This is a genomic window from Streptomyces sp. NPDC004629 (assembly GCF_042873595.1).
Taxonomy (GTDB): domain Bacteria; phylum Actinomycetota; class Actinomycetes; order Streptomycetales; family Streptomycetaceae; genus Streptomyces.
On record NZ_JBIALO010000044.1, the window covers coordinates 1 to 57,671 of the forward strand.

Below are 57,671 nucleotides of genomic sequence, written 5' to 3' on the forward strand. Positions count from 1 at the left end.
CCGCACCCGCTCCGCGTAGCTCCCACCAGCAACATGATCATTCGGCACGAGACCGGGACTCTACCCGACCAAGATCAACTAATCGAACGACGTTGGACCAGGGGCAGTCGGCCCTGTGGAGGTCAGCCAACCTGGCAGTGCCGTTCAACGTGTTCACGCATGCGGCCAAGATTGGCCCTGGACAACGAATTCTTGTGCTTTGAAAGTTGAGTTCTGGACATAGCAAGGGGGCAATGGACGGAGTCGTAGGCGGACCGACGTGACGCACCAGGAGCGGATCCTCCTACGGCACGTGGCTCCATGCGCGGCGGTCCGGTTCTCGGTGAAACACGAGTGAGCAAAGGAATCACCAATTTCCTAAGAATCGGGCCTTTCCTCCTTCGCCCCATCCGTGACGTGAGGTGGTTTTCAATGCCTGCAGATGCCGAAGCGTTTTCAACACTAGAAGCCACCAGCAGAACCTTCGTGCTGCCAATCATGCAGCTCGACGGTGACCTGCGTGACGCAGTCGCCGCCTACTACCTCTCCACCCGGGCCATCGACCAGATCGAGGACCACCCCACCCTGACGCCAGGAGCGAAGGTCGAACTTCTGCGCGCCGTAGGTCGGACCCTTCAGACTCGATTCGACGAAACATCCTTCGATCCGATCTTCCAAGCGCACCATGAGCACCTAGAACCTGTCACTGTTCAGCTTGGCCGATGGATGACCCGCGTACCGCCCACCACCATTGCCCCTCAACTGTGGGACGCCGTCTCTGCCATGGCCGACCGGATGGCCTACTGGGTGGAGCGTGACTTCCATATCTCTACCGAAGCCGACCTGGATCACTACACCTATGCGGTTGCGGGATCTGTTGGTCTCGGCCTCAGCAATCTTTGGCAGTGGCACGCCGGCATCGCCACCGAAAGAAACGATGCCATCGCGTATGGCCGCGGGCTGCAAGCGGTCCACATGCTGTGGGGCCGTGACGCCGACCTCGCCCGAGGCGTGGACTTCTTTCCCGACGGCTGGACTTCCGCAGAAATGCGCGACTACGCCCAACGCAACCTCAACCAGGCCACCAACTACCTCAACGGCATTCCCAAGGGGCCCATCTGGAACTTCTCCCACCTTCTGTGGGACATCATTGCCGCCACCCTCGACGCCGCCACTCGTGACGAAGCCACGCTTACTCGACCGCACATCACCGCTCTCGCCGAACGGTACTCGACATGAAACCGGACCCAGAGGACGAGCAGGTCGCGGGTATCGACCGCTTGATACTCAGGTTGAACTCGCGGAGTCCGGTGGCCCGTGACGGTTCTTGATCGTTGCGGTACGACGTCGGCATGCGGTATGCGCATGGGGGCCGGCTGACGCCCAGGGAGCTTCGGGTGACGTTGCGGTCGGTGCGACGTTGGCGGCGGGAGTGGGAGGAGGGCGGTGCGGACGCCCTGCGCTCGAAGGGGCCGGCCTCGGTGGAACGGCTGAGCCCCAGGCAGTGGGAGCGGCTGGAGGGGGAGTTGAAACGGGGCCCGCTCGCGCACGGCTGGGACGACGAGTTCCAGGGGTGGACGCCGAAGCGGGTCAAGCTGGCCGCAGGTAGAAGGACCGCGGCGGACCTGGGCGCCCACATCTGCTTCGAGGGCGAGGCAGGGCAGGGGCTGAGGCCGCCGCACACGCACCACCGGCCGGGCTCCGCGCGGTACCGCGATCTGATCGTCATGACCCACATCCATCAAACGGAAGCTGAAGGAGATCCAGTACCGGCCCCACGTGGTCGACGACCTGAGTAAGCCTAGGTCGGTTCTGTGATTTCCCCCACCTGACCGGAATGGTTCGGTTACGCTCCGCTACATGGTGCACATCCGTGAACTCGACCCGAGCGCATCGCCGTTGGACTACTTCGGCTACGAGCTGCGCCGAAAACGGGAAGAAGCGGGGCTGACGCAGAAGGAACTCGGCGGGATCGTCTTCTGCACGGGTTCACTGATCGGCCAGATCGAGACCACGCTCAAGGTACCGACGAGAGAGTTCGCCGAACGGGTGGACGCGGCCCTGATGACCGACGGTTGCTTCACTCGGTTGGTGGGGCTTGTGCTGCGCAGCCAGTTGCCTACGTGGTTTCAGCCGTTCGCCGACATGGAGGCGAAGGCCGCCTACATTTCGACGTACCAGTGCCAACTGGTGTACGGGCTGCTTCAGACGGAGGCGTACGCACGGGCGGTGCTCGGTGTAGAGCACGGGGACCACCTCGATGAGCTGGTGGCGGCGCGGCTGGAACGCCAACGCGCACTACGGCGGGAGCAGCCGCCGGTGGTGTGGGTGGTGCTGGACGAGGGCGTGCTACATCGCGAGATCGGCGGCCGGGAGGTCATGCGCGAGCAACTTGCCCACTTGTTGGCGACGTTCGGGAAGCCATGGATAGAGCTACAGGTGCTTCCGTTCTCGGTGGGGCAGCACGCAGGAATGATGGGATCGTTCACGGGCCTGCGTTTTGACGATCACCCTGACCTGCACTACAGCGAGAACTACGACTCCGGCCACATGACGGCCAATCCCCAGGTGATCAGGAAGCGTTCGCTCGGTTACGCTCGCCTCCAGGCCGAGGCCCTCTCCCCGAGGGAGTCGGCGACCCTGATCGCCCGCGTGATGGAGGAAAGCTATGGGGAGCAACCTGGATCCGGCCCGCGCTCAGTGGCGTAAGTCGTCGTACAGCGGCAGCAGCGGCGGTGAGTGCGTCGAGGTCGCCGACCTCGGCGGCCGAGTCGCCGTCCGTGACTCCAAGGACCTCCAGGCTGGGCGGTTCGCCGTTGCGCCGAAGGCATGGGCCGCGTTTCTGCTTGACCTGAAGTGACCTAGAGCGACCCCACGTGCTGGAGGAACGCTATGGAGAACGGCCGGCAGTTGAGCACCTTCACGTGGCGCAAGTCGTCGTACAGCGGTAACACCGGCGGTGAGTGCGTTGAGGTCGCCGATCTCAACGCGCTCGTCGCCGTCCGGGACTCCAAGAACCCTGAGGCGGGGCGGTTCGCTGTCGCGCCGCAGGCATGGGGTGTCTTTCTGCGCAACCTCAAGTGACCTTCAGCGACCCCGCATGACGGAGGAACGCGATGGAGACAAGCCGGCACTTGAAGACCGCGACGTGGCGTAAGTCCAGCTACAGCGGCACCAACGGTGGTGATTGTGTCGCGTGCGCCGCGCTCGGCACTGCCGTGTGGCGTAAGTCGTCGTACAGCGGTAACACCGGCGGCGACTGCGTCGAGGTCGCGGACCTCCCTGCCCTCGTCGCTGTTCGTGACTCGAAGAATCCCGAGGCGGGCCGGTTCGCCGTTGCGCCGCAGGCGTGGGGTTTCTTTCTGCGTAGCCTCAAGTGAGTTGACCCCAACCGGCAGGACGGGGGCACAGGTGTTGAAGAATGCCTGTGCCCTCAGCCCGCGGGGCTGGTTTTGATGAGGGGCGCGTCCCGCGTGAACTCCCGGAAGCCGACGCTGTAGTACAGCCCGCGCGCCTGGGGATGCCCCGGCGCGCCCAGGCAGGCGACCGTCATATGCGTGGCCCCGGCCGCCCGCGCCAGACGCATCCCGTGCAGAAGCATCGCCCTGCCCAGCCCCAGACGCCGGTAGTCCCGATGCGTCCCGACCGGCTCGAACTCAGCGGTCCTGTTCGCTTCGTCGAGCCACATGATCGTCGAGGACGCCATCGTCCCGTCCGGCGCCTCCACCAGGATGTGCAGGTCGCCGCGGTACCCCGGCGCCTGCCGGACGCCCTGGTAGCTGTCGGCCGTGTACGTCGAGGGACTCCAGGCGTTCAGATGGGCCTGGACCGCGGCCTCCGGCCCGGCCTCGTCGGCGGTGCGGAACCGGAAGCCGGCCGGCAGCACCGGCTGTTCCACATCGGTGAGGTCCCGCTGGTTGAGCTGGGTCCAGGACCCGGTGTCGCCGAGCGCGGCCGGGTCGGTTTCATAGCCGTGCGCCGCCCATCGCCGCAGGGCGAACTCATCGGCGGCGCTCGGCATCACCGTACGCTCGGCATCCGCCGCCGTACCGTCGTACCAGTCGATCACCTCGTCGACCAGCCCGGCATGGTCGGGATGGACCTGATACGCCAGATAGGCGCCGGTGACGTCCTTCACCGCCCCGTCGCCGCGCCGCACCCGATGCGGGAGATGGGCCCAGCCCCACGACACCAGGTCCCCGCCGGAGAACCACAGCCGACGCCGCCGGCTCGCGCCGTCGCCGGCGTGCCCCTTGCCCCAGTTCCACGCCAGCTCGCCGAACGACGCGTCGCTGTTCACCAGGTCCGGGCGGATGGCGGTGACACGCTGCGCCAGACCCTGCATGAGCTGTACGTCCGCGGCGGTCACAAGGTCGGAGTTCGCCATGGTGCGCCACTGTTCCAGGACTCCGCGAAGCCGTCGAACCGTTTTCCGCGGCCGCCGATCGCGGCAGTCGGCAGCACAACGCGCGAGGCGCGTCCACTAGCCGAGGAACGCCGCCGAGACGTCGCCCTGGTCGCTGACGACCTCGACCTCCACGAACTTCGCGGTGCGGAGGTCAGCGTCCCAGTAGCGGCACTCGAACTTGTTGCCCTCCTCGGCCACGACGGAAGCGGGACAGGACAGCCGGTCGGCGGGGCCGGGCCGACCGCCCTGGATGTCGGCCATCACCTGCCGCTCCAGTCCGTCCTGGTCCAGCACCCTCGGCTGGGGGTCCGTGCTCATCACCTTGATCGTGACCGCCACCGCGCAGCCGGCGACCACGACCGAGGAGAGCGCCACGACCGTACGCGCGAAGTTCCGTTGATCAGACACGCGGACAGTCCTATCCGTCCGGGCGGCCGACTGGCAATCCGCCTGATCCGGAAAACCCGGACCCTCCACCGCGGGCACACCCGACCAGCACCTTGGGAAGAAGCCGGGTCGGCCGCCGACGTGGACACGCCGGCGGCCGAGTGGCTGTAACCAGCACAGGGCGACCGACCTCAGTCGACCCTGACCACGTACTTGCCGCGCACCCCGCCCGCCTCCAGCGCCCGGTGTGCCGCCGCTGTCTCCTCCAACGAGAAGCTCTTGTCCACCGCAGGGCGCAGTCCGCCCTCCGCCACTTGGCGGGCGAGGTCGTCGAAGAGTGCCCGCGTGGGGTGGCCGCTGAAGAAGCGCACCCGGCCGCCTGCGTGTACGGCGCTGGCGGCGATGTAGCCGAGTGAGGCGGCGGGCCGTGCCGGGTCGAAGGCGATGGTGACCATGCGTCCGCCGGGTGTCAGCAGGCGCCGGAAGGCCCGCAGGTCGGTGCCCGCGGTGTCGAGGACCACGTCGAACCGGCCCAGTTCCCTCGGCTGGACGGTCCGGTGGTCGATGGCGTGGTGGGCGCCGAGCGTGCGGACGAAGTCAAGGTTGGCGGCGCGGGCCAGGGCCGTGACCTCGGCACCGTATGCCTGTCCGAGCTGGACGGCGGCGTTGCCGACGCCGCCCGCGGCGCCCCGTACGAGCAGTCGTTCGCCGGGGCGCAGCCTGGCCTTGTCGCGCAGCGCCGTAATGGCCGTGGTTGCCACCGGCAGTGCGGCGGCTGCCACCGGATCCAGTCCGTCCGGGACCCGGCCGAGCCGCTCGGCCCGGACTGTCACGTACTCGGCGGCGCTGCCGAATCCGGTACGGCCCACGATGCCCCACACGCAGTCGCCGACCGCGAAGTCCGTCACGCCGGCGCCGAGTGCGGCAACCTCGCCGGCGAAGTCCAACCCGACGCGCTGCGGGAACTTCCGTCCGGTGAAGAGCCGAAGCCGGCCGGAACGGGCCGCCACCTCGCTGCTGTTGACGCTGAACGCACGCACCCGCACGAGTACCTCGCCGGGCGCCGGTTCGGGGCGTGGTACCCGGCCCACGTACAGCACCTCGGGGCCGCCGAAGCGGTCGAAAAGTACTGCTCTCATCGTGCGGTCGTCCATCGTTCTCACCTTCGCCACCAGTGGCCGTGCGGGGGATCAGGCCCCGAGCGTAGGCTCTTAAGTGGACGACATCGTCCGTTTGGACCGGAGGTGAGAAACAGTGGTGGAGGAATCCTCTCGGATCGCGGCCCCGGCCAGGCTGCGGGCCGACGCCCGGCGCAACCAGGAACGCATCCTCGTCTCCGCCCGCGCGGTCTTCGCCGAGCACGGGATAGACGCGCCCATGGCGACCGTGGCCCGACGGGCCGGGGTCGGCGTAGCGACGCTGTACCGGCGTTTTCCGACCCGGGATGCCCTGGTGCGGGCCGCGTTCGCGCAGCAGATGGAGACCTGCGCCCGAGCGCTCACCGAGGCACTGGCCGACCCCGACCCGTGGCGGGGCTTCCAGCGGCTGGTCGAGACGGCCTGCGAGCTTCAGCGGGAGGAACGAGGGTTCCCGGCCGCGTTTGTCGCGGCCTTCCCGGACAGCACGGTGGAAGACACGCAGGCCCGAGAACGGGCCGAGCGGGACCTCCTGACCCTGGTCCGCAGAGCCCAGGCAGCGGGCGCGCTGCGGGCGGACTTCCACCCTTCTGACCTCGCCGTGGCCCTGTTGTCCCACTGCGGTCTGGTCACCGCGCTGCCGCGTGACAGAGCTGCGTCCCGGCGTCTGGTGGCGTACCTGCTCCAGTCGTTCCGCGCCGAGGCGGCTCACGGGGCGCTACCTCCGCCGAGCGCTCTGTCGCTGCGCAGTCTCCCGCTCGCGGCCGACAGTTCCCCGAGACAGCGGCCCTCCAGGGCCTGACGCAAAGCGGCGCCTGCCGCATGGCACGCCCTTCGGACGGCAGCTCCACTTTCGCCCGCGCGGCGGAGCCGCATGTCGATACGGCCCCGCGCCCCTTCGGGGCGTTGTCGAGTGCTCAGCGTGACGGTGACGGTTGGTGCTGGGTGACCGTCGGCGGGGACTCCTGGGTCGCTCTCGCCGGACCGGCGTTCGCGGCGGCGATCAGGGCGGCAGCCGCCAGTACGGCCGCGATCAGACCGCGGGCGGTGGCGGTTCCCTTGAGCGAACGGATCCGGAGGTGGGGGAATGCGGTGGGGCGTCCGTCACGCACGGATGAACGTCCGAGCACGGCTACCTCGCAACATCAGCGGCGTATTAAACATGCTTAACCCGCCGTTTAACCTAGGGGTTGAACGAGCCTAACGGCAAGGGGCACAGGGGTAGTTGGGGGAGCCGCAGGATGCAGGAGCGAGACAACCCGGAGACGGTCGGACGACGGGTGCAACAGCTGCGGACCGCACAGGGGCTGACGCAGCGGCAGTTGGCCGAACCCGCGTACACGCCCGCCTACATCTCCACCCTGGAGGCCGGGCGGGTGCGGGCCTCCGACGACGCGCTGCGGCACATCGCAGGGCGGCTCGGCGTCGCCTTCGAGGAGCTGGCCATCGGACGGCCCGCGCACCTCGCGACCGATCTGCGGCTGCGGCTCACCGAGGCACAGCGCACCCTGGCCACCGGGGCGGCGAAGGAGGCGGCCGGACAGTACGCCGCCCTGTGCGCCGAGGCCGAGACCCATGGGCTGGCCCACGAGCAGGCCACCGCGCTGCTCGGACTCGGCGAGTGTGCCCTGGACACCGGCGACCTGGCCGAGGCACGGCAGTACTTCGAGCGGGCCGAGCAGCACATGGCCGGGGAACCGCTGCCGGTCCGGGTGCCCGCCGTACGCGGACGCGCCGTCGCCCACTACCTGGCCGGTGAACTCCGGTACGCCGTCTATCTGCTGGAGTCCACCCTGGACGAGCTGAACCGGGGCGGGCTGCACGATCCCGACGCCCTGCTGCTGCTCTACGCCAGCGTCATCGGCCCCTACATGGACATGGGCGCCCAGGCCCGCGCCGCCCAGGCCGCCGAGTTCGCCCTCGCGCTCGCCCCGCAGGTCGCCGACCCCGCGCTGGTGGCCCGCATGCACCGCTCCGTCGCCCGTACCCTGCTCGCCGAGGGCCGGGTCGCCGAGGCCGACGCCTCGCTGGCCAAGGCCGCCGAGCTGTACCGCCAGCTCCAGATCCGCACCGAACTCGCCAACTGCCACTGGATGCGCGGCTACGTGTATGCGCAGAACGGTGAACTGGAGCGCGCCGAAGCCGAGTTGCGGGAGGCGCTGGCGATGCTCTCCGCCAAGCGCGCCGCCCTCTACAGCAGTCAGGTCGCCGTCGAACTCGCCGACGTGCTGCACCGGCGCGGCAAGTCGCAGGAGGCGGCCGAACTGCTGCACGGCGTGCTCGGCGACCTCTCCTCCGAGCGGGGCGCCGTGCACTCGGCCGGCGCGCACCGGCTGCTCGGCATCATCGCCGAGGACGCCCGGGACACGGAGGCCGCCGAGGAGCACTACGTGCGCGCGCTGAGCCTGCTGGAGCGGGCCGGTGCCGCCGGTGACCTCGCCGACCTGTGCCGGCTCCTCGGCGACCTGCTGCGCCGCACCGGGCGGGTGGAGGCCGCGCTGGACGCCTACCGGACCGGCCTCGGACACCGTACGGCCCCGGGCACCACCACCCTCGGGCCCGCGCCCGCACAGCCACCCCTGTGACGATCCGGCGCCCTGGAACGGGCGCGTGCCCGTGAACCGCCCGGCGAGGGCATGGTCCTGGGGGCGGTGCAGGTGCCGCCGGACGGGCGTCCGGTGGTCTTTCTCACGGACCACCCGACCACCGGGGGCCACCCGGTGATCGCGGTGGTCCGCGCCGCTGACCTGCCGGCCGCTGACCTGCCGGCCGCTGACCTGCCGGCCGCCGACCTGCCGGCCGCCGCGCAGGCGGTGCCCGGCACCCCGGTGCGTTTCGTGGCCGAGCGGCGCCGCGGGCGGCGGCCGGACCCGGCGTCAGGTCTGCGTCCGGCCCTGCTCGCGGATGCGGGTCAGCCGCTGGGTGCCGAGTTCCAGGGCCTGGTCGGTGGCGTCCTCGGACACCTCACCGAGGGCGCCGTTGGTGACGACGATCGCGTCCTCGCCGATCCGTACCGCGGCGACCTCAAGGGCGAGGGCGGAGGACTCGTCGTCCTCGGACGTGCTCTCGCCGGTCAGCGTGATCCGCAGGCCCTGCCGGGCGTCGCCGACCTGCGGCAGCTCGATCTCCGAGACCTGGACGTCCAGTTCGCCCGCGCTCTGGGTTTCCGCGGTGAACCGGTCGCACGTCTGCGGGAGTCCGTTCAGCCAGGCCAGCGTGCGGTTCACCGCGTCCGGGCCGCGGGTGGCGACCTGGTAGCGCAACTGGCCGCCCGCGTCCCCGTCGTCCAGCGCGGTCACCGCGCGCGTTCCGGGCGCGTCGCCGAACAGTTCCTCGGTGTACAGGGCGTCCATCAGCTGCTGGCATTCGGGCATGTCGGTGACCGCCTTCAGCAGCCCGTCCCGCCAGGTCGCGGCGCCCTGCGTCGGTCCCCAGGACGCACCCAGGTCGGCCACGGTGATCAGCGCGTCCTGTGCCTGCGCCGCGGTCAGGTCGGGCGCCCGGCCCTCGGCGCGCCGCCCGGCCGAGGGCGACGGCACCGCACCGGGTTCCGCCGCCGCCCGCTCCGGCTCCCTGGTGAGACACCCGGGGACGGTGAGCAGCGTGGCGGCGGCGAGCGCGAGACCGCAGACGGCGCGGAGGCGGGCCGGGGGCAGGGACATCGCGGGCTCCTGGGGCGGTGACCGAGGGCGAGTCTCCTCGTTCCTCGACTGATCGTTTCCCCCACGGCACCACCCGCGGGCCCCGCCCACCAGCCGGACGAGCCGACCGGGTGAGCCCCACCCGAAAACCCTTGGCCCGTCCGCCGTCCCGGTTGCTACGGTCCCGGCATGAAGCGCGCCCAGCCGCGGCCGTCGGCCACGACGACGCCGGAATCCGTCCCGGCGCGCTGACACCTGATCCAGTCCGAAGCCCCGGGGCGAGTGCCCCGGGGCTTCGTCGGGTGGTCACTCGCCCTCCGTCTGGAGGAGACGACCATGCACGACCACCGCAGGCTCGGCCGTGAGCTGGAGCTGTTCGACACCGACCCGCTGATGGGCGCGGGACTGCCGTACTGGCTGCCCGCCGGCGCCGTCGTCCGGCACACCCTGGAGGAGTACGTCCGGGACGCCGAACGCCGCGCCGGGTACCGGCACGTGTACTCGCCCGTGCTCGGCAAGCGCGAGCTGTACGAGATCTCCGGCCACTGGGACCACTACCGCGACGACATGTACCCGCCGATGCGGCTCGGGGCCGAGGAGGTCGTACTGCGCCCCAGCCTCTGCCCCCACCACGCCCTCGTCTACCGCTCCCGCACCCACAGCTACCGCGAACTCCCGCTGCGCATCGCCGAGTTGGGTGCCATGTACCGGGCGGAGCTGTCCGGGGTGCTCGGCGGACTGACCCGGGTACGGGCCATCCACCTCAACGACGCCCATATCTTCTGCACCCTGGAACAGGCTGCCGGCGAGGCCCGCGGCGCCCTCGAACTGATCGCCCGCGCCTACGCCGACCTCGGCATCCGCGCCGCCCGGTACCGGCTGTCGCTGCCCGGCGGGGGCGGCAAGTACGTCGCCGACCCGGAGCTGTGGCGGCGGGCCACCGCCCTGCTGCGGCAGGTGCTCGCCGCGTCCGGCCTCGAACATGAGGAGGCGGAGGGCGAGGCCGCCTTCTACGGTCCCAAGATCGACGTACAGGTCGTGGACGCGGCCGGTCGCGAGGCCACCCTCTCCACCGTCCAGATCGACTTCCACCAGCCCGCCCGCTTCGACCTGCACTACATCGGCGCCGACGGGGCGCGGCACCGGCCGGTGATGGTGCACCGCAGCATCATCGGCAGCGTGGAACGGGCCGTGGCGCACCTCGTCGAGGAGCACGGCGGGGCGCTCCCGGCGTGGCTGGCGCCCGTACAACTTGTCGTGCTGCCGGTCGCCGAGGGCCAGGAGGAGCGCGCCCGGGCGGTGGTGCGGGAGGCACGCGACCGGGGGCTGCGCGCCGAGACCGCCGGCCTGCAGCACGGCAGTCTCGGCGCCCGCGTCCGGGCGGCGCGCCTCGTCCCGTACCAGGCCGTGATCGGGGAGCGGGAGGCCGACGGCGGGTTGGCGGCCGTACGGCTGCGGGACGGGCGCCGGCTCGGGCTGTTGCCCGTGGACGACCTGTTGCGGCGGGTCGCTGCGCGGGTGGAGGCGCGGGGGAGCGTGCTGTGGGAGTGAGGGGCGGGGCATATTGTGCGCGCGCTCCGGGGAGGGGTGCTGGGTCGTCTGGCGGCTGCGGCTTCGTTGTGGCTGGTCGCGCCCGCGCGGCGGAGCCGCATATTGATGCAGCCCCGCGCCCCTTTCGGGGCGCTGAAACGTAGCTGGGGGCGCGTGGGGGTGGAGGGGGCTCGACTTGGTGTTGGGCGGCGGATAGTGGGCGCGAAAGTTTCGCTTTCTGGGCAATGTGGACAGAGTTCCAGGTAACCGCCGTCGACCAGGCTCGACCGCAGTCCGTGCGCAAGGGAGTTGGTGTGACCGACATTTCGTCAAAGAACCCCGACTGGTGGCGACAGGCCGTGATCTACCAGGTCTATCCGCGCAGCTTCGCCGACGCCGACGGCGACGGGCTCGGTGACATCCGCGGCATCACCGAACGCCTCACCCATCTGAGCGCACTCGGCGTCGACGCCCTGTGGCTCAGCCCCTTCTACCCCTCCGAACTCGCCGACGGCGGCTACGACGTCGCCGACTACCGGGACGTCGACCCGCGCCTTGGCACCCTGGACGACTTCGACGCCATGGTCACCGAGGCACACCGCCTGGGCCTGAAGGTGCTCGTCGACATCGTCCCCAACCACACCTCGCACCAGCACCCGTGGTTCCAGGAGGCGCTGCGCGCCGGACCCGGCTCCGCCGCCCGCGACCGTTACGTCTTCCGGCCCGGCCGCGGCGCGCACGGCGAACTGCCGCCCACCGACTGGCAGTCGGGGTTCGGCGGCAGCGCCTGGCGGCGGGTGCCCGACGGCGACTGGTACCTGCATCTGTTCGCCCCCCAGCAGCCCGACCTCAACTGGGACAACGAAGGCGTCCGCGCCGACTTCCGCACCACCCTGCGGTTCTGGTCCGACCGCGGAGTCGACGGCTTCCGCATCGACGTGGCGCACGCCCTCGCCAAGGACCTGACCGAACCGCTGCGGGACATCGGCGACCTGGGCGCCATCGGAGAGGAGGCCCTGGAACACGTGCCGCCGGGCTCACACCCGTACTGGGACCGGGACGAGGTCCACGAGATCTACCGCGACTGGCGCAAGATCTTCGACGCCTACACCCCGCCGCGCACCGCGGTCGCCGAAGCCTGGGTCCCGGGCCCCCGCCGCGCCCAGTACGCCCGCCCCGACGAACTCGGCCAGGCCTTCAACTTCGAGTACCTTGAGGCCCGCTGGGACGCCGACGAACTGCGCCGGGTCATCACCGACTCGCTGGCCACGGCCCGCACCGCGGGCGCCTCCGCCACCTGGGTCCTGTCCAACCACGACGTGATCCGGCACGCCTCCCGGCTGATCCTGCCGCCCGGCACCGACGGCAACGCCTGGCTGCTGTCCGGCGGGCACGCACCGGCCGTCGACGCGGCGGCGGGCCTGCGCCGGGCGCGCGCGGCGACCCTCCTCATGCTGGCGCTGCCCGGCTCCTCGTACGTCTACCAGGGCGAGGAACTGGGCCTGCCCGAGGTCGCCGACCTGCCCACCGTGGTGCTCCAGGACCCGATCTGGGAACAGACGGGCCATGTCCGCAAGGGCCGCGACGGCTGCCGGGTGCCGCTGCCGTGGACGACGACGGGTCCCTCGTACGGCTTCGGTCCCGGCGCCGCCTGGCTGCCGCAGCCGGCCTCCTTCGCCGGGTACGCGGTCGAGGCACAGGCCGGTACGGCGGGCTCCACGCTGGAGCTGTACCGCACGGCGCTGCGGCTGCGCCGCAAACTGCTGGAGGGCGAGACGCTGACCTGGGCGCCGGACGCCCCGCCCGGAGTCCTGCACTTCGCCCGCTCGGAGGGCTGGCGGTGCGTGGCGAACCTGTCGGGGGCGCCGGTGCCGCTGCCTTCGGGGGAGGTGCTGCTCACCAGCGGGCCGCTGCCCGAGAACGCCACGGCGCTGCCCCCGGACACCACGGCCTGGCTCGGCGCGTAGCGAGACCCGGGCCGGGGCCTGGGCCGGGTCCTTGGCAAAACCCGACCCGCCGGGCAGGCATGGGCCGGGTACCGGGCCTGGTGGGCAACCGCCCGGCTTGCGCGGGTCGTTCTGGCGTGTGACGGGGGCCGTGCGCGAGGATGCCCCGGTGAACGAAGAGATAGCCCAGCGTCCCGCCCTGCCGCCGGCCCGGCCCACGGCCCTGCCCGTGACGGCCCTGCTGCTCCTCGCCGGCGCCGCCTGGCTGGCCCGCGCCGTCTGGGAGATCAGACTCGCGGTGGCGGGCGAGCCGGCCTCGGGCCCGCCGGACCAGGGCGACGGCAACCACCGGCCGCTGACCTCGCTGGAGGACGCGTACCACATCGTCGGCGCCGTGGGCGACGTCATCGTCGTCCTCTGCGCCGCCGCGTTCCTCGCCTGGCTGTGGCGGGTGCGGGACAACGCGCGGGCGCTGTCGGGCCGGCCGCCCAAGTACCAAGGGATCTGGGTCTACCTGGGCTGGATCGTGCCCGTGGTCAACCTCTGGGTACCGCGCGGGCTGGTCGCGGACGTCCACCGGGCGAGCGCGCCGGACAAGCGGCTGCCGTTCGTGGTGAACGTGTGGTGGGCGCTGTGGCTGATCGGCCTGCTGAGCGGGGTCGGCCTGTTCCACGAGGGATCCCGGGACGGGCTCATCGAACGCGCCTACACGGACGTGTGGCAACTGCTGCTGTCCGACGCGGCCGTCGTGGGCGCGGCCGTGGCCGCGGTGTTCGTCGTCCGGGCCGTCACGGCGGCCCAGCGCGAACCCGCGGCGAACTAGCCGACGCCCACCGCCGCGGACGGCGCGGTGGCCGAACGGGGGTGCCCCTGCACGGAGTTCAGCCGGTGCCCTGGCCTGCGCGCAAGGCGTTCACGGCTATGCGGGCCGCGGTGCCGATCACCGCGTCCGCGGTGGGGAGGGTGGCGGCCGGGTTGGGGGTGCGGGCTGGTGCGTTCGAAGAGCCGGACGCCCAGCTCGCGTTCGAGGCGCTGGATGCGCTGCGACAGGGGTGGCTGGGCCATGCCCAGGCGGGCCGCGGCACGTCCGAAGTGTGACTCTTCTGCAACAGTCACAAAGCACTCCAGGTGCCGTACGAGGTCCATGAGCAGGGATTATATGGGGAATTGATTGATCCGAGATCGATAGTGAACTTGGACAGGCCGGCTGTGGGGTTGCTGTCCTCGGGGCATGACCCCCCACCTTTCACCGCATCTCTCAGGTATCTCAGGTCTGTCACGCCTCTCACGTCTCGTCCTTCGTCCCTCGGCCCGCGCCGCAGCGCGGCACCGCCCCGGCCGGCGCCGCTGGTACGGCGCGTCGGCCCTGGCCGTCGTCCTCGCCCTCACCGGATGCGGGACCACGGCCGACCGGGACGCCGACCGGCCCACCCGTCCGGCGACGGCGACCGCGACCGCCTCCGCGACCGCCCCGCTCACCCGGGAGCAGCTGCGCGTGGACGGCCGTACCCGCGGCTACCTGCTGCACCGGCCCGCCGGCGGAGGCGACGGCCGCCGTCCGCTCGTCGTCGCCTTCCACGGCCGCGGCGCCAGTGCGGCCGAGATGCGCGAGCAGACCCGGCTGGAGGAGGACGCCCGGGCGCGCGGCATGCTGGTCGCCTACCCGGAGGGCCTGCGGGCGGCGTGGGGCGCAGGCACCCAGGTGACGCGGCAGCGGCCGGACGTGAACGCCGACGTACGGTTCGCCGAGGCGCTGATCGGCGACCTGGTGCGCACCGAGCGGGCGGACCCGCACCGGGTGTATGCCGTCGGGTTCTCCAACGGCGGCTCGATGGCGCTGCGCCTGGCCGCCCAGCGCCCCGGCCTGCTGGCGGGCGCGGCCTCCGTGTCGGGGCAGCTGCCCTCGGGAGCCGCCGCGGTCAGGCCGACGGGACCGGTTCCCGTGCTGATCGTCTACGGCGCCGACGACCCGGTACGCCCGCTCGCCGGACTGCCCCGCCCCGCCCCCGCCCCGGCCGGCCAGGAACCCGTCACCCCCACCGTGTCGGCCCGCGCGAGCGCGGAGGCTTTCGCAAAGGCGAATGATGCGGGCCGTCCGGTGGCCGAGCCGGAGAAGGGCTTCGACCGCACGGTCTGGCGTCCCGGACCCGCCGGGGCGGACGTCCGGCTCGTCGTCGTGCACGGGGCGGGTCACACCTGGCCGGGCTCGGCCATCACCCCGCCCCAGGGCTTCGGAGCCACCAGCACCGCACTGAACGCGACCCGCACGGTGCTCGAATTCTTCACACCCGCACATCAGTAGCAGCGTCCGCACGTAGTCAGCGGTGTCCGCGAACGGTCAGCGGTGTCCGTATGCGGAGAGAGCGGTGCGTGAGTACTGCAGCAATCACTGTGTGTAAGTGATCCCCTCCGTTGGGTAGTCGTCGCGGTGGCGAAATGCGAATTCTGCGCAACGATGGTGTTACTGACCGCAATGTTCCCTGCAAGGGAGTACCGATGGCTGTGGAAATCCCTCCCCTGGTGAAACCCTCCACGCTCAGGCAGCGCGGAGGGCTTCTGGGGGAATGCCTGGCGGAGTTCCTGGGGACACTCGTCCTCGTCGCGTTCGGCTGCGGCTCGGTCGCGGTGGCGGTCGCGGGTCTTCCCGGGTCGGGCCGCACGTCGGGGCCCACGACCTTCTTCATCAGCGCCGGGGACTGGCTGCTGATCACCTGGGGCTGGGGCCTGGCCGTCGTCTTCGGCGTGTACGTGGCCGGCGGTGTCAGCGGCGCCCACATCAACCCGGCGGTGACGCTGGCGTTCGCGGTGCGCCGCAAGTTCTCCTGGGTCAAGGTGGCGCCGTACTGGCTGGCCCAGGTGGCCGGCGGCTTCGTCGGGGCGGCGCTGGTGTACGGCGTCTACCACGACGCGATCAACACGTTCGACCGGACGGTGACGGGGCCGAAGACCAACGGGCACACGCTCACCACGTTCTCGATCTTCGGCACTTTTCCGGCGCCGTACTTCCACGGCGGGATCTGGGGGCCGCTGGTCGACCAGATCGTCGGCACCGCGTTCCTGGTCCTGTTCATCGTCGCCCTCATCGACCTGCGCAACACGGCCGTGCGGGCGAACCTCGGGCCGCTGCTGATCGGGTTCGCGGTCGTCGCCGTCGGCATCTCCTACGGGGCGAACGCGGGGTACGCCATCAACCCGGCCCGCGACTTCGGGCCGCGTCTGTTCACCTGGTTGGCCGGATGGAACCAACTCGCGCTGCCCGGCTCGCTGTCCGGCTCGTTCAGCGCCTTCTGGTGGATCCCGATCGTCGGACCGCTGGTCGGCGGGGTGGTCGGGGTGCTGGTGTACGACCTGTTCATCGGTGACGTGCTGCACATCCGGGCCGCGCAGGCCGAACTCCCGGAACCTGGCCGCACCCGCGCGTAGCGCTCCGCGGGGTTGGGCGGGATGGGGGCGTCGTTTTGCTGCGGGTGCGTTGTGGCTGTGTGGGATGGGTGGTCGGTTGGCTGCGGGTGTGTTGTGGCTTGTCGCGCAGTTCCCCGCGCCCCTTTGGGGTGCGTTGTGGCTGGGTGGGGTGGGTGGTTGGTTGGCTGCGGGTGTGTTGTGGCTTGTCGCGCAGTTCCCCGCGCCCCTTCGGGGGCGTGGTCGGATGCTTAGACTGGGGCGGCGCGGGGATGCCGTGTGGTGGGTGGACGGGAGAGGGAGCCGTGGGGCGAATCGGCGGTGGCTTTCAGGACCCGTCCGCCGAGGTGCTGGCGGAGGCGGCCGCCGCGTTCGGCCTGCTCGCCTCGACGGCCCGGCTGCACATCATGTGGGCGCTGTCCCAGGGCGAGAGCGATGTCACCCATCTCGCCGACCGGGTCGGCGGGGCCCTGCCCGCGGTCAGCCAGCACCTGTCGAAGCTGAAGCTGGCCGGCCTGGTCCGCTCCCGCCGCGAGGGCCGACGGCAGGTCTACTACGTCGACGATCCCGACGTCGTCACGGTGGTCCGGCTCATGGTCGGACAGCTGGCCGCCCGCGCCGAGTTCCCGTCCGTACCGCCCCGCCGGGCGCACGGAACCGGTGGGTAAGCGCTCCGCTGGACCGGCCGGGACGGGTCGTCGTTCGGCTGTGGGCGCGTTGTGGCAGGGCGCGCCCGCGCGGCGGAGCCGCATGGTGATACAGCCCCGCACCCTTCGGGGCGCGGCCGAACCGGAGCGGACCTCGCCCGGTCGGTTCAGGAACGCCTCGGCCGCGGGGCCGGGCCCGGCCACGGCCCTACAGGTCCTGCGGCGGCTGGACACCGGGCCGCGCGGGCTGACGGACGACGAGGCCGCGGACCGGCTGGCCCGCGCCGGGGAGAACACCCTCCCGGACCGGCAGGACGCCTCCTGGCTCCGGCTCCTCGTCCGCGGCGTCCGGGACCCGTTCACCGCGGTGCTGCTGTGCCTCGGCCTGGTCTCCGCCGCCGTGTTCGCCTGGGGCACCGCCTGTGTGATCCTGCTGCTGGTCGCCGTCAGCTGTGTGCTGCGCGCCTCCGGGGAGCACCGGGCCGACCGGTCCATGGCCGGGCTGCGCGAACTGGTCGCCACCACCTCCACCGTGTTGCGCCGCGCCGACGAGGCGACGGCGCCGGCCGCCCGGGAGATCCCGGTGGCGGAGCTGGTCCCCGGGGACATCGTGCGGCTCGGCGCCGGTGATCTGGTCCCGGCGGACGTCCGGCTGCTGCGGGCCGGCGGGCTGACCGTGCACCAGGGCGCGCTCACCGGAGAGTCGGCGCCCGTCGCGAAGAGCGCCGCTGACGCCCACCGGCCGGACGGCGCGGCGGGGTTCGACCAGCCGCAGCTGTGCTTCCAGGGCAGCAGCGTCGTCTCCGGCAGCGCGAGCGCCGTCGTCGTCGCCACCGGGGCGCACACCCGGCTGGCCGCGGCCGAGGGGCGGGTGGCCCGGCCGCGCGAGCCGAGCGCCTTCGAGCAGTCGGTGAACGGCATCTCGTGGATCCTGATCCGTTTCATGCTGCTCACCCCGCCGCTGGTCTTGATGGCGGGTGCCGCGCTGCGCGGACGCGGCCTGGAGACCCTGCCGTTCGCCGTCGCCGTGGCCGTCGGGCTCACCCCGGAGATGCTGCCGGTCGTCGTCACCACCTGTCTGTCCCGGGGCGCGGCCCTGCTGGCCCGTACCCACGGCGTGATCGTCAAGCGGCTCCCGGCGCTGCACAACCTGGGCGCCGTCGACACGCTGTGCCTGGACAAGACCGGCACCCTCACCCAGGACCGGCCCGTCGTCGAGCGGGCCCTCGACGCGGACGGCCACGCCGACCCGGACGTGCTGCGCTGGGCGGCCGTCAACGCCTGGTGGACCCTGCAACTGGCCGACCTGCCCGCACCGGACGCCCTGGACGAGGCGGTCCTGGACGCGGCCGACGAGGCCGGTCTCCTGGCGTACGAGGGGGTGGCCGCCCTGCCGTTCGACCCCGCACGCCGGCTGTCCACCGCGGTCGTGCGCACCCCGCACCGCCTCGGCACGCACATACTCGTCGTCAAGGGCGCCGTGGAAGCCGTCCTGGAGCGCTGCGCGCTGGCCGAGGAGGAGCGTGAGCGGCTGGCGGACCTCGCCGACCGCACGGCGCACGAGGGGCTGCGGGTGCTGGCGGTCGCCACCGCCGAACGCCCCGCCCGCGCCCGCGACCACACCCCGGCCGACGAGCGCGGGCTGACCTTCCGCGGCCTGGTCACCTTCCACGACGCCCTCGCGCCCAGCGCCGCCGACGCGCTCGCCGCGTTCGCCGGGAAGGGAGTCGGCGTCAAGGTCCTCACCGGCGACCACCCAGGCACCGCGGCCCGCGCCTGCCGCGACCTCGGCATCCCGCTCGGCCCGGACGCCGTGGTGACCGCCGACCGGCTCGACGGCCTCACCGACGCCGAACTCACCGCACTCGCCCGGCGTACCACGGTCTTCGCCCGCTGCACCCCCGAGCACAAGGCGCGCGTCGGGGCCGCGCTGCGGGCCGGCGGGCACACCGTGGGCTTCCTCGGCGACGGCGTCAACGACCTGCCCGCGCTGCGCGCCGCGGACGTCGGCATCGCCCCGCGCGACGCCGCGGACGTGACCCGGGAGAGCGCCGACGTCGTCCTCGCCGAGAAGGACCTCACCGCGATCGGGCACGCCATCGACGCCGGCCGGCACGGCGGCGGCAACGTCGCCGGGTATCTGCGGATCACCTTGTCCTCCAACCTCGGCAACGTCATCGCCATGCTCGCGGCGGGCCTGCTGATGCCGTTCCTGCCGATGCTTCCGGCGCAGGTCCTGGTGCAGAACCTGTGCTTCGACACCGTCCAGCTCGCCTTCGCCTACGACCGCCCGCACCCGTCGTTGCTGCGCCGCCCCACGGTGCTCAGCCCGCGCGAAGTACTGCGCTTCATCACCGGTTTCGGCCTCCTCAACGCGTTCGCCGACCTGGCCACGTTCGCCGTCCTCGCCCTGTCCCTGCACGGGCCGGGCACCGGCGACGACGAAGCGATCTTCCACTCCGGCTGGTTCACCGAGAACCTGCTCACCCAGGCCCTGGTGATGGTGCTGCTGCGCACCGGCCGCCGGCTGGTCGCGGAGCGGGCGCTCGGCCCGGTCGGCTGGGCGGCGACCGGGCTGGCCGGCATCGGGATCGCCCTGCCCCCGTCGCCGCTCGGCCCGGCGCTCGGGCTGACCACGCTCCCGGGCGCCTACTACCTGCTCCTCGGGGTCGTCCTCGCCCTCTACGCCACCGCGCTGGTCTGGGCGCGGGGCCACTACGAGCGCTCGCCCGCGGGCCGCGGAACCCGCCCCTGAGGAGCGGCTTCCCGAGGAGGGACCCGCGGGCCGGCCAGGGGAGGGCAGGCCGGCCGCGGGAGCCGGATCGCGCGGGTCAGCCGCCCGCGCCGTAGGAGAGGCCGGAGCACAGGTCGTCGTCGGCCGACCGGGCGTCGTCCGCGACCGAGCCGGGCACGGCGGTCGGGGTCGGCGAGGCCGCGGCCGAGTCGGCGTAGGAGGCGCCCACGACCACGTTGAGTACCGCGCCGCCGATCGCCTCCAGCCGGGCGCCGGGAAAGAGTTTGGCGGCGGTCTCGGCCTGGGTGCGCAGTCCGGGCCCGTACTGGACGACCGTGCCTGCGTACTGCCGGCTGCTCGCGTTGCCGGTGCCGGTCACGGTGAAACCGTGCCGGGTGAGCAGCTGCGCCGCCTCGGAGGCGAGGCCCCGGACGGTGGTGCCGTTGTAGACGGCGAGGGATACGCCCTCGCCCGAAACGCTCTCGGTGGGGCCGGGCGAGGCCGCGGCGGTGGCCTTCGGCTTCCGCTTGCCACTGGCGTCCTTGCCGTCGATGGTGCGGTCGGCCCTGAGCGCGGCCCACAGGTCGGCGGCGTCCGGCTCGACGACCGCGACCCGCGAGCCCTCGTAGCGCCAGGGGATGGTGACGAACTTGGTGTTGTGCAGGTCGATGTCCTTGAGGGACATCGCGAACGAGATGAGCTTGTTCGCCGTGCCGAGGCCGGGGTCGACGGTCATCGACTTGGTGGCGGCGGTGGCCAGCGGCAGCAGCTTGGTCGGGGTCAGGCCCTCGCTCTTGATCTGCTTGAGGAGGCTGGAGACGAAGGCCTGCTGGCGCTTGATGCGGCCGATGTCGGAGCCGTCGCCGATGCCGTGCCGGATCCGGACGTAGTCCAGGGCCCGCTGCCCGGAGACGGTCTGCTCGCCCTTGTGGAAGACAAGGCCGCCGCGGGTGGCGCGGTGGGGGTTGAGGTCGTTCTGGTAGATGTCGTTGGGCAGGCACACCTGCACCCCGCCGACCACGTCGGTGAGCGCGGCGAAACCCTTGAAGTCGACGACGACGGTGTGGTCGACGCGCATCCCGCTGAGCTGCTCCACCGCGTTCTGCGTGCAGGCCGGGTTGCCCGTCCGGGTCTGCCCGACGGAGAACGCCGCGTTGAACATCACGTCGGTCTGCGTCTTCGTCCAGCTGCCGTCGGGCAGTCTGCACGGCGGCATGGTCACCAGGGTGTCGCGGGGGATGGAGACGGCTATCGCATGCCGGTGGTCGGCGTAGACGTGGAGCAGGAACGCGGTGTCCGAGCGGCCTATGTCGTCCTTGCTGCCGCCGCCCAGCGCGGCATTGCCGTCGGTGCGCGCGTCGGAGCCGATGACCAGGACGTTCTGGCCCTTGGACGCGGCGGCGTCGGGGCGGTTCCTGGACAGGCCGCCCGCGTCGAAAGTGATGATGTCGCCGTTCAGCTTGAGGTAGATCCAGCCGAGGCCGGCCGTGCCGAGCACCACCAGGGCGAGGGTGACCAGCAGCGCGGTGCGCCATGGGCTGCGGTTGCGGCCACGGGCCGTGCGCCGGCCGTGCGGGGCGCCGCGCCGGGACGGTGCGTCACGGCGCCGGTGAGACGCGGGTGTGTCAACGTCCCTGGTGGTGGTCATCCGCGCGCCCTCATCCGTCCGACTCTTACAGACTCATACAGAGGGGACGCCTCGCCCCGCCCCATGGTTGTACAGTTGCGCAATGTAGCAATGATGGCAGATGGTACGCCGCCCGGGTCCGTGCCGCTGCCCGGCGAGGAAAAGGGGTGGGCCGGATGCTCCGCAACGGACTGGAACCGTGGCACCTGCTGATCGTGGCGGTCGTGATCATCGTGCTGTTCGGTTCGAAGAAGCTGCCCGACGCCGCCCGCGCGCTGGGCAAGTCGATGCGGATCCTCAAGACCGAGGCGAAAGCCATGAAGAACGAGGACGCATTCACCCCGGAGAGCCGCTGAGGCAGGCGGTTGGGCAGCGCAACGCATCCTCCCGCTCACGCGAAGCGCACGGGCCGGGTTTACGAACGCGACGACGGGTGACTACGGTGCCGGACGGGAACCGCAGCCGTTCCCCGCGTAACCGATGCGAAGGGGTGTTCCGCTCTGTCCGGTATCTCGGGTACCTCTGGTTTCCGACGGGAAGGGATGCTCACCGACACGCCGCCCTCGGGCGGCGCCCGTCCGGAACCGGCCGCCCCGCCGGACCCCGGCGGCCGGCGGGACGCGTTCTTCGACAACGCGAAGTACGCGGCCATCGTGCTCGTCGCCGTGGCACACGCCTGGGAGCCGCTGCGCTCGGACAGCCGCGCCGTCACCGCCCTCTACACGCTCGTCTACGCCTTCCACATGCCGGCGTTCATCGTCATCTCCGGCTACTTCTCACGGAACTTCGACGCGAGCCCGGCCCGGCTCAAGCGGCTGATCACCGGGGTCGCCGTGCCCTACGTGGTCTTCGAGGTCGCGTACACCTACTTCACGCGGTGGACGGACGACGCCCCGGACCGGCCGATCAGCCTGCTGGACCCGCTGTATCTGACCTGGTTCCTGGCGGCCCTGTTCATCTGGCGGCTGACCACCCCCGTCTGGAAGCTCGTGCGGTGGCCGCTGCCGGTCGCCCTCGGCATCGCGATGCTCGCCACCCTGACGCCGTCCATCGGCAAGGACCTCGACCTCCAGCGCGCCCTGCAGTTCCTGCCGTACTTCGTGCTCGGCCTGTGCCTGCGGCCCGAGCACTTCCGGCTGGTGCGCCGCCGCGCCGCGCGGATCGCGGCCGTGCCGGTGTTCGCCGTCGCGCTGGCCGTGGCGTACTGGGCGGTGCCGCGGATGAACTACGCCTGGTTCTTCCACCGGACGAGCGCCGAGCAACTGGCCGCGCCCTCCTGGTACGGACCGGTGATGACGCTCGCCACCTTCGGCTGCTCGGTGACCCTGGTCGCCTGCTTCCTGGCCTGGGTGCCGGGGCGTCACCTGTGGTGCACCGCGCTGGGTGCGGGCACCCTGTACGGCTATCTCCTGCACGGCTTCGTCCTGCAGTGGTCCAAGCCCGCGGGCTGGTACGACCCCGGGTGGATCTACCGGCCGGCCGGCGCGGTGGTGGTGACCCTGGTCGCCGCGGCCGGGGTGACACTGCTGTGCACACCGCCGGTGCAACGGACGTTCCGGTTCGTCATGGAGCCCAGAATGGCCTGGGCGTTCCGCCGTGACCACGCCACCCCGGACCGCACCCGCACCGCGCGCACGGGCTGACCCTCACTCATCATTCGCTCCGGTGCCGGGGCGGGTTGTCACTTGGGCTGGGGTTGGGTGGGCTGGTCGGGGGGTGTGCCCGGGGCGTTGATCACGACTACGTCGCCGGCGCGGACATAGGCGAGGCGGTGGCCGAACTGGATCTCGTAGTACTCCTCGCTGCCCTTCACCACCGGGCTCGGCGAGTAGGCGAAGGTGGACCGGTCGGTGTAGGAGCCGGTCAGGCGGGCCTGGGTGACATAGCGCTGGCCCGCGTCGATGGTGTACGGCAGCGGCGCCTCGGTCGCCTTCTCGATGCCCGCCGGGTAGGCGTCGCCCTCCGGCAGGGCCCGCCCGTACACCGGGATCTCGGTCAGGCCGTCCTTCGGTGTCACCATCTTGCCCGCCGCGCCGACGGCCGTCGGGTGGCTCTTCGGGTTCTTGAACCACGCCTTGTGGCCCAGGTACCAGATCGCCGTCCAGTCGCCCTGGCGTCCGGCGACCGCGTACGTCTGGCCGGAGGAGACCCGCGAGCCCAGGTCGTTGACGTCCGTCGTGGAACTCTCCCCGTCGGGGCGCCGGCCCCGGTCCTGGATCAGCGGGGCGCTCTCGCGCGGCTCGGTGTGCAGCCGTACGGCGCTGGAGCCGTGCGACGCGCACGGCAGGCCGTCCCCGGTGCAGCCCGTGTACGTCGGCCGGTGCGTGGCGTAGTCCGTCAGGATGGTCACCATCGCGCTGTCCGCCCCGGCCGTGGCCTTCAGCGGCGCGCCGAGCAGGTCGAAGTAGTGCCGCCAGTCCCAGTAGGGGCCCGGGTCGTCGTGCATGTCGGGAATGGTGTCGCCGGTCGGTGCGGGCACGTTGTCGTGGCCGAAGATGTGCTGCCGGTCCAGCGGGATGCCGTACTTCGTCGCCAGATAGCGCACGAGCCGGGCCGACGACCGGTACATCTCCTCCGTGTACCAGGCGTCGGGCTGGGTGAGGAAACCTTCATGCTCGATGCCGATCGACCGGGCGTTCACAAACTTGCTGCCCGAGTGCCATGCCTCGTCCTTGGTCCTGATGTGCTGGGTGATGTGGCCGTCGCTGGAGCGCACCGAGTAGTGCCAGGACGCCTCCGTCGGGTCCTGGATGGTCTTGAGCATGGAGTCCAGGGACGCCTCGGTGTCGTGGATGACGATGTACTCGATCTTCTCGTCGCGGGGCCGGTCGGCCAGGTCGTGGTTGCCGTACTCGTCGTCGAACTGGACGTACGGCGCGCTGAGCCAGGAGCAGGTCACCTCCTGCGGGCACTCGACCTGCTGGGGCCGGTCCGGGTCCTTCGGTGCCTGCTGCGGGCGCGGGCGCACGCTCGGCTGGGCGGTCAGGGTGACGTGCTGCCCCTCCTCGGTGGTGCGCTGCGCGCCCTTGCGGATCAGCGCGAAGACGTCGTTCGCGAAGGTCGTCGCCGTGGCGGCGTCGGTCGAGCCCGGGAACCGGGCCACCGCCTCCCACCAGTCGGCCGGGTTGTCGCTGAGCGGCTTGCCGAGTTCCCGCTGGGTCGCCGCCAGCACCGCGGCGCCGCCGCGCACATTGGCGCCGGGGTCCGTGCGCACCCGCTCCGCCGGGGCGCCGATCAGCCGGGCGGCGCGGCGCAGCTCGGCCGGTTGCAGGGACGGGCGGCTCATCGGGAGCGGTGCCCGCGGCGGCGGCCCGGCGAGGTTCTGTTCCTCGGTCGGCGGCGGCCCCGAGGAGGCGGCGGGCGGCATCCGGGCCCCGTCCACCAGGTGCATCGGCCCGTACCCGCCGGCGACGCTCGGGGCACCGGAGTGCGTGTCCCAGCGTGACTGGAGATAGGAGACGCCCAGGAGGACGCTCTGCGGTACGTGGTACTCCTTCGCGGCGGCCTGGAAGTCATGCTGCAGGCTCCGGTCGTCCGGCGTGTCGCCGCCACCGGGCGGGATGACCAGCAGGGGGAGCGCGAGCACCGATGACGCGGCCACACAGACCGTCAGCCGGTGGCCGCGCAGGGCGATGAGGACACGGGAGGCGACACGTTTCTTCATTGCAGGTGACTCCAACGGGCTCGTCGCAACATGGACAAGCGCAACCAGGACAAGGGAGTTGCCCCGCACGCCACCTCTCATACGTTTCCCTGCCCGGCGCGCAGGCGCGCGCCGAGAGTCACCGGCGTGGACCAGCCGCGCGGCACAGGCCACCCGGTCGGCGGCAGCGTGTCCGGGCCCGGCGGCGGCCCCGTTCAGTCCTCGACCGGAGTCACCTGCCATTCGGGGTGTCCGGGCATCGGCGGGGTGTGCGCGCCGTACAGCCACGGGGTCAGAAACGGTTTCAGATCCCGGCCCGCGACCTCGGAGGCGAGCGCGATGAAGTCGCCGGTGCCGGCGGCCCGGCCCTGATAGCGCGTCACCCAGGTGCGTTCGATCCGCTCGAAGGTGTCCTCGCCGACCTCCTCGCGCAGGGCGTAGAGCACCAGCGCCGAGCCGTCGTAGCGGATCTGACGGAACAGCGAGGATCCGGTGGGCTCGGCGGGTGCCCCGTCCTCGTGCCGCCACCGGTCGTGCTGCTCGTACGCCGAGCGCATCGCGTCCTCCAGGTCGGGGCCGCCGTGCGCGTCGGTGTACAGGCGCTCGTAGAAACGGGCGTGACCCTCGCTCAGCCACAGGTCGGACCAGCGCCGCAGGGCGACGCTGTTGCCGGTCCACTGGTGGGCCAGCTCGTGCACCAGATCCCGTTCGGCGCCGACCCGGTCGCCCAGCAGGGTGGCGCTCGGCAGGACGGACAGCGACTGCGTCTCCAGCGCCACCGGCAGGTCGGCGTCCCCGACCAGTACGCCGTAGCGCCGGAAGGGGTACGGACCGAGCCGCTGTTCCAGCCACTCCAGGTGCCCCGGGGTGAGCGCCCGGTACGCGGCGGTGCCGCCGACGAGATCCTGCGGCACCGCGTCCCGCACGGGCAGCCCACGCGGGCCGCGGCCCTCGGCGAACGTGAACCTGCCGATGGCCAGCTGCACCAGCTGTGCGGCGACCGGCTGCTCGGAGTCGTAGGTCCAGCGGATCCGGCCGTCGGGCCTGCGCACCCGCTCGACCAGCCGGCCGCCCGCCACCGCGCTCAGCTCCGGCGGGGTGGTGACGCGGAAGGTGACCGGGGCGCGCAGGCTCGGATGGTCATTGACCGGGAAGACCAGTTTGGCGCCGTCGGGCTGGAGACACAGCACGGTGCCGTCGGCCGTCGGCACCCAGCCGTAGTCGCCGATCGCGTCGTCGCGGTGGCGCTGCTGCGTCGGGTCGGCGGTGTAGGAGACGTGCACGGTGAAGGCGGCGCCGTCCGGGATCGGCCGGGCCGGGGTGACGACGAGTTCGTCGCCCTCGCGCACCGCCCGCGCGGGCGCGCCGTCCACAGTGACCGTGTGCAGCGTGTTGCCCGCGAAGTCGAGGTCGAAGCGGGACAGTGCCTGGGTGGCGGTGGCGCTGATGGTGGCACCGGCGGCGAACGGCGTACGGGGTGCCCGCCAGTCGAAGTCCAGCGTGTAACGGCGCACCGTGTAGCCGCCGTTGCCGTCGAGCGGCACGAGCGGGTCGCCGATGCCAGGGGCGCCGGGGGACGGGACCGCGACCGGCGCCTGCGCGCCGGAGCCGGCGGGGGCGCGGCGGCCGTCGAGGGGGAGGGTGCCGACGAGGAGGGCGGCACCGGCGATCCCGACGGCACCGGTGAGGACGAGGGACGACGCCTTCGTGATCTTCATGGCCGCACTATGGCAGCGCTGGGTGGTTACAGCGACTTAAGTCCCTGTATGCCCCTTCTGTTCTTATTCCTCCGTCGGATGAGGGGGTGCGCAGCTGAGGGGGTGCGCAGGGGCGGAACGCCGGGGGTGCGTGATACGGCGTCAGCCCAGGCACAGCACGAGCACGCACAGCCGCGGCGGCTGCGCGGGCGGCGCCGACGGGGCGGGGCCGCTGGTCTGCGGGGTGTCCGGGTCCGGCGCGGGGGTGGTGGCGGTCTCGGGCCTGCTCGGCTGCTGTGCCGCCGTACCGGTGCGGGCCGGGTCCGACGCCGCGGCGGACGGCGTGGCGCTCGGCTGCTCCGGTACGGAGGTGACGACGGGGCGCGGCGCGCGGGCGGCGTCCGGGTCGGGGGCCGGCGACGTCGCGCGCGGCGCGGTGGCCGCCACGGTCCGCTGCCGCGGGGCGCTGCCGGTCCCCGGGTCCTGCGGGCGCGGCGCGGTGGTCGAGGTGCGGTCGGCGGTCGGCGTCGCCGCGGGGGACTGCCCCGGCAGCTCGTCCGCGAGGCCCATGCCGCGGTTGTCCGGAGCCGTCGCCGCCTGCGGCCGGGCGGCCGAATGACGGTCCATCGAGACGACGGTGAGGCCACCCCCGACAAGCGCTACGGCCGTCGCCACCACGGCCCGGCGCTGGCTCTTCTTCCACCGGGCCCGCTGCCGGCGGCGCGCCGCGCGTCCCTCACCCGTGGGCGCCGGACTGTCGACATCGTCGGCCGGGGGCGCGGCGTCAGCGGTGTCCGTGGCGTCGGGCGCGGCGCCGGGCTCGTCCGGCGGGGCCGTTCCGGGCCAGGAGTCCCACGCCGCGGGCGGCCGGGCGGCGGCGGTCTCGGCCGCGAGGACCGGCAGAGCCGGCAGGGCCGGGGCGGAGGCGGTGACCGCGGTGGTGTGCGGTGCGATGTCGGGGGCGTAGGCGCCGCACCCGGGACACACCAGGGCGCCGTTGAGGTATCGACGACACGAGGAGCAGTAGTCCATGCGCGGTCTTCCTGGATCGCTGGCGCCGTGGTCCCGTTGGGGCGCGGCCTGGTCGCGCTCGCACACCGGGCGAGCGGCCAGCAACGGTAACGAGCCTTTCGAAAGTCTGTGTGCAGCCCGTGTGCCACTCCTGCGCAGATTCACCGCATGCGCCGGCGCGGGCGTCGGTGGGCCGGTCGCCCTTGTGGGTGTGGGTGTGGGTGTGGGTGTGGGGTGTGTCTGGGCGTGGGCCGGTGGGGTGTGCGGCAACGGGGTGCCGCGGTGTGGGGTCGCCGGGTGGGGCGGGGTGTGGGGTCGCCGGGCGGGGCGGGGTGCCGGAGTGTGGTGGCGGGCTCGGGAGTGCGGGGGCGCGGCGGGGGTCAGCCCGTCTTGCCGCCCCAGCGGGTGTCGACGCGCTCCCACTCCTCGGCCCACTGCTCCATGCGGCGGTGCTCAAGCCGGGAGCGGGCGAACTGGGCGCAGCCGGCGACGCCGCCGGCCGTGGCCACCGCCACCAGGACGCCGGTCCACACCGACTGGAACGTCGCCTCGCCGCCGGACAGCGGCTTCGCGGTCAGCTTGCCGTGCGTGTCCGTCCACACGGTGACCCGGGTGCCCTGCGGTGCGCCGGGCGGCACCTGCGTCCGGGCGAGGTGCGTCGAACCGTCCGGGGACTGCCAGCGCACGGGCGCCCAGACATGACCGCCGTCCAGGGTCTGTGCGGACGGGCCGGCCGGTGCGTTCTGGGTGACGACGGCCGCGACCGGGTGCCGCTCCGTCCGTTGCCGGGCCAGATCGCTTCCCACCGTGGACGCCGCCAGCAGTCCGGCGAGCGCGCTGCCCACCAGGGCGATCACCCACGCCGCGAGCACGAGCCAGGCTTCGATCACGTCGCTGCGGCGCCTGAGCGGATTGCGGCGCCAGCGCCAGGTCCGCGCCCGGCTGAGCTGTGTCCTTGCCATGGTCGACACCCCCTTTGCGGCACCGACAGGCCAGCCCTCGCCTTTCAGTGTCCTCCTGTGACGGCGCGATGGCAGGTCCTACCCGGAGTGGTTCGCCGGCGTCGGACCGGGCGGCGTCGGGCCGGTCGGCGAGGCGGTCGCCGTGGGCAGCGGGTCGGGGAGGTCCTCGGACTGCTGCCGGGTCGCCTCGTCGGGGCCCGCCGGGCTGCCGCCCGAGCCCGCGGGCAGCAGGGAGAGGGCGGACAGGGCCAGTGCGGCCGCGGCGATCGTGCCGAGGACGCGGCCCACCCGGCGGCGCCTGGCGGGGCCGTCCAGGTCCCGCCAGGCCGGGCCGTACGACAGGTCCCGCGGCTGCCACAGCTCGCCGACCGCGTCCGGCTGCGGCGCCGCAGGGGGCGGCGCGGCCCGCTCCCGCGCGGACGGCTCTCTGGGCGCCGACCTGCGGATGGCCCGCTCGGAGTCGTCGAGGAACCGCTGCCACACCGTGTCCGGGACGGGCGGAGTGCCGTCGCCCCCGCCCGTCGGTCCTTCGCTGTCCGGTTGCCGAGTGGACACGGCAGGCCCCCTCTTCTCCTCGCCCGTAGCGTCCCCACCCGGAGGACGGCAATGGACGGCGCCGCGTTCCCTCCGGCCGGCATGCGGGTGTCCTGGAGCGTTCCGGGGAGGGCGTCAGCCTGTGGACGGGCTTGGGGTCGGGGACGTCGTGTTGATGTTCAGGTCGGGGCGTGGGGTCAGGGCGACCACCGGGGCGCCGGCCTGGGGCGGGGGCGGGGTGAGCTGTTCCTTGGGGAGCTTGGGCGGGGTGGTCTGCTGGAAGTTGACCTGGTCGAAGTTGATCACTCCGGTCTTCTCCAGGACGGTGATGTGGTCGAGAACCGTGTCGTTGGCGAGGTCGGCCAGCTCGCGCACGAGGGTGTTCTGCGTATTGGCGCGGATCTTGGCGATCGACGGGAAGATCTGCCCGTGGGTGACCCGCATGATGTTGGCGGCGGTCGTGTCGAACTGCCTGCCGGACTGCGCGGCCGAGGTCTCCACGAACTGCTGCTGTTGCGGCGTGGCCTGGTTGGGCAGGGTGATGCCGAGTTCCGGGGCGATCTTGCGGCACAGCTCGTCCAGCCCCGCGTGTCCCACGATCAGATGCTTGCCGGCCTCCTTCATCTGCGCAGTGGATCCCTTCTTCAGGGCCATCTCGCCCAGCGGGTACTCCCACAGCCCGGCGGAGCGGACCTTGACGACGAAGTCGCGGTCGGCCTCCGTGAGCGGCCCGTAGCGGGTGTTGGCGATGATCCTGGAGGGGCTGTCCGACGTGTTCTGCACGCCGAGCATCGCGGGGTAGGCGAGCGCGGTGAGGGTCATGCCCAGTGCGCCGGCCACGAAGACGGTGCCGATCGTGCTGCGGGACATGCGCATGGTGCCTCCTGGGGCGAACGACTCGTACCACGAAATACGCGGCGACCACGACGGCCGATCATTGCGCCGGGTAAAAACTGCGGCCTGCTGTGTGGCGTGCGCCACATCGCCGCGGTGCAAGAGCGCGGGCCGCCACGGATGCCGAGGTGACGGTGCGTTGTCGGAGCGGGCGAGTAGGTTCGGGCCGATCGCAGTCGCCGACGCACAGCAGGAGGCAGGGATGGCCGAGGTCGTCCTGTTCCATCACGCACTCGGGCGCACGCCGGGGGTGACCGGCTTCGCCGACGAGCTGCGGCGGGCCGGGCACACGGTGCGGACCCCGGACCTCTTCGAGGGCCGCATGTTCGACACCCTGGAGGAGGGGATGGCCCATGTCCGGCGGATCGGGTTCGGCGAGGTGATCGAGCGCGGCGCCCGCGCGGTCGAGGACCTGCCCGCCGAGCTGGTCTTCGCCGGGTTCTCGCTGGGTGTGCTGCCCGCGCAGATGCTGGCGCAGACCCGGCCGGGGGCGCGCGGGGCGCTGCTGTACTACGCGTGTGTGCCAGCCGCGGAGTTCGGCACCGACTGGCCCGAGGGCGTACCGGTCCAGGTGCACGGCAAGGAGTCCGACCCGCTCTTCGCCGGTGAGGGCGACCTCGACGCGGCGCGGGCGCTGGTCGCGTCGGCGGACCGGGCCGAGCTGTTCCTCTACCCGGGCGACCAGCACTATTTCGCCGACCGCACGCTCCCGTCGTACGACGCCGAGGCCACGCGGCTGCTCCTCGACCGCTCGCTGAGCCTGCTGCACACCTTGGACGCCCAGAACCCCCGACAGACCCCGGCTTCCGGGGGTCCGTCTGATTGATTCGCGCCGGATCGGCCCGCGGTTGTCCTTGCCGCGGCGCCTGCGTACCGGACGCTTTCGTTGTTGCGCAAGGTTGGAACCGTGGGGGGTGGGGTCCGCGTTGGAAGCAGTGACGGTACCGACGGACCACACCGGAAGGACGAGCTGTGGGAATTTCCCTCGCCAAGGGCGGCAACGTATCGCTGAGCAAGGAGGCGCCGGGCCTGACCGCCGTACTGGTCGGCCTCGGCTGGGACGTGCGCACCACGACCGGCGCGGACTACGACCTGGACGCCTCCGCGCTGCTGCTGAACACCTCCGGCAAGGTCGCCTCCGACTCACACTTCGTCTTCTACAACAACCTCAGGAGCCCGGACGGCTCGGTGGAGCACACCGGCGACAACCTGACCGGTGAGGGCGAGGGCGACGACGAGAGCATCAAGGTGAACCTCGCCGCCGTACCCGCCGACATCGACAAGATCGTCTTCCCCGTCTCCATCCATGACGCGGAGCTGCGCGGACAGAGCTTCGGCCAGGTCCGCAACGCGTTCATCCGGGTGATGAACCAGGCAGGCGGCCAGGAGATCGCCCGGTACGACCTGTCGGAGGACGCCTCGACCGAGACGGCGATGGTCTTCGGCGAGCTGTACCGGCACGGCGCCGAGTGGAAGTTCCGCGCGGTCGGCCAGGGCTACGCCTCCGGCCTGCGCGGCATCGCCGCCGACTTCGGCGTCAACGTCTGACACGGACGGCGTCTGACACGGACGACGCCGGACCCGGCGACGTCCGACCCGAGCGACGTCCGACCTGGCGATGTCCGCCCCTCGGTCTGCCCGCGGCCCGCCCGGCCGTGGGCAGGCCGGCGCCGCAGCCGCGGGGAACCTGCCGGTGGCCGCCGTCGTTGCACCGGTTCCCCCCTTGTCCCCCTTGTTCGCCTTGTTCATCGGGTCCACCCCTATTCAGGAGGAGCACAAGCCTTGTCCGCCAGATCGACGGACCCCCCGGGGCACAGTCCCCGACCATCCCGCCGGAACATTTCCGAGCACGGCACGTGGCGGGGTGGTGTTCGATGAGTGCCGCGAGCGCCTCGCTCGGCCTGCTTGCCGTGTTCGTCCTGACCGCCGCCACCGGCTATTTCGTCGCCCAGGAATTCGCCTACGTCTCCGCCGACCGGCTCGCCCTCGCGCGCCAGGCACAGGCCGGCGACAAGAAGGCCGCCCGCGCCCTGAAGGTGCTGGAGCGGCTGTCGTTCATGCTGTCCGGCGCCCAGCTCGGCATCACCGTCACCGGACTGGTCGTCGGCTTCATCGCCGAACCGTCGGTGTCCGCGCTGCTCCGGCCGGCGCTGTCCGGGCTCGGCCTGCCCGACGCCGCGGTGAGCGGAGTCTCCGTCGTGCTCGCCTTCGCCGGGGCCACGGTCGTCCAGATGGTGCTCGGCGAACTGGCCCCGAAGAACCTCGCGATCGCCGTGCCGGAGCGGCTGGCCAAGGCGCTGGCCGGGTCCACGCTGGCGTATCTGAAGGTCGTCGGCCCCGTCGTGCACGTCTTCGACGGCGCCGCGAACCGGCTGCTGCGCAAGGCCGGCATCGAGCCGGTCGAGGAACTGCACCACGGCGCCACCCTGGAGGAGCTGGGCCATCTGATCGGCGAGTCCCACCAGCAGGGCGAACTGCCCAAGGCCACCGCCGACCTGCTCGACCACGCCCTGGAGTTCTCCGAGCGCACCCTGGACGAGGTGATGGTGCCGCGGGCGGACGCCGTCTTCGTCCGCAAGGACGCCACCGCGGCCGAGGCGGTCGACCTGATCGCCGCGCACGGACACTCCAACTACCCCGTGCTCGGCGACCACCCGGACGACGTCGCCGGAGTGCTCGGCGTACGGGAGCTGACGGCCCTGCCCGCCGGGCGCCTCGCCGCCACGACCGCGGGCGCGCTGGCCCGGCGGCCCCTGCTGCTGCCCGACACGCTGCCGCTGCCGGACTCCGTGCGCCGCATGCGCGAGCAGGACGACGAGTTCGCGGTCGTCCTGGACGAGCACGGCGGTGTGGCGGGCGTCGTCACCTACGAAGACATCGCCGAGGAACTGGTCGGCGACATCGCCGACGAGAGCGACACCGTGACCGAGCCGGCCGTGGCCGACGGCGGCGGCTGGCTGGTGGACGCCGGGCGCCGACTGGACGAGATCGCCGAGGCGACCGGGATCGAACTGCCCGAGGAGGAGGACTACGACACGGTGGCCGGCCTGATCGTCGACCGGCTCGGCCGCTTCCCCGCCGTGGGCGACCGGGTCACCGTCTCCCTCGCCGACGGCGGCCGGGCCGTCCTGGAGGTCCGCGGACTCGACCGGCACGTCCCCGAACGGGTCCGCCTGGAGCGGGCGCCCACCGTCGGCGCCGGCACCGGGTCCGCGGGTGAGGAGGAGCAGGCATGAGTTTCCCGATGGCGCTCTTCGTCACCGCGCTGCTGCTGATCGGCAGCGGCTTCTTCGTCGCCGCCGAGTTCGCGCTGGTGGCCGCCAAACGGCACCGCATGGAGAAGGCCGCGGCCGACGGGCGGCGCGGCGCGAAGGCGGCGCTGGCCGGCATGCGCGAGCTGTCGCTGATGCTGGCGGGCGCACAGCTCGGCATCACCGTGTGCACACTGGGCCTTGGCTCGCTGTCCAAGCCCGCGATCTCGCACGAACTGGACCCGCTGCTGCACCGGGTGGGCCTGCCGAGCGGAGTCAGCTACGGCGTCTCCTTCGCCATCGCCATGATCGTGGTGGTCTTCCTGCACATGGTGGTCGGCGAGATGGCCCCGAAGTCGTGGGCCATCGCCCATCCCGAGCGGTCCGCCATGCTGCTCTCCCCGGCCTTCCGGGCGGTGGTGCGGGCCGTACGGCCGCTGATCCGGCTGCTCAACCGGATGAGCAACGCGCTGGTCGCGCTGTGCCGGGTCACCCCGCGCGACGAGCTGGCCGCGGTCCACAACCGCGAACAGCTCACCTATCTCGTCGTGGAGTCCGAGCGGCTGGGCCTGATCAGCAAGGGTGACTCACAGCTGCTCACCAGCTCGCTGACCGAACCGCAGAACCCGGTCGCCGCGCTCCAGGTGCCGGCCGACCTGATCACCGCCGTGCCCGCGGACGCGGACGCGGACACCGTCCTCGCCACCGCCGCGGCACACGACCGCAACCGGCTGCTGGTCCGCGACGGCGACCGGATCGTCGGCTCCGTGCACGCCCGCGACGCGCTGATCGCGCGGTCCCGGGGACGTGGCGTCACCGCCCGTGAACTGGCCCGGCCCGTACCGGAGTTGACCGACCGGGACACGGTGAGCGAGGCGATCGAGCAACTGCGCAGGCACCGGGCCTCGCTCGCCGTGGTCCGCGACGGCGACGGCCGCCTCACCGGCCTGGTCACCCTGGACGACCTGCTCGCCCGCCTCCTGCACCCCGAGCCGACGCGATGACCCCCACCACATGAGAACGGCCTGCCACGGCGCCGACCACATGAGAACGGCCATGAGGACGGCGCCGTGACGATGGCCACATGCGGACGGCCATGAGGACGGCGCCGTGACGATGGCCACATGCGGACGGCCATGAGGACGGCGCCATGACGATGGTCGCATGAGGACGGGCCGTGAGGACGGGCGCGTGAGGGCGGCCACCACGGCGAAGGCCACATGACGGCGGCGCCGTGGCGACCGGGGCCGTCGTGCGTCCCGTTCGCCGTGCGGGGCGCTCGCGCGGCGGCGGGCAGCGGGTGGACCCGGGGTGAACGCGCGGTGGCGTCGCACGGCCGTGACGCGCCTGCGGTCGGGGCGGGTGCCACCGTCGCAATGAGGCCCGGGTGACATTCGGTGCCCCAGGTGCGCTGAAGACAACAGTGCACCCATGTGTCGGGTGTGCCTCCTGTGACTTACGCCGCGGGTCCTGTGTGACCCTCAGCGGCCTTTTTAGGGGTGGATTACGTCGTGAGTCGTACGTCGCATGCGTACAGACCGTTGAACCTGAAGCGCCGGGTGTGGCTGACGCTGGGGGCGGTCGTCCTGGGTGGCGGAGGCGTGGTGACCTACGCCGTCGCCAGCCCCGCCGACGGGCACGGAGCCGCGGCCCGCACCAAGCGCCCCGCGAAGGTCTACGCACTCGCCCTGAAGGGCGCCGCGAGCAACAAGCGGGAACTGGCCCGGACGAGCACCCAGCAGTTCTCGATGCTCGGCGTCTCCTGGAAGGGCGCCGCCCAGCGGCTGGACGGGACCGCGCAGGTGCGTACCCGCGACCTGGCCACCGGCGAGTGGGGCGCCTGGCACGACCTGGAGGTGAACGCGGACCCGCCGGAGGCCCCCGAGGCCGAGGCGCGCGGCGCCTCCGAGCCGCTGTGGGTCGGTCCCTCCGACGGCGTCCAGGCCCAGGTCGTCCGCAAGGACGGTTCGACCCGCGCGCTGCCCCCGGGACTCCAGGTCAACCTGGTCGACCCGGGCGTGGTGACCGACGCCGAGCTGAAGTCCGGCGGCGACGCCGACCCGGCCGCCTTCGCCGTCACGGAGAGCCCCGGCGCCACCTCGACCGACTCGGCGTCCCCGTCGACAAGCGTGTCCCCCTCGGACTCCGCGTCCCCGTCGACAAGCGCGTCTCCCTCGGACTCCGTGTCACCCTCGGACTCGGCGTCACCCTCGGACTCCGCGTCGGCGTCCGCTTCCGCGTCGCCCTCCGCGAGCGAGTCGGCGAGCCTTCCCCCGGCGCCGCCGTCCACCGTGCCGCAGCCCCCGATGGTCTCGCGGGCCGGCTGGGGCGCCGACGAATCCATCAGCCCCGACCCCTCGGAGTACAACGCGGACGTCAAGTCCGTGTTCGTGCACCACACGGACAGCGCCAACGACTACTCGTGCGCCGACTCGGCGGCGATCGTGCGGGGCATCTACACGTACCACGTGAAGACCAACGGCTGGAACGACATCGGCTACAACTTCCTGGTCGACAAGTGCGGCACCGTCTTCGAGGGCCGCAAGGGCGGCGTCGACCGGCCGGTGCTCGGCGCCCACACCTACGGCTGGAACCGGGAGTCCGCGGGCATCGCGGTGCTCGGCACCAACACCACCGTCAGCGCCTCGAACGCCGCGCTGACCTCGATCGCCCGGGTCGCGGCCTGGAAGCTCGGGCAGTACGGCGCCGATCCGGCCGGGACCGTGCAGCTGACCGCGGGCGCGACCCAGAAGAACTACTTCGGCACCAGCTTCACCGCGGGCACCAAGTACACCTTCCCGCGGATCTCCGCGCACCGTGACGGCTACAACACCCAATGCCCCGGCAGCGCGCTCTACGCGCAGCTGCCGACGATCCGCACCCTCGCGGCCGGTCCGGTGCAGGGCCTGAAGGTCTCCTCGGTCTCCGGCGCCACCCAGAACGGCACGACCTACTACACCAAGGGCGCCGTCACCGTGAAGTGGTCGGCCACCACGCCGGCCTCGCTCATCTCCAAGTACCAGCTGCTGGTCGACGGCAAGACCGTCGCCACCCTCGCCGGCTCCGCCACGTCCGCCGGCACCACGCTGGCCGTGGGCAGCCACACGGTGGCGGTGCGGGCCGTGCACCAGTCCGGCAGGACGGCCACCAGTGCCTCGGTGAAGGTCGTGGCGGACACCACCGCACCCACCTTCACCAGTTCGCCGAAGCTGTCCCTGCGCACCGGGACCGTCAACACCACCGCCGTCCCGGTCGCGCTCGGCTGGAAGGCGGCCGACGAGACCGCCCTGCGGCAGGTGAAGCTGCTGTCCCCGACGGCCGTCACCTTCGGCCCGACCACCACCAGCTCCAACCGCACCGCCCCGTCCGGCTCCGCCACCACCTGGTCCATGCGGGCCTACGACTGGGCCGGCAACTACCGCACGTCCTCGCCCTCCTACACCCCCGTGATCCTCCAGGAAAGCTCCGCCACCAAGACCGGCACCTGGTCCACCCGCTCCAGCTCCAGCTACCTCGGCGGCAAGTCGTACTCAAGCTCCGCCAAGAACGCGAGCCTCACCTGGACCTTCACCGGCCGCTCGGCCGCCTGGGTGGTCTCCCGCGCCTCCGGCTCCGGACAGGCGTACGTGTATGTCGACGGCACCAAGGTCGCGACGGTCGACCTGAAGTCGTCCAGCACGCTGTACCGACAGGCCATATGGACCAAGACCTGGTCCAGCAGCGCCAAGCACACCGTCAAGATCGTCGTGGTCGGCACCAGCGGCCGCCCGACCATCACCACGGACGGCCTCGTCTACATCAAGTAGCTGTCACCAAGTAGCCGTCATCAAGTGGCTGTCACCAAGTAGGTGTCACCGAGCAGCCGTCGCACACCGGTCGCACACGGTCCCGCGGAGCACGGTCCCCCGTGCTCCGCGGGGCCGTTCGCGTGTCCGTCGGCGCGCCCGGACGTCGTCTGCGGGTGCGCGGTCAGCGCTTCAGGAGGTCGCGCAGCGCCGCGGTGACCGCCGTCGGGTCCTCCTCGGCCATGAAGTGCCCGCACGCGACGGTGCGGTGGTCCAGGTCCGGGGCCCAGGCCCGCCACAGGGCCGCCGCGTCATAGCCGAGGGCGGCGCCCCAGTCCTGCTGGAGCACCGTGACGGGCATGCGGAGCACGGCGCCCGCCTCCCGGTCGGCGCGGTCGTGCGCCACGTCGATGCCCGCGGAGGCCCGGTAGTCGGCGACCACGGACGGTACGGCCGCCCGCGCCGCCGCCAGATAGACCGCGCGCACCTCGGCGGGGATCGCCTCCGGGTCGCGGGTCCACACGTCGAGGAAGTGGCCGAAGAAGGCGTCCGGCGCCCCCGCGATCAGCCGCTCGGGCAGGCCCGGCGGCTGGGCCATCAGATAGAGGTGAAAGGCGACGGCCGCCGAACTGCCGTGCAGGACCTCCCACATGTCGAGGGTCGGCAGGACGTCGAGCAGGGCCAGCCGGTCGACCGCCCCCGGATGGTCGAGGCCGGCCCGGAAGGCGACCAGCGCCCCGCGGTCGTGCCCGGCCAGGGCGAACCGCTCATGACCCAGGGCACGGGCCAGCGCGACGATGTCGGCGGCCATGGTGCGCTTGGCGTACGTCGTCCCGTCGGGGCTCTCTGCGGGCTTGTCGCTCGCGCCGTAGCCGCGCAGGTCCGGGCAGATGACGGTGTGGTCGGCGGCGAGGCCGGCGGCCACGTGCCGCCACATCAGGTGGGTCTGCGGGAAGCCGTGCAGCAGCACCACCGGGGTGCCGCTGCCGCCGACGGCCGCGTGCAGGGCGACGCCGTCGGCGACGGGGACGCGGTGCCGTGCGAAACCGGGGATCGTGGTGTCGTGTGAGTCCATGCCCCCGAGGCTGCCGCCCGTGAATCAGCATCCGATCAGTACGGCGCGGCACACGGCGGCACATGGCGGCACACGCCGGCAGGCGGCGGCACGGGGTGGCGCGGCGGCGGACACAGGGAGGCGGACGTATGGAGCGGGTGGTGTTCCGGGTGCTCGGCGCGGTCGCGGCCGAGCGCGAGGGTGCCCCGGTCGCTCTGAAAGGCCCGCGTCACCGTGCGGTGCTGGCCCGGCTGATCCTGGCCCGCCGCCGGGTCGTGCCCGTCGAGCGGCTGGTCGCCGACCTGTGGGAGGAATCGCCGCCGAACGCCGTCGGCGCCCTGCGGACCTTCGTCGCCGACCTGCGCCGCGCCCTGGAGCCGGAACGTCCGCCGCGGGCGCCCGCCCGGCTCCTCGTCACCGAGGGACCCGGGTACGCGCTGCGGGCCGCGCCCGGCTCCGTCGATGCCCGGCGGTTCGAGGACGCCGTCGCCGACGCCGCCGCGCTGCCGCCCGAGCCTGCCCTGGAACGGCTCGGCGCGGCGCTCGCGCTGTGGCGCGGACCCGCCTACGCCGACTTCGCCGGCCAGGACTGGTGCCGGGGCGAGCGGGCCCGGCTGACCGAACTGCGGCTGCACGCGGTGGAACGGCGGGCCGAGACACTGCTCGCGCTGGGCCGGCCGGCCGAGGCGGTGCCCGACCTCGACGCGCACAGCGCCGGTCACCCCTGGCGCGAGCACGCCTGGCGGCTGCTGGCCCTGGCCCTGTACCGCACGGGCCGGCAGGCGGACGCGCTCGCCGTGCTGCGCCGCGCCCGCACGAGCCTGGCCGACGCGCTCGGCCTCGACCCCGGCCCGGAGCTGCGCCGCCTGGAAGCGGACATCCTCGCCCAGGACCCGCGCCTGGACGGCCCGGCCGAGCCGCTGGCCGAGCCGCCGGCGGCGGCCCGGTTGTGGGCGCGGGCGACCGAGGCGTACGACCGGACGGTGGCCGCCGGCGCCCGGGCCCGACTGGAGTCGACCGTCGGCCTGCTCAGGAACCTGGCGGTCACCGGCGGCGGCGGTCTCGCCGAGTCCCGCGAGCACCGGCTCGCGGCCGTGACCGCGGCGGAGGAGACCGGCGACCCGGAGCTGACCGCCCGGGTCATCGGCGCCTTCGACGTGCCCGCGCTGTGGACCCGCGCCGACGACCCACAGGCCGCGTCCCGCATCGTCGCCGCGGCCGAGCGCACCCTGACGGCGCTGCCGCAGGACGAGTCGTACGAGGCGGTCCGCTGCCGTCTCCTCGCCACCGTCGCCGTGGAGATGCGCGGCACCCGCTCCCCGCGCGGCCCGGCCGCCGCACGGCAGGCCGAGCGGATGGCCCGCCGCCTCGACGACCCCGCCCTGCTGGCGTTCGCCCTCAACGGCGTCTTCATGCAGTCCTGCACCCGCGCGGGCCTCGCCCCGGTCCGGGACGCGACCGGCGCGGAACTCGTCGCGCTCGCCGCCCGGCACGGCCTGGTCACCTACGAGGTGCTCGGGCATCTGATCCGGGTGCAGGCACGGGCGGCCCTCGCCGACTTCACGGCCGCCGACGCCCACGCCGCCGCCGCGGACCGGCTGTCCCGGCGGCACGAACTGCCGCTCGTGGCCGTGTTCACCACGGGGTACGCGGCCCTGCGCGCCGCCGCCACCGGGACCCCTGCGCGGGCCGAGCGCGCCTACCGGTCCCTGTACGCCGCGCTCGCCGACTGCGGCATGCCGGGCCTCACGGCGGGCCTGGTCCCGCTGACCCGGCTGTCCCTGACCCTGCGTCCGGGCCGCCGCCCGCGCGACGCCGACGTCGACCTCGCCGAGGACTGGGGCCCCTACCGCCCGTGGGTCCGGCCGCTGGCCCTGCTGCGGGCGGGCCGGACCGAGGAGGCCCACGCGGCGCTACGGGCCCTGCCGGAGCCGCCGGCCGACCTGATGTACGAGGCGCTGTGCTGTCTGACGGCCGCCGCCGCCCTGCAACTCGACGACCCCGCACTGCGCACCGCCATCGCCACCCGCCTGGCCCCGGCCACCGACGAACTGGCAGGCGCCCCAACAGGCCTGCTCACCTTCGGCCCGACCCCCACCTGGACCGAAGCCCTACTGACCTGACGGCGACTGCCACCGCGGCAACGGGTCCGCTCCCGCTCGGCCCGACCACCACCTGCCCAGCGGGTGCCCCCCAGAACGCGGTGGTTCTCGGTCGAAGACCCGTCCCGGGGGCGCCGTTTCAGCCGTTGGTGGGCCGGAGGCTCCCCGTGGGGATGTGGCCGGTTCATCCTGTCGTCGCCTCGTCATCTGAGACACTGCACTCACGCCACAGGCGGCAGACTGATTCCGCGTCGTTCCGGGGGACCGTATGGACATCGAACTGGCCGATCTGCTCACGTCACTTCGGTCGGAGATCGACCGTGCCCGGCTGGCGGCGGCCGGCCAGGACGTACGGTTCCGGATCAACTCCATCGACCTGGAACTCCAGGTCGCGGTGGAGAAGACCGCCGAGGCCAACGCCGGCGTACGGTTCTGGGTGGTCTCCCTCGGCGGCAAGGGCGGCGGCAAGTCGGCGCAGACCCACACGGTCAAGCTCAGCCTGGCCGCCGAGACGGACACCGGCGAGCAGGTCCTCACAGGCGACGACGTGTCGAGCCTCTTCCCCACCGGCTGACCGCTGGATGAGCCCGCTGGACAAACGCAGGGTCGCGCAGGTCGTCGTCAGACGGGACGGCAGCATCGAGTACGGCTCGGGCTATCTGATCAGCGCCCGGCTGGTCCTCACCGTGGAACACCTGCTAGGCCGGGCCACGGACCCGGCCTGCACGGTGATGCTCGGCCGGCACAAGGACGAACTGCCCGCCACCGTGGTGTGGCGGGGCACCCGGCAGGACATGGCGCTGCTGCGCCTCGACAAGGCGCCCGCGGGCCTCGGCTCCGTACCGCAGGTCGTCTTCGGCAGCCTGCCGGACGCGGTGGGCGGTGTGCCGTTCACCGGCATCGGCTTTCCCGCCTTCGCCCAGCGGGCCGCCTCGGAGCGGTTCGAGGGCTTCGACCGGCGGGACACCCATGAGGTCACCGGACGCGTCCAGCTCGGCTCCAACATGAAGTCGGGGCTGCTCGACCTCGCCATCACCTCGCGTTTCCCCCACGAACGGGGCCCCGACGGCCAGGACGCCTGGCAGGGCATGTCCGGCACCGCCCTGTTCGCCCACGACAGGTTCCTGATCGGGGTGCAGTCCCACCGGCTGCGCGCCGCGGGGCCGAACAGCGCGGAGGCCCAGCCGGTGGCCGAGGCGCTGCGCGACCCCGGGTTCGTGGCCGTACTCGCCGACAACTTCGTACGGCCCAGCGCGGTGCCGCTCGACCCGCCCGCCCGGGAACCCGTGCGCCGGCTGCGGGCGGTGATCTCCCAGAGCGAACTCGTCGAGGGCTTCAGTGACTTCGAGAAGAACCTCACTCCGGAGCGGCTGCCGTTCGTCTCACCGGGCAGCGACAACGAGGCATCCCCGAAGAAGCTGCTGACCAGACTGGTGATGTCCGAGGACCGGGGCGTGCTCCTGGTGGGCACGGCGGGCACCGGCAAGAGCCGCACCGGCCTGGAGGCGGGCCGGCTCGCACTGGAACAGGGCTGGCGCGTGCTGCACGTCCTGCCCCACAAGGAGAAGGAGAAGGAAAACCAGTCGGTCATCGAGCAGATAGCCGACCAGGCCTTCGCGGAGCCGACCCCGGTCCTGCTGGTGGTCGACCTCAACGAGACCAGCCTCGACCTGCTGGCCCTGCGTCACCACCTGCTGCCCGAAGCCCGCCGCCGCGGCGTCCCCCTGGCGCTGCTCGCCTCCGCACGGCCCGGCTGGCTGCTGAAGGCCGATCGCGCGCTGGTGCACGAGCTGTTCGACGAGGTGAAGCTGCGGCAGGACGAAGCGTTCCAGCGGCAGGTCACCGACAACGTGCTGCGGACCCTCGCCCCCACGGCCATCCGGCAGCTGGGCCGGGACCGGATGCTCGCGGTCAGCGGAGACCGCCCCATCGTCGCCCTGCTGATCGCCCGCGAGATCGAGCGCCGCGTCAACGCCGGAGTGCTCTCCATGCCGGAGACGGCGGGGCTGCGGGCCGGCGGCGAACTGCCCGCCTGGCTGCACAGCCGGCTCAGCGAGGACGAACTCGCCGTGCCCGGCCGCCCGAACATCTACACCCCCGCCCGCGCCTCGCACGGCCTGGTGGCCGCGGCAGCCGCCGCCGCGGCCTGCCCGCAGGAACACGCGGAGGTCGTGGCGGCCGCGCACGCGGCGGTCGCCGACGCCACCGGCGAGGTGCCCGCCGCCGGGGACGTGGTGGCGACGCTGGTGTCGCTGGGCTGGCTTGAGGACGAGGACGGGGTGCTGTCGGTCGCCCACGACATCGTCGCCGACCAGCTCGTCGAGTCCGTCATACTGCCCGAGCCCGACTCCGCGCCGGACGTCCCCGGCACCCACGCACTGCTCGCCGGCTGCCTCACCGGCGCCCGCACCGTCGGCCGGTTCGCCGTCAACATCGGCCGGCTCGTCAACGACCTGGTCCTCGCCGACCGGGCCGCCGCGAGCGCGGCCGTGCTCGACGCATGGTTCACCGAACACGCCACCGACGTCGGCCGGCTGATGCGGCACGACTCCGACGTCGGCGGGTACGCGCTCGGCGCCATCTGCTCCGGACCGCCCTGGTCCGCCTCCGCCGTGCACAACTGGGGGCAGGTCGTCAGCCCGTGGCTCGCCGACCACGGCGCCGGCCACGACGCCCGGCACGTGCTCCACCGCGGACTGCGCCATCTGCCGGGCGACGGCGCCCTGTTGCTCGTACCGACCGCACTGGCGTGGCTGAAGACCCACGGTCTGACCAGCGAGGCCAACTATGTCGCGGGCCCGCTGCTCTCCCGTACCGACGTGCCGACCGAGGCCGTGCAGCAGGCCGTCACCACCGCGCTGGCCTGGCTCGACCGGCACACCACGCACGCCGGCGCCGGCTACGTCATCAGACCGCTGCTCGCCCGCACCGATCTGCGCGCCGACGACGCCCAACGGGCCCTCGCCGCCGCGTTCGTATGGCTCGACCGCTACACCGCGACGCACAGCGCCGGCTACGTGCTCAGCACCCTCCTGCCGCGCGCCGACCTGAACGCCGCGGACGCCGGGCGGATGCTGTCGGTCGCCCTGGCCTGGCTCGACCACCATGCGACCGCGCCCGACGCCGGGCACATCCTCCGGCCGCTGCTCTCGCGCGCCGACCTCGGCCCCGGCGACGCGAGCCGGGCCGTGCGGGCCGCGCTCACCTGGCTGGACCTGCACGGAATCACCGACCGGGCCACGTTCGTCCTCTCCCCGCTGCTCGCCCGCACCGACACGGACGCCGACGCCGCCCGGCGGGCACCGGCCGCGGCCCTGCGCTGGCTGGACCAGCACGCCACCACCGCGGAGGCCCGGTTCGTCCTCGGCCCGCTGCTCGCCCGCACCGACCTGGCCGCCGAGGACGCCGCCCGGGTGCTGGCCACCGCGCTGGTCTGGCTGGAGCGGCACGCCACCGCGGCCGACGCCGAGTCGGTCCTCAGCCGCCTCGTCCAACACTCCGGCCTGGCCGCCGAGGACGCCGCGCGGGTGCTGGCCGCCGCGCTGGTCTGGCTGGAGCGGCACGCCACCACGGCCGACGCCGAGTTCGTCCTCAGCCGCCTCGTCCTGCGGACCGATCTGCCCGCCGCCGACGCCCGGCGGGTCACCCGCGCCACCCTCGCCTGGCTCGACCGGCACACCACCGCCGAGCGGGCCAAGTACCTCCTCGGCCGCCTGCTCACGCTGCCCGACCTCGCCGATGCCGATGTGCGGCGGCTGGTCCTCGCCGCCCTGGCCTGGCTCGACCAGCACGCCGCCGACGACTCCGGGCACGTCCTCGCCCCGCTGCTCTCCCGCACCGACCTCACCCCCGAAGAGGCCCGGCAGGCGGTGACGGCCGCCCTGACGTGGCTCGACCAGCGCATGATCGGCGACGCCGGCTATGTCCTCAGACCGCTGCTCGCCCGGTCCGACCTCACCGCGGCCGACGCCCAGCGGGCGATCCGCACCGCCGTGGCCTGGCTCGCCCACTACGAGACCACGCTGGGCGCCGGTTACGTCCTCAACGTCATCCTGGCCCGCGGCGACCTGACCCCCGACCAGGCCCGGCGGGCGCTCGCCGCGGCCCGCGCATGGCTGGAGCGGCACACCGCCACACCCGACGCCGGATACGTCTTCGGCCGGCTGATCGCCCACCCCGACGTCCCGCAGGGCGAAGCACAGGAACTGCTGCCCGCCGCCCTCGCCTGGCTCGGCGACCACCTCACCGCGCCGGAGGCCCGCCACGTCCTCGACGCCCTGGACGCCCGCACGGACCTCGGCACGGACGACACCCAGCGGTTCGCGTCGACCGTGCTCACCTGGCTCGACCACCACGCCAGCACCCTGAGGGCGCAGTCCGTGCTCAACACGTTGCTCGCCCGCAGCGATCTCACCGCCGACCAGGCCCGGCGGGCCGTCGCCGCGGCGCTGCGCTGGCTCGACGGTCATCTCGCCGGGCCCGGCGCCGGCTACGTTCTCAAACCGCTGCTGGCCCGCGCGGACCTGCCCCCCGACGCCGCCCGGCGGGCCGTCACGGCGGCCCTCACCTGGCTCGACGACCACGCCACCGGGCAAAGCGCCCAGTTCGTCCTGAACACCTTGCTTGCCCGCCCCGATCTCGGCGCCGACGAGGCCCCGCGGGCGCTGGCCGCCGCCTACCGCTGGCTCGACGGGCACGCGGCCCTGCCCGAGGCGCGCTTCGTCCTCGACCCGCTGCTGGCCCGCTCCGACCTCGGCCCGCAGGCCGCACGGCGGGCCGTCGCGGAGGCCGCGGCATGGCTCGGCCTCCATGCCGCCACGCCCGGCGCCGGCTACGTCCTCGTCCCGCTGCTGGCCCGCGGCGACCTGCCCGCCGAAGACATCCAGCGGTCGGTCGCGGCCGCCCTGGTGTGGCTGGACCACCACGCCACCACACCGAAGGGCCGGTTCGTCCTCAACGCCCTGCTCGTCCGGACCGACCTGCGGCCCACGGACGCCCAGCGGTCGGCCGTCGCCGCCCTGGCCTGGCTCGACCGGGGCGCCCTCGACATCGTCGCCGGCTACGTCCTCAAACCGCTGCTCGCCCGCGCCGATCTGACCGACGAGCACGCCCGGCGGTCCGCGACCGCCGCGCTCACCTGGCTCGACCGGCACACGCTCACCGTCGACGCCGCCTATGTGCTCGGGCGGGTGCTCGCCCGCACCGACCTCAGCGCCGATGACGCCCGGCGCGCACTGGCCGCGGCCTCCGCCTGGCTCGACGAGCACGCGTTGCTCGCGGAGGCCCGCTTCGTGCTGGACCCGCTGCTCGGCCGGCCCGAAGCGACCGAGGACCAGGTCCGGCGGTCCGCCGCCGTGGCGCTCGCCTGGCTGGACCGGCACGCCACCGCCTTCGGGGCCGGCTACGTCCTCAAACCACTGCTGGCCCGAGCCGACCGGCCGGCCGACGACGTACGGCGTGCCGCGTCCGCCGCGCTCGACTGGCTCGACCGGTACCCCCTCGCGCCGAGCGCCGCACATGTGCTGCGACCGCTGCTCGAACGCACCGACCTCACACCCGACCACGCCCGGCGGGCGACCGCCGCCGCACTACGCTGGCTCGGTGACCACGCGCCCGCCCCGCGGGCCCGGTTCGTGCTCGGCCCGCTGCTCGCCCGCGGCGACCTGCCCGCCGAGAACGCCCCCGCGGTCCGCGCGCTGGCCCTGACCTGGCTGGAGGACCACGCCACCGTCGCCGGCGCGCCGATCGTCCTCAAACCGCTCCTCTCGGACGCCGGACTCGGTCCCGCCGACGCCGCGCGAACGGTCTCCTTCGCCTTCGCCTGGCTCGGCGAGCATGCGTCCGCGGCACGGGCCCGGTTCGTGCTCGGCCCGCTGCTGGCCCGCGGCGACCTGTCCGCCGGGGAGATACGGCGGGCGATCGCCCTCGCCCTCGCCTGGCTGACCGAGCACGCCACGACGGAGAAGGCCACGACCGTCCGCGACGCGCTGCGCTCCCGCCCCGACCTCACCCCCGAAGAACTCCACCACCTGAAAGGCCCATGAAGCCCGTCCCACGGACAGCCCCTTGCCCACCCTGCGCCGGCCGGGATGAGCCGACCGGCGCTGCACCCCGGCCCTGGGCGATGATCACCGCTCACCGACCATGGGCTGGCCGCCGCCGCGGAGAACCCGTTGGGTGCGCGCCGCGGTCGGCGACGCGGGCGCCCTGGTCACGGCGGTACGGGAGCACCGGCCCGACATCATCGTCACCGACGTCCGCATGCCGCCGGACCACACCGACGACGGACTGCGGGCCGCCGTCGCGCTGCGCCGCGAGCAGCCCGGCCTGCCGGTCCTGGTGCTCAGCCAGTACATCGAGCAGTCCTACGCCGCCCATCTGCTCGACCTGGGCAGTGACACCGGGGTCGGCTACCTCCTCAAGGACCGGGTCAGCGTCGTCGGCGAGTTCGTCGACGCGGTCGCCCGGGTCGCCGCGGGCGCCACGGTCGTGGACCCCGAGGTGGTCCGCCAACTCCTCAACCGCCGCCGCGATCCGCTGCAACGCCTCACCCCACGCGAACGCGAGGTCCTCGCCCTGATGGCCGAGGGACGCAGCAACGCCGCCATCGCCCGCGCGCTGTACGTCACCGAGGCGGCCGTCAACAAGCACATCGGCAACATCCTGCAGAAGCTGGAACTCCACATCGACGGCGAGGGGCACCGGCGCGTGCTTGCGGTCCTCGCCTATCTGCGGGCGTGAACGACCCCGTGCGATGACGTCCCCCGGGCTGTCCCCCGTGCGAGCTACGTGCAGGTGTCCACTGTGCGGTGACGATCTCGGGCCGCCGGATCCCTAGCGTTCGGGGCAGCCGCGGCGCACCGGCCGCGGACCGGGCGAAGGAGTGTTCATGAGGCTGGTCTGGCAGCTTGTGGCCGTCGCGGCGGTCTCGTCCATCGGTGGTCGGGGCGTCACCGCGGCGCAGGAGAAGAGCCCGTGGCTCACGCTGGTCGTCGGCGTCCTGACCGTGGTCGTCGCGGTGCCCGTCTACGGCTGGGTGGTACGGCGCACCGAGCACCGCCCGGTCACGGAGGTGGCCCGCGCCGGTGCCGGGGCCGCGATCGTCCGTGGAGCGGCGATCGGCGTGGTGCTGTGCGGGGCCGTCATCGGGAACCTCGCCTTCCTCGGCTACTACCGCGTGGACGGCCTGGGTTCGCCGGCCGGTGCCGTCGGCCTGTTCGGCTTCATGGCCGCCGCCGCGGTGACGGAGGAACTGCTCTACCGCGGGGTCCTGTTCCGGATCATCGAGGAACGCACCGGAACATGGCTCGCGCTGACCCTGACCGGTGCGCTGTTCGGCCTGTCGCACCTGCTCAACCCGCACGCCGAGCTGTGGGGTGCCGTCGCCATCGCGGTCGAGGCCGGCGGCATGCTCGGGGCCGCGTACATCGCCACCCGCAATCTGTGGGTGCCGATCGGCCTGCACTTCGGCTGGAACTTCACGGTGGGCGGCATCTTCAGCACCGAGGTCTCCGGCAACGGCACCCCGCAGGGACTGCTCGACGCCGCCACATCGGGGCCGACGCCGATCAGCGGCGGCGACTTCGGCCCCGAAGGCAGCCTGTACACGGTGGTGTTCGGCGTGCTGACGACGATCGTGTTCCTGTGGCTGGCCCGCCGCCGCGGCCACCTGGTGCCCCGCCGCCGGCGCACCGACCGGGCCGCCGCCACCGTTACACTCGCCCGGTGATCAGCCTCAGGCGACCCGCCCGGCCGCGCAGCGGGTTCGACATCACAGCCTGGTATCCGCTGCTCGGCCCGCTGCTGTTCGCCGCGTCGCTGGTGCCGTCGTTCCACAGTCACGGCACCCAGCTCGGCGGCCTGCCGCCCCGCCCCCTCGATGTGTTCGCCGTCCTGGCCATCGCCCTGGAATGCCTTCCCCTGACGGTGTCCCGGCGGTGGCCGGTGGCCTGTCTGGCGCTGGTGTCCGCGGGCTTCGCCGTGGACCAACTGCGCGGCTACCACTCGCTCGCGGGCACCGCGCTGCCCCTCGCGCTGCTGGGCGTGGGCTCCCGCCTGGAACGGCACCGGCGCGCCACCGCGCTCGGTTTCTCGGCGGCGTACGTGCCGCTGGCCCTCGCGCTGTACCGGCTCGGTTCGGGCGAACCGGCGGGCGAGTTCGTGCTGTTCTACCTGGCGCTGGCCCTCGCCTGGGGCATCGGAGGCTGGCTGCGCTCGGCGCGGGCCGCGGAGGCCGAACGCCGCCGCCGCGTCGCGCAGGAGACCCGGACCGCGGAACGAGCCCGTATCGCCCGCGAGTTGCACGATGTGGTCACCCACCATGTCACCGCGATGGTGGTGCAGGCCGAGGCGGCACGCTATCTGACCGCCGCACCCGACCGCCTGGACCAGACCCTGACCGCCGTCACGGACACCGGCCGGCGCGCCATCACCGACCTGCGTCACCTGCTCGACCTCCTCAACCCCGATCACGGCACCGGCACCAGAACCCCGTCGGCGGGCCGGCTGCGCACCCTGGTGGACCAGACACGCGAGGCAGGACAGCCGGTGGACTTCACCGAGGACGGCACCCCCGCACAGGTGACCGGCAGCGCCGACCTCGTCGCCTACCGGGTGGTCCAGGAAGCACTCACCAACGCCCTCAAGTACGCGTACGGCAGCCATACCGCCGTCCGGGTGCGCCACACCGAGAAGGAGATCACCGTGGAGGTCAGCACGGACGCGTCCGCCGCGCAGCCGGCCGCACCGGGCGGCAGCGGACGCGGCCTGGCCGGCCTGCGGGAACGCGTCGACGTCCTGGGCGGCGACTTCAGCGCCGGCCCGCGGGCCGGCGGCGGCTTCCTGGTACGGGCCCGCATACGCGCCGGAAACCCCTCATGACCGCCCCGATCCGCGTCCTGGTCTGCGACGACCAGATGCTCGTCCGCACCGGCCTGGTGACCATCATCGACGCACAGCCCGACCTGGAGGTCGCCGGCGAATGCGCCGACGGGCGGGCCGCGGTCGACCTCGCCGGCCGGCTCCGCCCGGACGTCGTCGTCATGGACGTCCGCATGCCCGTGCTCGACGGCATCGAGGCCACCCGCCTGCTGGCCGGCGCCGGCGTCCCCCACCCCGCGAAGATCCTCGTGGTGACCACGTTCAACCTGGACGAGTACGTCTACGAGGCGCTGCGCGCCGGCGCCAGCGGCTTCCTCCTCAAAGACGCGCCGCCCGCCCAACTCCTGCACGGCATCAGAACCGTCGCCACCGGCGCGGCCCTGCTCGACCCCGACGTCACCCGCCAACTCGTGGGCCGTTACGCCGCCCGGATCAGGCCCGCCGAGGGCGGCGGACCGAACGACATCCCGCTGACCCCACGCGAACTGGAAGTGCTCCGGCTGATCGCCGACGGCCTGTCCAACAGCGAGATCGCCGGGACCCTCCAGATCAGCCAGGAAACCGTGAAGACCTTCGTCTCCCGCATCCTCACCAAACTCGACCTACGCGACCGAGTCCAGGCAGTCGTCTACGCCTACCGTCGCGGCCTGGTCACCTGACCCCAGGGCTCCCGCCCAACAGACCACCGGTGAGACGTGTGTTGACGCGTGCGCCAGCGGGTCAGTTGTCTGCGGGACCGGTGAGCTATCGGTGGTGGGTGGTGGCCTTGGTGGTGACGTGTTGGATGGCCTTGGCGGCGATGTCGGGTCGGTCGACGTGGATGTAGTGGCCGCTTCCGGCGGCGGTGCTGAGCTTGCTGCGGCTGGATATCGCACGCCACTGGCGCTGCCCTTCGGACCACATCCGTTCCAGCGCGGGCCCGTATTCGGGAACCGAGTCGTACTGCTTGTCATGCTTGACGATCTCCACGGGAATGTCTCCTGCGGAGCGCACCTTCGCGTCGCCGATGACGAACTTCTCCGGGTTCTCGCCCTTGTCCACCGCGAGGGTCTGCGCACGCAGTTCCGCAGCAAGTCCGGTCGCCGATTCGGGAATCACCCTCGAAATGTCGGCGGTCAAGGTCGGTATCGTCGCGTCCAGCAGCACCAGCCCCTTGACCCGGTCCTGATGGTCGGGGGCGTACCGGGCGGCGATCAGACCGCCCAGCGAGTGGCCGGCCAGGACGACCGGACCGTCCCCGGCGAGCCGGTCGAGCACCGCGGTCAGGACCTTTCCGCTGCTCGCAGCGGTCTGGAGGCCGTCGGGCCGATCGCTGGCGCCTTCGCCGAGCCGGTCGTAGGAGCAGACCCTGTCCTTCTTGCCCACGGTCTTCTGCAGGTCGGCCATCGTGTCCAGCCCGTCGCCGCCACCGGCCATCAGGATGACGACCGGCCTGCCGGCCGCCGGACGTCCGGAGCAGGAGACGTTCACCGAATGGCCCGCGGCACGGATCTTCTTCGTCCCGGTGAACGGATCCCCGTGGTCTTGTCGCGCGGTCGTGGCGGACGCCGGCTGCGACTGTGTCCGGGCGACTTCCGCGCAGGCGACAACCCCCGCGCCGGCGACCGTACAGCACAGCGCCGCCATGGCGGTCGCCCTGATTGCGCGCATCATTGAGCCCTCCCGAAAGACAGTGAACCGAGAAACGACGTGGATGACGGGGGCGGTGCGACACATGCTCGGCACCGCATTCCGTACCAGGCCCCGCGCCGGGTTTCTCGGCCGGAGCGCGGCTGCCACCACTGAATCTAGGGATCGGGCGGCCCGGAATCGTCACCCTGTGGCGGGTATCTGCGCGTAGCTCTCAGGAGGGACAGCCCTGGAGGGCCGGCCATGCCGGTTCAGCCGGCCACCGCGGGGGGCGCCCGCGGTGGCCGACCCCCGCCGCCCCCGCCGTGCGGCGACCTGCCGGGCCGGGAGGGGCGGGGCGTCGGCACGGAAGCCCCCGGCGGGGGCGTCAGGAGGGCGGGCAGCCGAACCAGTGCACCGTGCCGTTACCGGAGGTGTAGCCCAGGCATCTGACGGTTCTGCCGTGCAGGGTCTCGGTCCGGTCGACCTTTCCGTCCAGATAGTCCATATGGTGGTGGGTCTGCACGAGCGTGTCGATCTCAATGGTGTACCAGCGGCGCTTTTCGTCCGGCAGGTCGCACCGGTGGCCGATCACGTCGGTGCTGGGCCCGCTGCTCCACATGATCCGTTCGGCGCGTTCGCAGTGCGCCCGGCCGTTGGCGCCGCCTGCGCCTGCGGTACCGGCGCCGGCACCGAGCAGGGCCGCCGTGCCGGTGGTCACCGCCGCGGTGGTGCCGAGCAGGCGCTTCAAAGTGATGTTCATCGATCGTCCTCCATGGTGACGGTAGGCAGTGGAGAAGTCACCTGGAGTGATAGTCACACCGATCCGGGGGGCTCGGCTCGGCGGCCGGAGGCGCAGTCCGCCGACCCGGTGATCCCGGTGATGCCAATGCAGCACCTGACCGCCGCACTGCCTGGGCATCCCGGCGAGCAGCGGCGAGGTTCTTCCGGGCGGCCACGGTGTCGGGGTGGGTGTCCCCCAGTACCCGCTCGAAGTCGGCGACGGCGGACTCGTACAGCGGCATGGCCCGTGCCGGATCCCCCGCCTTCTCGTAGGCGATGGCGAGATTGGCGCGCGTGCGCAGGGTGGCCGGGTGGGTGGGGCCCAGCAGTCCTTCGCGCTGGGCGAGGGTGGCCTCGTACAACGGGACGGCGCGCGCCGGCTCGCCCGCCGCCACGTAGGCGCCGGCGAGGTTGTTCCGGAGGGTCAAGGTGTCGCGATGGGTGTCGCCCAGCACCCGTTCGGACTGCGCGAGGGCGGTCTCGGACAGCGCGATGGCGCGCGCCAGGTCGCCCGCCGCCCGGTAGGCGCGGGCGAGGTTGTTCCGGCTGGTCAGGGTCTCGGGGTGAGCGTCGCCCAGTACCTGTTCGCGCTGGGCGAGGGTGGTCTCGCACAGCGGGATGGCGCGCTCCAGGTCGCCCACCCTCTTGTAGGCGAGCGCCAGATTGTTCCGGCTGGTCAGGGTGGCGGGGTGGGTGTCGCCCAGTACCTGTTCGCGCTGGGCGAGGGTGGCCTCGAACATCGGGATGGCCCGCTCCACATGCCCTGCCTCGCTGTAGGCGAGGGCCAGGTTGTTGCGGCTGCGCAGGGTGGCGGGGTGAGCGTCGCCCAGTACGCGCTCGCGTTGGGCGAGGGTGGACTCGAACAGCGGGATGGCCCGCCCCGGATCCCCCGCGTCCTCGTAGGCGCCGGCGAGGTTGTTGCGGCTGGTCAGGGTGGCGGGGTGGGTGTCGCCCAGTACCCGTTCGCGATGCGCGACGACGGCGGTGCGCAGGGGGACGGAGTCGGCGTTTCGGCCCTGTCGGTCAAGGTGGTGGGCCGCATCCTGGTACAGGTCGGCCAACTGGGATGAGGCCGGGCGGTCGGGCGGCGCGGATTCGGCCAGGGCGAAGATGTGGGGGAGGAGGCGTTCCCACCGCGCGTCCCGCTCCGGTGCCACGGCGTCCGCGTCGGGCATGGCCTGGCACAGCCCCTGCTCGGCCTCCTGCCAGCCCCGCACCGCGGTGGGGGATTCGGCGGTGGCTCGGATGCGGAGCACGGTCTGCACCAGGCGGTGCACGGTGAGGCCCTGGCGGTCGGCGGTGAAGGCGATCATGTTGTAGGCGTGCAGTACGCCCAGCGCGTCGCCCAGCGCGACCGGGTCGGGGGCCACCGGAGCGAGGAGCGTCCGGAAGATGTCGTCGGGCGCCAGCCACGCCATCGTGTGGAGCAACCGGGCGGCCAGCGGGTCACGGCCTTCGATGGCGCTCAACGTGTGGTTCCAGACGCGGGCGATGGTACGTTCCGGATCCGTGCCGTCCGCCGCCCTGTCCACGACCCGGCCCAACAGCCGCCGGTATGCGCCCAGTTCGGTGCCGGTCTGGTACAGATAGGCGCCCGCCTGCTCCAACGCCAGGGGAAGATACCCGAGTTCCGCGGCCAGATCCTCGGCCTGGCGGCGCTGTTCCCCAGTCGGCGACTGCCCCGGCCCGAGGGCGAGGGCGCACAGCAGGTCCGCGGAGGCGTCCGGGTCGAGCAGGCCCAGGGCCATGGTCGGGGCGATGTCGTGCCAGCCCGTCGCTTTGCGGCTGGTGGCCAGGTGATGGCCGTCGGGCAGCGCCCCGAGGCAATGGCGCAGGTCCTTCGGGTCCTCCACGTTGTCGAAGACGAGCAGCCAGCCCGGATGCCATTGCAGCCAGAGAATCGCCCACGCCGCCCGTTCCGGCACGCCCACCGCCGCCGCCCAGTGCGGGCACAGCCGTAGCGCAAGGGCGGCCAGACCCGTGGTGATCTGTTCGGCGGACTCGGCGGTGATCCACCACACGAGCGTGTACTCGGTTCGGTACTCGTGGGCGTAGCGCAGCGCGAGGGAACTCTTCCCGATCCCGCCGAGCCCGTGGATCGCCCGGGTGCGGGACGAGGACGGGGTCACCGCGGCCTCGCCCTCCCGGGCCAGCAGCTCCCGCAGCCGCGCCAGTTCCCGGCCGCGGCCCACGAACATCCCGGACGCCGATCCGGGCAGATTCGCCGCCCCGGGCGGCGCGTTCACCTCCCGCGCCCAGCGCACCGCCTCCGGCGGAAGCATCACCACACGGGCGCCGTCACCGGTGATCGCCACATCGATGCCGCCGGCGGCCGCGACCGATCGCGGGCCGGACGCCTGCGGTGCGCCCGGCGGCACCGGGTGGGGGCCGCTCACCGCCCGAGCGTGGTGTTGTCACCGGTGACGGCGAGGGTCAACAGCCCCGTGCCATAGGCACCCAGGGCCGCTGTCGGACAAGGATCCGCCGGCCCCGTGAACTGAACGATCTCCGCACTCATCCTCAACCTCTCGGCCCGCGAACCCACTTGTACCGCAAACCCAGCGTAAGGAAACAACGCGCCCCGCGGTCCGCCAACCACCGCAAGCTCCGCCCTTTTACCTGGTCGGCGCCCGCAACGCCGAGGGCCGCACGCCCGCCCCGACCGCGACCGCCCGCCCCGGCCGCGACCGACCGCCGCTGGACGGCCGGGGCCGTTCCGCGGTGGGACCGTTACCGAGGACTCACCGGCGGCCGGACACGGACCGGGAGCGGCCCCGCGTCGCCAGCGCGACGCCCGTCCCGATTCCCGCGATCACCAGCCCGATCCCACCGAAGACCAGGGGCAGCAGCCACAAGGAGGCGAACCCGTTGATCCGCGCGTCCTCGGGGGAGTCCGCGCGGTACCGCACCTCGACCCCCGCACCCTCCTCATACGCCGGCGGGTTCGCACCCGTGTCGCTCCGGAACGTCCTCCGTATGCCGTCTGCCGACGTGAACTCGACCACCGGGTACGCCACGGGCTCGTCATGCACCCGCCTGGTGCGCGATACGCCGCCGCGGTCGTTGCGCTGGTCGTACCGCCACTCCATGCCCACCACCGTGCCCCGGGTGCGCTCCGCAGACGCCAGGAAGGAGACCGACACCCCCGTCAGGACCAGTCCGATGCCCAAGAACAGCGCCCCGAACGCGATGGCCCCCCACACGATCCACCGGCGGGCCCCCAGCCCACCCGCCTGAACCTTCACGGCATCCCTCTCACCTGTACGGAGTGAGTAGGGACGCTATCCCAGCCACCCCGCCACCCACGCTCGCCCCCAGTCCCCAGTCCCCAGGCCCCAGTCCCCAGGCCCAGAACCGCCCGACCCACCCCAACCGTCCGACCGGCCCGGACGAAGCGCGTCGTCCGGGCCCGTGGGGCGGTGGTGAAGACCGGGTCAGAACAGGGCCTTGTACCCCTGCCAGCCGGTGGCGATCTTCGTACGGCCGCCGAAGGAGCCCTTGCCGTTGCCGTTGTTGCGCCAGAGGATGCCGGAGGTGTCGCGGGAGACGATGTCGGCTCTGCCGTCGCCGGTGATGTCGCCCACGCCCACGATCACGTTGTACGACGAGCCCCAGTCGTTGAAGACCTTCACGCGGCTCTTGAACTTGCCGGTCGCGGTGCCGTCGTAGCGCCACAGCTCGTTCGACTTGTCCTGCGCCAGCAGGTCGCCGTAGCCGTCGCCGTTGAGGTCACCCGCGCCCACGATCTTCTTGTAACCCGTCCACTTGGACGCGATCTTCACCTTGGCGGAGAGCTTGCCCGTGCTCGTCGCCTTGTAGAGGTAGACGTCGCCGGTCGAGGACTGGCGGGCGATCAGATCGGCCCGACCGTCACCGCTGATGTCCCCGGGCGAGGTCAGCACGTCGTACTGGTTCCAGCCCGTGCCCAGCGAGGTGTACGCGGTGGACGGCGTCACCGCCGCCCCGCACGCGGGCCGGTAGGCGCGCAGCGCGCCGCTGCTGAACCGGACGAGCACGTCGTTGCACCGGTCACCGCTCAGGTCGCCGAAGGGCACGGCCTTCACCGTCGTCGGCCACCCGGAGCCCGTGCGCTTCCCGGTGAACGTTCCCTTCCCCGTCCCGTACTGGTACGTCAGCCCGCCCGAGCCGTTCAGCGTCACCAGCTCGCCGAAGCCGTCCGACCCGACGAAGTCACGGCGGGCCGCGGCGGCCCCGGAGACCTTGACCGTGCCCGTCTTCGTCAGCGCCGTGCCCCGCCCGTCCGCCGGGGTGACGGTCAGCGTCCAGGCGTAGGCGCCGTTGGGCACCAGCCGGCCGGAGCCGTCCTTGCCGTTCCACGCCGGGGTCACCACACCGCGCGCCAGACCGCCGGAGAGCGTGCGCACGGCCGTACCGGCCTTGGTGCCGATCACGAGCTTCCAGGAGGCCGCGGGCTTGTTCAGCCACCACTTCGGGCTCCACTGTGCGGCGCCGCCCTTGACGTCCACCGAGGTGGCGAGGGTCGCGTCGCGCTGGACGAGGGAGGAGACGGGGACGCCGCTCGGGGTCAGCCGGATGGTGTTGTCGGAGCGGAGCTGGGCGATCACGCCGGTGTACGGGTCGACGTCCCAGGCGTTCCCCTCGAACCTGCCAGCGGTGTGCGACACGGGCGTCCCGCTGCGGACGTCGATCACCTTCAGCTGCCCGGCCTCGGTCGTCGCGACGAAGCCGTCGCCGAGCTTCGCCTGTTCCCAGTCGGAGCCGGAGACGAGGGTCAGGTTCCGTTCGGTGACGGTGTCGTAGACGCCCTGGCCCTCCGAGTTGAGCACGCAGTTCCACAGCAGCCACCGGCCGACCGCCTGGAAGCCGTTCAGCAGACAGCCGCTTCCGAACCACACCGGCTCGCCGCGCCGCCCGGTCAGCAGGTCGACGGGGACCACGGTGTCGTTGCCGGACATCACCCACAGGGTGGTGCCCCACAGCGCCCGCACGCCCTCCGTCGTCGTGAACACCGTACGCCCGGAGTCGAGGTCGACGACCCGGGTCTCCGCCGTTCCGGTGCTGGTCCACGGCCTGGTCAGGGCGGCGAAACGGCCACTGGCGGCGGTCGCGGACTGGTAGACGCGGGAGCTGTCGATGCGGGTGCCGGGCAGCGACTGGGTGGGCCCGAGGAGGTGGGGCTGCTGGGCGGTGCTCGTGCCGTAACCCGAGATGACCGTCCGGCCGTCACCGGTGTCGAGGAGGTGCGGGCGGCCCTGCGAGTAGTTCTCCGGCGCGATGCGGCCCCGGGTGGTGCGTGCCCCCACCGTGGGGGAGCCGGTCGCGCCCGTCTCACGGGTGTGGAGATACGTCCACTCCCCCTCGGGGTCCTGCTCCACGGTGGTCAACCGCCCCTGGGCGAGGGACAGTTGGGAGACGCTGTGGACGGTCGGCCGGGGATACGCGTCCGCGACCCTGCGCACGGTGACCCCGCCGCCTTCGGCCGGCTCGACGAGGGAGACACCCCATTGGTCCGGGCCGGTGCCGCCCGGCACCAGGAGCCCGCCGTCCGGAGTCGGCACGGCCTGCCGGGACGTCCTGGCCAGCAGCGTCCGCGGCGCGGAGCCGTCGAGGGGGACGGCGTCGACCCGCCAGACCGGGAGGCCGGTGTCGTAGCGGCCAAGGGAGGAGTCGTACCGCGACACGACGACGGTGTCACCGACCAGGCCCAGCACCTGCCCGACGTCGGCGAGCGGCATGGTCCGCGGCGCTGTGGTCAGGTCCTTGCGGGAGGCGATGTGCAGAGTGCCGTCGTACCACCACACCAGGTGGGTGGCGCTGAGCGCGACCAGGTAGTACCACGACTGCACGGCGTACGGCAGCGTCGTCAGGCGCCCCTGCGCGACATCGAGCCAGCCGGTGAAGTCGTCGTCGCCCTTGCGGTACCGCACGACCTGTCCGTGCGCGTCACCCTGCGACGAAGGGGACGACAGATAGACGCCGGAGGGGACGCCTTCCACCGTGCGATCGGCGACGGAGCCGTCGTCCCGGACGTCCAGCAGATGCCACACGGAG

Annotated in this window: 46 protein-coding genes and 2 pseudogenes (1 of these 48 running past the window's edge); 30 read left to right on the forward strand and 18 right to left on the reverse strand. The window is 72.6% G+C overall.

Annotation, left to right across the window (positions count from 1 at the left end):
• Positions 1-411: 411 nt before the first annotated feature.
• The 6 genes from ACFYTE_RS38585 to ACFYTE_RS38610 all read left to right on the forward strand — a co-directional run bounded on the left by ACFYTE_RS38585 (position 412) and on the right by ACFYTE_RS38610 (position 3,359).
• Positions 412-1,218, forward strand: a complete 807-nt coding sequence (locus ACFYTE_RS38585; RefSeq protein ID WP_388721134.1) for a squalene/phytoene synthase family protein — start codon at positions 412-414, stop codon at positions 1,216-1,218.
• A gap of 173 nt (positions 1,219-1,391) precedes the next feature.
• The gene (locus ACFYTE_RS38590; protein WP_388721136.1) at positions 1,392-1,778 is read left to right on the forward strand and encodes a hypothetical protein; all 387 of its coding nucleotides are present in this window, start codon (positions 1,392-1,394) and stop codon (positions 1,776-1,778) included.
• 61 nt (positions 1,779-1,839) lie between these two features.
• The gene (locus ACFYTE_RS38595) at positions 1,840-2,688 is read left to right on the forward strand and encodes a Scr1 family TA system antitoxin-like transcriptional regulator (RefSeq protein WP_388721139.1); all 849 of its coding nucleotides are present in this window, start codon (positions 1,840-1,842) and stop codon (positions 2,686-2,688) included.
• Positions 2,648-2,839, forward strand: coding sequence for a DUF397 domain-containing protein (locus ACFYTE_RS38600; protein ID WP_388721141.1), 192 nt, complete (start codon positions 2,648-2,650; stop codon positions 2,837-2,839). The genes ACFYTE_RS38595 and ACFYTE_RS38600 overlap by 41 nt, the downstream gene beginning before the upstream one ends.
• A gap of 50 nt (positions 2,840-2,889) precedes the next feature.
• Entirely contained in the window at positions 2,890-3,063 is a 174-nt protein-coding gene (locus tag ACFYTE_RS38605; protein WP_388721144.1) for a DUF397 domain-containing protein, read from the forward strand.
• Positions 3,064-3,095: 32 nt separating this feature from the next.
• The gene (locus ACFYTE_RS38610) at positions 3,096-3,359 is read left to right on the forward strand and encodes a DUF397 domain-containing protein (protein WP_388721146.1); all 264 of its coding nucleotides are present in this window, start codon (positions 3,096-3,098) and stop codon (positions 3,357-3,359) included.
• Positions 3,360-3,412: 53 nt separating this feature from the next.
• On the opposite strand, the gene ACFYTE_RS38615 is transcribed toward ACFYTE_RS38610, so the two are convergent.
• The 3 genes from ACFYTE_RS38615 to ACFYTE_RS38625 form a co-directional block, all read right to left on the reverse strand.
• Positions 3,413-4,366: a GNAT family N-acetyltransferase gene (locus tag ACFYTE_RS38615; protein ID WP_388721149.1), complete on the reverse strand. Its 954-nt coding sequence runs from the start codon at positions 4,364-4,366 to the stop codon at positions 3,413-3,415.
• 96 nt (positions 4,367-4,462) lie between these two features.
• Positions 4,463-4,795 (reverse strand): DUF4333 domain-containing protein, encoded by a 333-nt coding sequence (locus ACFYTE_RS38620; protein WP_388721152.1) that lies wholly within the window; start codon positions 4,793-4,795, stop codon positions 4,463-4,465.
• Positions 4,796-4,965: 170 nt separating this feature from the next.
• Entirely contained in the window at positions 4,966-5,928 is a 963-nt protein-coding gene (locus ACFYTE_RS38625) for an NAD(P)-dependent alcohol dehydrogenase (protein ID WP_388721154.1), read from the reverse strand.
• A gap of 103 nt (positions 5,929-6,031) precedes the next feature.
• On the opposite strand from ACFYTE_RS38625, the gene ACFYTE_RS38630 reads away from it, so the two are divergent.
• From ACFYTE_RS38630 to ACFYTE_RS38640, 3 genes and pseudogenes are all read left to right on the forward strand, one after another.
• Entirely contained in the window at positions 6,032-6,712 is a 681-nt protein-coding gene (locus ACFYTE_RS38630) for a TetR/AcrR family transcriptional regulator (RefSeq protein ID WP_388721157.1), read from the forward strand.
• Between the two features lie 439 nt (positions 6,713-7,151).
• Positions 7,152-8,495: a helix-turn-helix domain-containing protein gene (locus ACFYTE_RS38635; RefSeq protein WP_388721160.1), complete on the forward strand. Its 1,344-nt coding sequence runs from the start codon at positions 7,152-7,154 to the stop codon at positions 8,493-8,495.
• A 9-nt stretch (positions 8,496-8,504) separates the two neighbouring features.
• Positions 8,505-8,765: pseudogene (locus tag ACFYTE_RS38640) on the forward strand (hypothetical protein); the annotation flags it as partial.
• Positions 8,766-8,786: 21 nt separating this feature from the next.
• Here the strand turns inward: ACFYTE_RS38640 and ACFYTE_RS38645 are convergent.
• Complete coding sequence (locus ACFYTE_RS38645; RefSeq protein ID WP_388721163.1) at positions 8,787-9,572, reverse strand: hypothetical protein; 786 nt, start codon at positions 9,570-9,572, stop codon at positions 8,787-8,789.
• Positions 9,573-9,872: 300 nt separating this feature from the next.
• On the opposite strand from ACFYTE_RS38645, the gene thrS reads away from it, so the two are divergent.
• From thrS to ACFYTE_RS38660, 3 genes are all read left to right on the forward strand, one after another.
• On the forward strand, positions 9,873-11,102 hold the full coding sequence (gene thrS / locus ACFYTE_RS38650) for a threonine--tRNA ligase (protein ID WP_388721266.1): 1,230 nt from the start codon (positions 9,873-9,875) through the stop codon (positions 11,100-11,102).
• 293 nt (positions 11,103-11,395) lie between these two features.
• Entirely contained in the window at positions 11,396-13,048 is a 1,653-nt protein-coding gene (locus tag ACFYTE_RS38655) for a glycoside hydrolase family 13 protein (RefSeq protein ID WP_388721166.1), read from the forward strand.
• Positions 13,049-13,196: 148 nt separating this feature from the next.
• Positions 13,197-13,850, forward strand: a complete 654-nt coding sequence (locus ACFYTE_RS38660; RefSeq protein ID WP_388721169.1) for a DUF4328 domain-containing protein — start codon at positions 13,197-13,199, stop codon at positions 13,848-13,850.
• Positions 13,851-14,014: 164 nt separating this feature from the next.
• Here the strand turns inward: ACFYTE_RS38660 and ACFYTE_RS38665 are convergent.
• Positions 14,015-14,173, reverse strand: a pseudogene (locus ACFYTE_RS38665) (LysR family transcriptional regulator); the annotation flags it as partial.
• 85 nt (positions 14,174-14,258) lie between these two features.
• Between ACFYTE_RS38665 and ACFYTE_RS38670 the strand changes: the two are divergent.
• From ACFYTE_RS38670 to mgtA, 4 genes are all read left to right on the forward strand, one after another.
• Positions 14,259-15,329 (forward strand): alpha/beta hydrolase family esterase, encoded by a 1,071-nt coding sequence (locus tag ACFYTE_RS38670; RefSeq protein WP_388721172.1) that lies wholly within the window; start codon positions 14,259-14,261, stop codon positions 15,327-15,329.
• A 194-nt stretch (positions 15,330-15,523) separates the two neighbouring features.
• Entirely contained in the window at positions 15,524-16,450 is a 927-nt protein-coding gene (locus ACFYTE_RS38675) for an MIP/aquaporin family protein (RefSeq protein ID WP_388721175.1), read from the forward strand.
• A 248-nt stretch (positions 16,451-16,698) separates the two neighbouring features.
• Positions 16,699-17,094, forward strand: a complete 396-nt coding sequence (locus ACFYTE_RS38680) for an ArsR/SmtB family transcription factor (RefSeq protein WP_388721178.1) — start codon at positions 16,699-16,701, stop codon at positions 17,092-17,094.
• Positions 17,095-17,176: 82 nt separating this feature from the next.
• Complete coding sequence (gene mgtA, locus ACFYTE_RS38685; protein WP_388721180.1) at positions 17,177-19,828, forward strand: magnesium-translocating P-type ATPase; 2,652 nt, start codon at positions 17,177-17,179, stop codon at positions 19,826-19,828.
• A gap of 76 nt (positions 19,829-19,904) precedes the next feature.
• Here mgtA and ACFYTE_RS38690 read toward each other — a convergent pair whose 3' ends face one another.
• Positions 19,905-21,455, reverse strand: a complete 1,551-nt coding sequence (locus tag ACFYTE_RS38690; RefSeq protein ID WP_388721183.1) for an LCP family protein — start codon at positions 21,453-21,455, stop codon at positions 19,905-19,907.
• 155 nt (positions 21,456-21,610) lie between these two features.
• On the opposite strand from ACFYTE_RS38690, the gene tatA reads away from it, so the two are divergent.
• Together tatA and ACFYTE_RS38700 are read left to right on the forward strand one after the other, a co-directional pair.
• Entirely contained in the window at positions 21,611-21,790 is a 180-nt protein-coding gene (gene tatA, locus ACFYTE_RS38695; RefSeq protein ID WP_388721186.1) for a Sec-independent protein translocase subunit TatA, read from the forward strand.
• 186 nt (positions 21,791-21,976) lie between these two features.
• Positions 21,977-23,077: an acyltransferase family protein gene (locus tag ACFYTE_RS38700; RefSeq protein WP_388721189.1), complete on the forward strand. Its 1,101-nt coding sequence runs from the start codon at positions 21,977-21,979 to the stop codon at positions 23,075-23,077.
• Between the two features lie 38 nt (positions 23,078-23,115).
• Here the strand turns inward: ACFYTE_RS38700 and ACFYTE_RS38705 are convergent, their stop codons facing one another.
• From ACFYTE_RS38705 to ACFYTE_RS38730, 6 genes are all read right to left on the reverse strand, one after another.
• Positions 23,116-25,098, reverse strand: coding sequence for an N-acetylmuramoyl-L-alanine amidase (locus tag ACFYTE_RS38705; protein WP_388721192.1), 1,983 nt, complete (start codon positions 25,096-25,098; stop codon positions 23,116-23,118).
• Between the two features lie 194 nt (positions 25,099-25,292).
• The gene (locus ACFYTE_RS38710; protein WP_388721195.1) at positions 25,293-26,795 is read right to left on the reverse strand and encodes a M1 family metallopeptidase; all 1,503 of its coding nucleotides are present in this window, start codon (positions 26,793-26,795) and stop codon (positions 25,293-25,295) included.
• Between the two features lie 141 nt (positions 26,796-26,936).
• Positions 26,937-27,806, reverse strand: a complete 870-nt coding sequence (locus tag ACFYTE_RS38715; RefSeq protein ID WP_388721198.1) for a hypothetical protein — start codon at positions 27,804-27,806, stop codon at positions 26,937-26,939.
• A 359-nt stretch (positions 27,807-28,165) separates the two neighbouring features.
• Positions 28,166-28,747, reverse strand: coding sequence for a hypothetical protein (locus ACFYTE_RS38720; RefSeq protein ID WP_388721201.1), 582 nt, complete (start codon positions 28,745-28,747; stop codon positions 28,166-28,168).
• A gap of 78 nt (positions 28,748-28,825) precedes the next feature.
• The gene (locus ACFYTE_RS38725) at positions 28,826-29,302 is read right to left on the reverse strand and encodes a hypothetical protein (protein WP_388721205.1); all 477 of its coding nucleotides are present in this window, start codon (positions 29,300-29,302) and stop codon (positions 28,826-28,828) included.
• 114 nt (positions 29,303-29,416) lie between these two features.
• Positions 29,417-30,157, reverse strand: coding sequence for a DUF4142 domain-containing protein (locus ACFYTE_RS38730; RefSeq protein WP_388721208.1), 741 nt, complete (start codon positions 30,155-30,157; stop codon positions 29,417-29,419).
• 220 nt (positions 30,158-30,377) lie between these two features.
• Here ACFYTE_RS38730 and ACFYTE_RS38735 point away from each other — a divergent pair, with 220 nt between their 5' ends.
• The 5 genes from ACFYTE_RS38735 to ACFYTE_RS38755 all read left to right on the forward strand — a co-directional run bounded on the left by ACFYTE_RS38735 (position 30,378) and on the right by ACFYTE_RS38755 (position 37,232).
• Complete coding sequence (locus ACFYTE_RS38735) at positions 30,378-31,001, forward strand: dienelactone hydrolase family protein (RefSeq protein WP_388721211.1); 624 nt, start codon at positions 30,378-30,380, stop codon at positions 30,999-31,001.
• A gap of 146 nt (positions 31,002-31,147) precedes the next feature.
• The gene (locus ACFYTE_RS38740; RefSeq protein WP_388721215.1) at positions 31,148-31,723 is read left to right on the forward strand and encodes a TerD family protein; all 576 of its coding nucleotides are present in this window, start codon (positions 31,148-31,150) and stop codon (positions 31,721-31,723) included.
• A 326-nt stretch (positions 31,724-32,049) separates the two neighbouring features.
• On the forward strand, positions 32,050-33,411 hold the full coding sequence (locus ACFYTE_RS38745; RefSeq protein ID WP_388721218.1) for a hemolysin family protein: 1,362 nt from the start codon (positions 32,050-32,052) through the stop codon (positions 33,409-33,411).
• Positions 33,408-34,430 carry a hemolysin family protein gene (locus ACFYTE_RS38750; RefSeq protein ID WP_388721221.1) on the forward strand — a complete coding sequence of 341 codons (1,023 nt, stop codon included), beginning with the start codon at positions 33,408-33,410 and terminating at the stop codon, positions 34,428-34,430. The genes ACFYTE_RS38745 and ACFYTE_RS38750 overlap by 4 nt, the downstream gene beginning before the upstream one ends.
• A 543-nt stretch (positions 34,431-34,973) precedes the next feature.
• Positions 34,974-37,232 (forward strand): N-acetylmuramoyl-L-alanine amidase, encoded by a 2,259-nt coding sequence (locus tag ACFYTE_RS38755; RefSeq protein WP_388721269.1) that lies wholly within the window; start codon positions 34,974-34,976, stop codon positions 37,230-37,232.
• Between the two features lie 163 nt (positions 37,233-37,395).
• Here the strand turns inward: ACFYTE_RS38755 and ACFYTE_RS38760 are convergent, their stop codons facing one another.
• A complete protein-coding gene (locus ACFYTE_RS38760) occupies positions 37,396-38,286 on the reverse strand; it encodes an alpha/beta fold hydrolase (RefSeq protein ID WP_388721224.1) in 891 nt (296 codons plus the stop codon).
• Between the two features lie 128 nt (positions 38,287-38,414).
• On the opposite strand from ACFYTE_RS38760, the gene ACFYTE_RS38765 reads away from it, so the two are divergent.
• From ACFYTE_RS38765 to ACFYTE_RS38795, 7 genes are all read left to right on the forward strand, one after another.
• Positions 38,415-40,388 carry a BTAD domain-containing putative transcriptional regulator gene (locus tag ACFYTE_RS38765; RefSeq protein WP_388721227.1) on the forward strand — a complete coding sequence of 658 codons (1,974 nt, stop codon included), beginning with the start codon at positions 38,415-38,417 and terminating at the stop codon, positions 40,386-40,388.
• A gap of 247 nt (positions 40,389-40,635) precedes the next feature.
• Entirely contained in the window at positions 40,636-40,941 is a 306-nt protein-coding gene (locus ACFYTE_RS38770) for a trypco2 family protein (RefSeq protein ID WP_351742983.1), read from the forward strand.
• A 7-nt stretch (positions 40,942-40,948) separates the two neighbouring features.
• A complete protein-coding gene (locus ACFYTE_RS38775) occupies positions 40,949-46,411 on the forward strand; it encodes a trypsin-like peptidase domain-containing protein (protein ID WP_388721230.1) in 5,463 nt (1,820 codons plus the stop codon).
• Between the two features lie 100 nt (positions 46,412-46,511).
• Positions 46,512-47,108: a LuxR C-terminal-related transcriptional regulator gene (locus ACFYTE_RS38780; RefSeq protein WP_388721233.1), complete on the forward strand. Its 597-nt coding sequence runs from the start codon at positions 46,512-46,514 to the stop codon at positions 47,106-47,108.
• A 148-nt stretch (positions 47,109-47,256) separates the two neighbouring features.
• Positions 47,257-48,096, forward strand: coding sequence for a CPBP family intramembrane glutamic endopeptidase (locus ACFYTE_RS38785; protein ID WP_388721236.1), 840 nt, complete (start codon positions 47,257-47,259; stop codon positions 48,094-48,096).
• Complete coding sequence (locus ACFYTE_RS38790; protein ID WP_388721239.1) at positions 48,093-49,247, forward strand: sensor histidine kinase; 1,155 nt, start codon at positions 48,093-48,095, stop codon at positions 49,245-49,247. Before ACFYTE_RS38785 ends, ACFYTE_RS38790 begins: the two co-directional genes overlap by 4 nt.
• Entirely contained in the window at positions 49,244-49,906 is a 663-nt protein-coding gene (locus tag ACFYTE_RS38795; protein ID WP_388721242.1) for a response regulator, read from the forward strand. The genes ACFYTE_RS38790 and ACFYTE_RS38795 overlap by 4 nt, the downstream gene beginning before the upstream one ends.
• An 85-nt stretch (positions 49,907-49,991) precedes the next feature.
• On the opposite strand, the gene ACFYTE_RS38800 is transcribed toward ACFYTE_RS38795, so the two are convergent.
• The 5 genes from ACFYTE_RS38800 to ACFYTE_RS38820 all read right to left on the reverse strand — a co-directional run.
• Positions 49,992-50,900: an alpha/beta fold hydrolase gene (locus tag ACFYTE_RS38800; protein ID WP_388721245.1), complete on the reverse strand. Its 909-nt coding sequence runs from the start codon at positions 50,898-50,900 to the stop codon at positions 49,992-49,994.
• Positions 50,901-51,243: 343 nt separating this feature from the next.
• Positions 51,244-51,618 carry a hypothetical protein gene (locus ACFYTE_RS38805; RefSeq protein ID WP_388721248.1) on the reverse strand — a complete coding sequence of 125 codons (375 nt, stop codon included), beginning with the start codon at positions 51,616-51,618 and terminating at the stop codon, positions 51,244-51,246.
• Positions 51,619-51,655: 37 nt separating this feature from the next.
• Positions 51,656-54,034, reverse strand: coding sequence for a tetratricopeptide repeat protein (locus ACFYTE_RS38810; protein WP_388721251.1), 2,379 nt, complete (start codon positions 54,032-54,034; stop codon positions 51,656-51,658).
• Positions 54,035-54,379: 345 nt separating this feature from the next.
• Positions 54,380-54,883, reverse strand: coding sequence for a DUF3592 domain-containing protein (locus tag ACFYTE_RS38815; protein ID WP_388721254.1), 504 nt, complete (start codon positions 54,881-54,883; stop codon positions 54,380-54,382).
• Positions 54,884-55,072: 189 nt separating this feature from the next.
• Positions 55,073-57,671 carry the 3' portion of an FG-GAP-like repeat-containing protein gene (locus tag ACFYTE_RS38820; protein ID WP_388721257.1) on the reverse strand. It continues 452 nt past the right edge of the window, so only the last 2,599 of its 3,051 coding nucleotides appear in the window; its start codon lies beyond the right edge, outside the window; its stop codon occupies positions 55,073-55,075.

Bases quoted from the DNA above. Each gene is read 5' to 3' on its own strand.
- ACFYTE_RS38645 (WP_388721163.1), bottom strand. From the start codon at position 9,572: ATGTCCCTGCCCCCGGCCCGCCTCCGCGCCGTCTGCGGTCTCGCGCTC.
- ACFYTE_RS38710 (WP_388721195.1), bottom strand. From the start codon at position 26,795: ATGAAGATCACGAAGGCGTCGTCCCTCGTCCTCACCGGTGCCGTCGGG.
- ACFYTE_RS38780 (WP_388721233.1), top strand. From the start codon at position 46,512: ATGGGCTGGCCGCCGCCGCGGAGAACCCGTTGGGTGCGCGCCGCGGTC.
- ACFYTE_RS38615 (WP_388721149.1), bottom strand. From the start codon at position 4,366: ATGGCGAACTCCGACCTTGTGACCGCCGCGGACGTACAGCTCATGCAG.
- ACFYTE_RS38595 (WP_388721139.1), top strand. From the start codon at position 1,840: ATGGTGCACATCCGTGAACTCGACCCGAGCGCATCGCCGTTGGACTAC.
- ACFYTE_RS38765 (WP_388721227.1), top strand. From the start codon at position 38,415: ATGGAGCGGGTGGTGTTCCGGGTGCTCGGCGCGGTCGCGGCCGAGCGC.
- ACFYTE_RS38600 (WP_388721141.1), top strand. From the start codon at position 2,648: ATGGGGAGCAACCTGGATCCGGCCCGCGCTCAGTGGCGTAAGTCGTCG.
- ACFYTE_RS38800 (WP_388721245.1), bottom strand. From the start codon at position 50,900: ATGATGCGCGCAATCAGGGCGACCGCCATGGCGGCGCTGTGCTGTACG.
- ACFYTE_RS38775 (WP_388721230.1), top strand. From the start codon at position 40,949: ATGAGCCCGCTGGACAAACGCAGGGTCGCGCAGGTCGTCGTCAGACGG.
- ACFYTE_RS38700 (WP_388721189.1), top strand. From the start codon at position 21,977: ATGCTCACCGACACGCCGCCCTCGGGCGGCGCCCGTCCGGAACCGGCC.
- mgtA (WP_388721180.1), top strand. From the start codon at position 17,177: ATGGTGATACAGCCCCGCACCCTTCGGGGCGCGGCCGAACCGGAGCGG.
- ACFYTE_RS38585 (WP_388721134.1), top strand. From the start codon at position 412: ATGCCTGCAGATGCCGAAGCGTTTTCAACACTAGAAGCCACCAGCAGA.
- ACFYTE_RS38670 (WP_388721172.1), top strand. From the start codon at position 14,259: ATGACCCCCCACCTTTCACCGCATCTCTCAGGTATCTCAGGTCTGTCA.
- ACFYTE_RS38635 (WP_388721160.1), top strand. From the start codon at position 7,152: ATGCAGGAGCGAGACAACCCGGAGACGGTCGGACGACGGGTGCAACAG.
- ACFYTE_RS38705 (WP_388721192.1), bottom strand. From the start codon at position 25,098: ATGAAGAAACGTGTCGCCTCCCGTGTCCTCATCGCCCTGCGCGGCCAC.
- ACFYTE_RS38690 (WP_388721183.1), bottom strand. From the start codon at position 21,455: ATGACCACCACCAGGGACGTTGACACACCCGCGTCTCACCGGCGCCGT.
- ACFYTE_RS38760 (WP_388721224.1), bottom strand. From the start codon at position 38,286: ATGGACTCACACGACACCACGATCCCCGGTTTCGCACGGCACCGCGTC.
- ACFYTE_RS38610 (WP_388721146.1), top strand. From the start codon at position 3,096: ATGGAGACAAGCCGGCACTTGAAGACCGCGACGTGGCGTAAGTCCAGC.
- tatA (WP_388721186.1), top strand. From the start codon at position 21,611: ATGCTCCGCAACGGACTGGAACCGTGGCACCTGCTGATCGTGGCGGTC.
- ACFYTE_RS38730 (WP_388721208.1), bottom strand. From the start codon at position 30,157: ATGCGCATGTCCCGCAGCACGATCGGCACCGTCTTCGTGGCCGGCGCA.
- ACFYTE_RS38795 (WP_388721242.1), top strand. From the start codon at position 49,244: ATGACCGCCCCGATCCGCGTCCTGGTCTGCGACGACCAGATGCTCGTC.
- ACFYTE_RS38675 (WP_388721175.1), top strand. From the start codon at position 15,524: ATGGCTGTGGAAATCCCTCCCCTGGTGAAACCCTCCACGCTCAGGCAG.
- ACFYTE_RS38785 (WP_388721236.1), top strand. From the start codon at position 47,257: ATGAGGCTGGTCTGGCAGCTTGTGGCCGTCGCGGCGGTCTCGTCCATC.
- ACFYTE_RS38805 (WP_388721248.1), bottom strand. From the start codon at position 51,618: ATGAACATCACTTTGAAGCGCCTGCTCGGCACCACCGCGGCGGTGACC.
- ACFYTE_RS38720 (WP_388721201.1), bottom strand. From the start codon at position 28,747: ATGGCAAGGACACAGCTCAGCCGGGCGCGGACCTGGCGCTGGCGCCGC.
- ACFYTE_RS38680 (WP_388721178.1), top strand. From the start codon at position 16,699: ATGCCGTGTGGTGGGTGGACGGGAGAGGGAGCCGTGGGGCGAATCGGC.
- ACFYTE_RS38745 (WP_388721218.1), top strand. From the start codon at position 32,050: ATGAGTGCCGCGAGCGCCTCGCTCGGCCTGCTTGCCGTGTTCGTCCTG.
- ACFYTE_RS38770 (WP_351742983.1), top strand. From the start codon at position 40,636: ATGGACATCGAACTGGCCGATCTGCTCACGTCACTTCGGTCGGAGATC.
- ACFYTE_RS38750 (WP_388721221.1), top strand. From the start codon at position 33,408: ATGAGTTTCCCGATGGCGCTCTTCGTCACCGCGCTGCTGCTGATCGGC.
- ACFYTE_RS38625 (WP_388721154.1), bottom strand. From the start codon at position 5,928: ATGGACGACCGCACGATGAGAGCAGTACTTTTCGACCGCTTCGGCGGC.
- ACFYTE_RS38735 (WP_388721211.1), top strand. From the start codon at position 30,378: ATGGCCGAGGTCGTCCTGTTCCATCACGCACTCGGGCGCACGCCGGGG.
- ACFYTE_RS38715 (WP_388721198.1), bottom strand. From the start codon at position 27,806: ATGGACTACTGCTCCTCGTGTCGTCGATACCTCAACGGCGCCCTGGTG.